The organism is Variovorax sp. 05N34 (assembly GCF_056397405.1).
Map to the genome: position 1 here is coordinate 113,739 of NZ_JBFTNI010000007.1, position 56,101 is coordinate 169,839.

At 61.8% G+C, this 56,101-nt stretch carries 53 protein-coding genes and 2 pseudogenes (2 of these 55 only partly in view); 27 read left to right on the forward strand and 28 right to left on the reverse strand.

Annotation, left to right across the window (positions count from 1 at the left end):
- The 3 genes in view from AC1DMA_RS19545 to AC1DMA_RS19555 are tightly spaced (at most 35 nt apart) and all read left to right on the forward strand, a layout consistent with a single transcriptional unit that may run on beyond the window.
- Window positions 1-2,127: the 3' portion of an ABC transporter permease gene (locus AC1DMA_RS19545; protein WP_478145267.1), read on the forward strand. It extends 99 nt beyond the left edge of the window; only the last 2,127 of its 2,226 coding nucleotides appear in the window; its start codon lies beyond the left edge, outside the window; its stop codon occupies window positions 2,125-2,127.
- A gap of 10 nt (window positions 2,128-2,137) precedes the next feature.
- Window positions 2,138-3,184, forward strand: coding sequence for an ABC transporter ATP-binding protein (locus AC1DMA_RS19550; protein WP_478145268.1), 1,047 nt, complete (start codon window positions 2,138-2,140; stop codon window positions 3,182-3,184).
- A 35-nt stretch (window positions 3,185-3,219) separates the two neighbouring features.
- Window positions 3,220-3,849, forward strand: coding sequence for an HAD-IA family hydrolase (locus AC1DMA_RS19555; RefSeq protein ID WP_478145269.1), 630 nt, complete (start codon window positions 3,220-3,222; stop codon window positions 3,847-3,849).
- Here AC1DMA_RS19555 and AC1DMA_RS19560 read toward each other — a convergent pair.
- Window positions 3,795-4,463 carry a lipocalin family protein gene (locus AC1DMA_RS19560; protein ID WP_478145270.1) on the reverse strand — a complete coding sequence of 223 codons (669 nt, stop codon included), beginning with the start codon at window positions 4,461-4,463 and terminating at the stop codon, window positions 3,795-3,797. The two genes, AC1DMA_RS19555 and AC1DMA_RS19560, sit on opposite strands and share 55 nt — an antisense overlap.
- A gap of 113 nt (window positions 4,464-4,576) precedes the next feature.
- Between AC1DMA_RS19560 and tal the strand changes: the two genes are divergently transcribed.
- From tal to AC1DMA_RS19575, 3 genes are all read left to right on the forward strand, one after another.
- Window positions 4,577-5,527 (forward strand): transaldolase, encoded by a 951-nt coding sequence (gene tal / locus AC1DMA_RS19565; RefSeq protein ID WP_478145271.1) that lies wholly within the window; start codon window positions 4,577-4,579, stop codon window positions 5,525-5,527.
- Window positions 5,524-7,080 carry a glucose-6-phosphate isomerase gene (pgi, locus tag AC1DMA_RS19570; RefSeq protein WP_478145272.1) on the forward strand — a complete coding sequence of 519 codons (1,557 nt, stop codon included), beginning with the start codon at window positions 5,524-5,526 and terminating at the stop codon, window positions 7,078-7,080. Before tal ends, pgi begins: the two co-directional genes overlap by 4 nt.
- 63 nt (window positions 7,081-7,143) lie before the next feature.
- Window positions 7,144-7,494: a DUF805 domain-containing protein gene (locus AC1DMA_RS19575; RefSeq protein ID WP_478125370.1), complete on the forward strand. Its 351-nt coding sequence runs from the start codon at window positions 7,144-7,146 to the stop codon at window positions 7,492-7,494.
- 10 nt (window positions 7,495-7,504) lie between these two features.
- Here the strand turns inward: AC1DMA_RS19575 and msrA are convergent, their stop codons facing one another.
- The 4 genes from msrA to AC1DMA_RS19595 all read right to left on the reverse strand — a co-directional run bounded on the left by msrA (window position 7,505) and on the right by AC1DMA_RS19595 (window position 10,108).
- Window positions 7,505-8,248, reverse strand: coding sequence for a peptide-methionine (S)-S-oxide reductase MsrA (gene msrA, locus AC1DMA_RS19580; protein WP_478125371.1), 744 nt, complete (start codon window positions 8,246-8,248; stop codon window positions 7,505-7,507).
- Between the two features lie 46 nt (window positions 8,249-8,294).
- The gene (locus tag AC1DMA_RS19585; RefSeq protein ID WP_478145273.1) at window positions 8,295-8,561 is read right to left on the reverse strand and encodes a pentapeptide MXKDX repeat protein; all 267 of its coding nucleotides are present in this window, start codon (window positions 8,559-8,561) and stop codon (window positions 8,295-8,297) included.
- A gap of 114 nt (window positions 8,562-8,675) precedes the next feature.
- Window positions 8,676-9,476 (reverse strand): molybdopterin-binding protein, encoded by an 801-nt coding sequence (locus tag AC1DMA_RS19590; protein WP_478145274.1) that lies wholly within the window; start codon window positions 9,474-9,476, stop codon window positions 8,676-8,678.
- Window positions 9,473-10,108 (reverse strand): cytochrome b/b6 domain-containing protein, encoded by a 636-nt coding sequence (locus AC1DMA_RS19595; protein ID WP_478145275.1) that lies wholly within the window; start codon window positions 10,106-10,108, stop codon window positions 9,473-9,475. Before AC1DMA_RS19595 ends, AC1DMA_RS19590 begins: the two co-directional genes overlap by 4 nt.
- A gap of 98 nt (window positions 10,109-10,206) precedes the next feature.
- On the opposite strand from AC1DMA_RS19595, the gene AC1DMA_RS19600 reads away from it, so the two are divergent.
- Window positions 10,207-10,923, forward strand: coding sequence for a response regulator transcription factor (locus AC1DMA_RS19600; RefSeq protein WP_478125375.1), 717 nt, complete (start codon window positions 10,207-10,209; stop codon window positions 10,921-10,923).
- Window positions 10,920-12,386: a sensor histidine kinase gene (locus AC1DMA_RS19605; RefSeq protein WP_478125376.1), complete on the forward strand. Its 1,467-nt coding sequence runs from the start codon at window positions 10,920-10,922 to the stop codon at window positions 12,384-12,386. The genes AC1DMA_RS19600 and AC1DMA_RS19605 overlap by 4 nt, the downstream gene beginning before the upstream one ends.
- A 78-nt stretch (window positions 12,387-12,464) precedes the next feature.
- Here the strand turns inward: AC1DMA_RS19605 and groL are convergent, their stop codons facing one another.
- The 10 genes from groL to AC1DMA_RS19655 all read right to left on the reverse strand — a co-directional run bounded on the left by groL (window position 12,465) and on the right by AC1DMA_RS19655 (window position 25,047).
- Window positions 12,465-14,117, reverse strand: a complete 1,653-nt coding sequence (gene groL, locus AC1DMA_RS19610) for a chaperonin GroEL (RefSeq protein WP_478125377.1) — start codon at window positions 14,115-14,117, stop codon at window positions 12,465-12,467.
- Window positions 14,118-14,165: 48 nt separating this feature from the next.
- Window positions 14,166-14,456 carry a co-chaperone GroES gene (gene groES, locus AC1DMA_RS19615; RefSeq protein WP_340341724.1) on the reverse strand — a complete coding sequence of 97 codons (291 nt, stop codon included), beginning with the start codon at window positions 14,454-14,456 and terminating at the stop codon, window positions 14,166-14,168.
- 797 nt (window positions 14,457-15,253) lie between these two features.
- Entirely contained in the window at window positions 15,254-15,484 is a 231-nt protein-coding gene (locus AC1DMA_RS19620) for a helix-turn-helix domain-containing protein (RefSeq protein ID WP_478125378.1), read from the reverse strand.
- A gap of 487 nt (window positions 15,485-15,971) precedes the next feature.
- Window positions 15,972-17,405 carry a UvrD-helicase domain-containing protein gene (locus tag AC1DMA_RS19625; RefSeq protein ID WP_478125379.1) on the reverse strand — a complete coding sequence of 478 codons (1,434 nt, stop codon included), beginning with the start codon at window positions 17,403-17,405 and terminating at the stop codon, window positions 15,972-15,974.
- Window positions 17,398-19,104, reverse strand: coding sequence for an ATP-dependent nuclease (locus tag AC1DMA_RS19630; protein ID WP_478125380.1), 1,707 nt, complete (start codon window positions 19,102-19,104; stop codon window positions 17,398-17,400). Before AC1DMA_RS19630 ends, AC1DMA_RS19625 begins: the two co-directional genes overlap by 8 nt.
- Window positions 19,105-19,157: 53 nt before the next feature.
- Complete coding sequence (locus AC1DMA_RS19635) at window positions 19,158-19,454, reverse strand: hypothetical protein (protein WP_478125381.1); 297 nt, start codon at window positions 19,452-19,454, stop codon at window positions 19,158-19,160.
- A 383-nt stretch (window positions 19,455-19,837) separates the two neighbouring features.
- Complete coding sequence (locus AC1DMA_RS19640; RefSeq protein WP_478125382.1) at window positions 19,838-20,500, reverse strand: PIN domain-containing protein; 663 nt, start codon at window positions 20,498-20,500, stop codon at window positions 19,838-19,840.
- 6 nt (window positions 20,501-20,506) lie between these two features.
- Window positions 20,507-21,253: a hypothetical protein gene (locus AC1DMA_RS19645; RefSeq protein WP_478125383.1), complete on the reverse strand. Its 747-nt coding sequence runs from the start codon at window positions 21,251-21,253 to the stop codon at window positions 20,507-20,509.
- Window positions 21,253-23,229: an ATP-binding protein gene (locus tag AC1DMA_RS19650; protein WP_478145276.1), complete on the reverse strand. Its 1,977-nt coding sequence runs from the start codon at window positions 23,227-23,229 to the stop codon at window positions 21,253-21,255. The genes AC1DMA_RS19645 and AC1DMA_RS19650 overlap by 1 nt, the downstream gene beginning before the upstream one ends.
- A 690-nt stretch (window positions 23,230-23,919) precedes the next feature.
- A complete protein-coding gene (locus AC1DMA_RS19655) occupies window positions 23,920-25,047 on the reverse strand; it encodes an IS110 family RNA-guided transposase (protein WP_478145277.1) in 1,128 nt (375 codons plus the stop codon).
- Window positions 25,048-25,241: 194 nt separating this feature from the next.
- Here AC1DMA_RS19655 and AC1DMA_RS19660 point away from each other — a divergent pair, with 194 nt between their 5' ends.
- A complete protein-coding gene (locus tag AC1DMA_RS19660) occupies window positions 25,242-26,114 on the forward strand; it encodes a tyrosine-type recombinase/integrase (RefSeq protein WP_478125385.1) in 873 nt (290 codons plus the stop codon).
- A 10-nt stretch (window positions 26,115-26,124) separates the two neighbouring features.
- Window positions 26,125-27,303 (forward strand): annotated as a pseudogene (locus AC1DMA_RS19665) (IS91 family transposase).
- Between the two features lie 434 nt (window positions 27,304-27,737).
- Here AC1DMA_RS19665 and AC1DMA_RS19670 read toward each other — a convergent pair.
- Window positions 27,738-28,253, reverse strand: coding sequence for a winged helix-turn-helix transcriptional regulator (locus AC1DMA_RS19670; RefSeq protein ID WP_478125386.1), 516 nt, complete (start codon window positions 28,251-28,253; stop codon window positions 27,738-27,740).
- Between the two features lie 191 nt (window positions 28,254-28,444).
- Between AC1DMA_RS19670 and AC1DMA_RS19675 the strand changes: the two genes are divergently transcribed.
- The 6 genes from AC1DMA_RS19675 (at window position 28,445) to AC1DMA_RS19700 (ending at window position 32,914) form a co-directional block, all read left to right on the forward strand.
- Window positions 28,445-29,632: an MFS transporter gene (locus tag AC1DMA_RS19675; protein WP_478125387.1), complete on the forward strand. Its 1,188-nt coding sequence runs from the start codon at window positions 28,445-28,447 to the stop codon at window positions 29,630-29,632.
- A 230-nt stretch (window positions 29,633-29,862) separates the two neighbouring features.
- Window positions 29,863-30,189, forward strand: coding sequence for a hypothetical protein (locus AC1DMA_RS19680; RefSeq protein ID WP_478125388.1), 327 nt, complete (start codon window positions 29,863-29,865; stop codon window positions 30,187-30,189).
- Between the two features lie 132 nt (window positions 30,190-30,321).
- Complete coding sequence (locus tag AC1DMA_RS19685) at window positions 30,322-30,819, forward strand: N-acetyltransferase family protein (protein ID WP_478125389.1); 498 nt, start codon at window positions 30,322-30,324, stop codon at window positions 30,817-30,819.
- Between the two features lie 316 nt (window positions 30,820-31,135).
- Window positions 31,136-31,678 (forward strand): dihydrofolate reductase family protein, encoded by a 543-nt coding sequence (locus tag AC1DMA_RS19690; protein ID WP_478125390.1) that lies wholly within the window; start codon window positions 31,136-31,138, stop codon window positions 31,676-31,678.
- Window positions 31,675-32,241 carry a TetR/AcrR family transcriptional regulator gene (locus tag AC1DMA_RS19695; protein ID WP_478145278.1) on the forward strand — a complete coding sequence of 189 codons (567 nt, stop codon included), beginning with the start codon at window positions 31,675-31,677 and terminating at the stop codon, window positions 32,239-32,241. The genes AC1DMA_RS19690 and AC1DMA_RS19695 overlap by 4 nt, the downstream gene beginning before the upstream one ends.
- Before the next feature lie 124 nt (window positions 32,242-32,365).
- A complete protein-coding gene (locus tag AC1DMA_RS19700) occupies window positions 32,366-32,914 on the forward strand; it encodes a P-loop nucleotide/nucleoside kinase family protein (RefSeq protein ID WP_478145279.1) in 549 nt (182 codons plus the stop codon).
- Between the two features lie 566 nt (window positions 32,915-33,480).
- On the opposite strand, the gene bla is transcribed toward AC1DMA_RS19700, so the two are convergent.
- Window positions 33,481-34,338, reverse strand: a complete 858-nt coding sequence (gene bla, locus AC1DMA_RS19705; RefSeq protein WP_478125830.1) for a class A beta-lactamase — start codon at window positions 34,336-34,338, stop codon at window positions 33,481-33,483.
- Window positions 34,339-34,435: 97 nt separating this feature from the next.
- On the opposite strand from bla, the gene AC1DMA_RS19710 reads away from it, so the two are divergent.
- On the forward strand, window positions 34,436-35,335 hold the full coding sequence (locus tag AC1DMA_RS19710; RefSeq protein WP_478125394.1) for a LysR family transcriptional regulator: 900 nt from the start codon (window positions 34,436-34,438) through the stop codon (window positions 35,333-35,335).
- Window positions 35,336-35,589: 254 nt separating this feature from the next.
- Here the strand turns inward: AC1DMA_RS19710 and AC1DMA_RS19715 are convergent.
- Window positions 35,590-37,036: pseudogene (locus tag AC1DMA_RS19715) on the reverse strand (IS1182 family transposase).
- 895 nt (window positions 37,037-37,931) lie between these two features.
- Between AC1DMA_RS19715 and AC1DMA_RS19720 the strand changes: the two are divergent.
- A complete protein-coding gene (locus AC1DMA_RS19720; protein WP_478125395.1) occupies window positions 37,932-38,861 on the forward strand; it encodes a class I SAM-dependent methyltransferase in 930 nt (309 codons plus the stop codon).
- Window positions 38,862-39,140: 279 nt separating this feature from the next.
- Window positions 39,141-40,094, forward strand: a complete 954-nt coding sequence (locus AC1DMA_RS19725; protein WP_478125396.1) for a LysR family transcriptional regulator — start codon at window positions 39,141-39,143, stop codon at window positions 40,092-40,094.
- Here AC1DMA_RS19725 and AC1DMA_RS19730 read toward each other — a convergent pair.
- The 3 genes from AC1DMA_RS19730 to AC1DMA_RS19740 all read right to left on the reverse strand — a co-directional run bounded on the left by AC1DMA_RS19730 (window position 40,060) and on the right by AC1DMA_RS19740 (window position 41,722).
- Window positions 40,060-40,254, reverse strand: coding sequence for a nuclear transport factor 2 family protein (locus tag AC1DMA_RS19730; RefSeq protein ID WP_478125397.1), 195 nt, complete (start codon window positions 40,252-40,254; stop codon window positions 40,060-40,062). The genes AC1DMA_RS19725 and AC1DMA_RS19730 overlap by 35 nt on opposite strands.
- 126 nt (window positions 40,255-40,380) lie before the next feature.
- Window positions 40,381-41,280, reverse strand: a complete 900-nt coding sequence (locus AC1DMA_RS19735) for an amino acid ABC transporter substrate-binding protein (RefSeq protein WP_478145280.1) — start codon at window positions 41,278-41,280, stop codon at window positions 40,381-40,383.
- Window positions 41,281-41,290: 10 nt separating this feature from the next.
- On the reverse strand, window positions 41,291-41,722 hold the full coding sequence (locus AC1DMA_RS19740; RefSeq protein ID WP_478145281.1) for a VOC family protein: 432 nt from the start codon (window positions 41,720-41,722) through the stop codon (window positions 41,291-41,293).
- 162 nt (window positions 41,723-41,884) lie between these two features.
- Here AC1DMA_RS19740 and AC1DMA_RS19745 point away from each other — a divergent pair, with 162 nt between their 5' ends.
- Window positions 41,885-42,469, forward strand: coding sequence for a flavin reductase family protein (locus AC1DMA_RS19745; protein ID WP_478125400.1), 585 nt, complete (start codon window positions 41,885-41,887; stop codon window positions 42,467-42,469).
- A gap of 265 nt (window positions 42,470-42,734) precedes the next feature.
- Here AC1DMA_RS19745 and AC1DMA_RS19750 read toward each other — a convergent pair whose 3' ends face one another.
- The 3 genes from AC1DMA_RS19750 to AC1DMA_RS19760 all read right to left on the reverse strand — a co-directional run bounded on the left by AC1DMA_RS19750 (window position 42,735) and on the right by AC1DMA_RS19760 (window position 45,802).
- Window positions 42,735-44,075, reverse strand: a complete 1,341-nt coding sequence (locus tag AC1DMA_RS19750) for a metal-dependent hydrolase family protein (RefSeq protein ID WP_478145282.1) — start codon at window positions 44,073-44,075, stop codon at window positions 42,735-42,737.
- Between the two features lie 63 nt (window positions 44,076-44,138).
- Window positions 44,139-44,921, reverse strand: a complete 783-nt coding sequence (locus AC1DMA_RS19755) for an alpha/beta fold hydrolase (protein WP_478125402.1) — start codon at window positions 44,919-44,921, stop codon at window positions 44,139-44,141.
- An 11-nt stretch (window positions 44,922-44,932) separates the two neighbouring features.
- Window positions 44,933-45,802, reverse strand: a complete 870-nt coding sequence (locus AC1DMA_RS19760) for a fumarylacetoacetate hydrolase family protein (RefSeq protein ID WP_478125403.1) — start codon at window positions 45,800-45,802, stop codon at window positions 44,933-44,935.
- 225 nt (window positions 45,803-46,027) lie between these two features.
- Here AC1DMA_RS19760 and AC1DMA_RS19765 point away from each other — a divergent pair, with 225 nt between their 5' ends.
- The 3 genes from AC1DMA_RS19765 to AC1DMA_RS19775 all read left to right on the forward strand — a co-directional run bounded on the left by AC1DMA_RS19765 (window position 46,028) and on the right by AC1DMA_RS19775 (window position 48,875).
- On the forward strand, window positions 46,028-46,885 hold the full coding sequence (locus AC1DMA_RS19765; protein ID WP_478125404.1) for a helix-turn-helix domain-containing protein: 858 nt from the start codon (window positions 46,028-46,030) through the stop codon (window positions 46,883-46,885).
- A 409-nt stretch (window positions 46,886-47,294) separates the two neighbouring features.
- A complete protein-coding gene (locus tag AC1DMA_RS19770) occupies window positions 47,295-47,552 on the forward strand; it encodes a helix-turn-helix domain-containing protein (protein ID WP_478125405.1) in 258 nt (85 codons plus the stop codon).
- 3 nt (window positions 47,553-47,555) lie between these two features.
- Entirely contained in the window at window positions 47,556-48,875 is a 1,320-nt protein-coding gene (locus AC1DMA_RS19775) for a M16 family metallopeptidase (protein WP_478145283.1), read from the forward strand.
- A 585-nt stretch (window positions 48,876-49,460) separates the two neighbouring features.
- Here AC1DMA_RS19775 and AC1DMA_RS19780 read toward each other — a convergent pair.
- On the reverse strand, window positions 49,461-50,177 hold the full coding sequence (locus AC1DMA_RS19780; RefSeq protein ID WP_478145284.1) for a hypothetical protein: 717 nt from the start codon (window positions 50,175-50,177) through the stop codon (window positions 49,461-49,463).
- 182 nt (window positions 50,178-50,359) lie between these two features.
- Between AC1DMA_RS19780 and AC1DMA_RS19785 the strand changes: the two genes are divergently transcribed.
- Both AC1DMA_RS19785 and AC1DMA_RS19790 read left to right on the forward strand, forming a co-directional pair.
- A complete protein-coding gene (locus AC1DMA_RS19785; protein WP_478125408.1) occupies window positions 50,360-51,595 on the forward strand; it encodes an alpha/beta fold hydrolase in 1,236 nt (411 codons plus the stop codon).
- A 160-nt stretch (window positions 51,596-51,755) separates the two neighbouring features.
- The gene (locus AC1DMA_RS19790) at window positions 51,756-52,067 is read left to right on the forward strand and encodes a polyhydroxyalkanoic acid system family protein (RefSeq protein ID WP_478125409.1); all 312 of its coding nucleotides are present in this window, start codon (window positions 51,756-51,758) and stop codon (window positions 52,065-52,067) included.
- A gap of 208 nt (window positions 52,068-52,275) precedes the next feature.
- Here the strand turns inward: AC1DMA_RS19790 and AC1DMA_RS19795 are convergent, their stop codons facing one another.
- Window positions 52,276-53,064 carry a class I SAM-dependent methyltransferase gene (locus AC1DMA_RS19795; protein ID WP_478125410.1) on the reverse strand — a complete coding sequence of 263 codons (789 nt, stop codon included), beginning with the start codon at window positions 53,062-53,064 and terminating at the stop codon, window positions 52,276-52,278.
- Between the two features lie 80 nt (window positions 53,065-53,144).
- On the opposite strand from AC1DMA_RS19795, the gene AC1DMA_RS19800 reads away from it, so the two are divergent.
- Window positions 53,145-54,587, forward strand: coding sequence for an alpha/beta fold hydrolase (locus AC1DMA_RS19800; RefSeq protein ID WP_478125411.1), 1,443 nt, complete (start codon window positions 53,145-53,147; stop codon window positions 54,585-54,587).
- A 25-nt stretch (window positions 54,588-54,612) separates the two neighbouring features.
- Here AC1DMA_RS19800 and AC1DMA_RS19805 read toward each other — a convergent pair whose 3' ends face one another.
- A complete protein-coding gene (locus tag AC1DMA_RS19805) occupies window positions 54,613-55,671 on the reverse strand; it encodes a Bug family tripartite tricarboxylate transporter substrate binding protein (RefSeq protein ID WP_478125412.1) in 1,059 nt (352 codons plus the stop codon).
- Here AC1DMA_RS19805 and AC1DMA_RS19810 point away from each other — a divergent pair.
- Entirely contained in the window at window positions 55,664-55,792 is a 129-nt protein-coding gene (locus AC1DMA_RS19810; RefSeq protein WP_478125413.1) for a hypothetical protein, read from the forward strand. The two genes, AC1DMA_RS19805 and AC1DMA_RS19810, sit on opposite strands and share 8 nt — an antisense overlap.
- A gap of 1 nt (window position 55,793) precedes the next feature.
- On the opposite strand, the gene AC1DMA_RS19815 is transcribed toward AC1DMA_RS19810, so the two are convergent.
- On the reverse strand, window positions 55,794-56,101 hold the 3' portion of the coding sequence (locus tag AC1DMA_RS19815) for a TRAP transporter large permease subunit (protein WP_478125831.1). It continues 106 nt past the right edge of the window; only the last 308 of its 414 coding nucleotides appear in the window; its start codon lies beyond the right edge, outside the window — the gene reads right to left on this strand; its stop codon occupies window positions 55,794-55,796.

Consider the following 56,101-nt stretch of genomic DNA (forward strand, 5'->3'; position numbering starts at 1 on the left):
ATTCAGGACACCGCCTGGTACGAGGTGTTCCCGCAGGTCCTGAATGAAGGCGAAGCCGCTGATGGCGTGATGCAGGCGGCCTTGCAGGGCCGCACCTGGCTCTACATCGGGCTCATTGGCCTGGCGTTGTGCGCCTTGGGCGGGCTGCTGCGCGCCGGCCGGGCGCAGGGCCGCATGCTGCTGGTGGGCGGCGCAGTCGGCGCCATCGGGCTTGCGCTCAGCGGCTTCCTCATCGGTGCCAAGGGCTGGACGCTTCCGATCCTGGAGGCGCAGTTCGGTGAACTGCCGGTCCATCAGTTCGGAATCGGCGCCGGCGGCTTCGTGGCCATATCCGCGCTCATCCTGCTGGCGGCGTTCGGACTGGCGCGGATGGGGTTCTTCAAGGGCGATCTTTTCGTTTCCGGCGCGGTGGTCGCCTGCGGCGTGCTGATGGCGCTGTTCATCGCCTATCCGGTGGCCAAGGCACTGGCCGGGGCCTTTCTCGATGAAGACGGCCGCTGGTCGATCGCGGCGTTCGCTGCGCGCATCGGCACCGAACGAGTCTGGGGACTGGGTTGCCTCGCCGGCGGCGTTCGCTGCGGAGTCGCCTGGAACACGCTCGCGCTGGCCCTGCTCACGGCCGCGGGCACGACATTCCTCGGCACGTTGATGGCGCTGATGTCCGAGCGCGGCAGCCGGCGCTGGCAGGCACCGTTGCGGCTGCTGGCGCTGCTGCCCATCGTCACGCCGCCCTTCGTCGTCGGGCTGGGGCTGATCTTGTTGTTCGGTCGCGCGGGCGTCGTGAACCAGTTGCTCGAAAGCACCTTTGGCGTCGAGCCGACGCGCTGGTTCTACGGCATGCCGGGCGTGCTCGTGGCGCAGCTCTTCGCTTTCACGCCGATCGCTTTCATGATCATGCGTGGCGTTGTCCAGGGTGTCTCGCCGAACCTCGAAGAGGCGGCGCTGATGCTTCGCGCGGACCGTCGCCGGGCCTTCTTCACCGTCACGCTGCCTTTGCTCAAGCCGGGACTCGCGAATGCGTTTCTCGTCGGCTTCATTGAAAGCATTGCGGACTTCGGCAACCCGATCGTGGTGGGCGGCCAGTTCTCGGTGCTCTCGACCGACATCTTCTTCGCCATCGTCGGCGCGCAATACGACCAGGGCCGCGCCGCATCGCTCGCCTGGGTGCTGACGCTGTTCGCGCTGGCGGTGTTTGCGATTCAACGCGGCGTGCTGGGCAAGCGCAACTACACGACAGTGAGCGGAAAGGGCGACTCCGGCATCGCCATGGCCTTGCCCGACGGTGTTCGGCGCACCATCTATTGCGTCGCACTGCCGTGGATCGCTTTCACGCTCGTGGTCTATCTCTTCGCCTTCGCGGGCGGCTTCGTGCAGACCTGGGGGCGCGACTACACGCTGACGCTGAATCATTTCAGGACTGCCTTCGCGCTCGAATGGGGACAGTTCGGCATCGTCTGGGCAGGTACCGCGTGGAATTCGTTGATCACCACCCTGAAGCTGGCCGGCATCTCCGCACCATTGACGGCAGGCTTGGGCCTGCTGATCGCGTGGCTGCTGGCGCGCAATGAGTTCAAGGGGCAAGGCGCTTTCGAATTCGCAGCGCTGCTTGCCTTTGCCATCCCGGGCACGGTGCTGGGCGTGAGCTACATCCTGGCCTTCAACGTGCCGCCGCTCGAGCTGACGGGCACCGGGCTCATCATCGTGCTGTGCTTCATGTTTCGGAACCTGCCGGTCGGCGTGCGCGCCGGAACGGCGGCGTTCAGGCAGATCGACCGTTCGCTCGACGAGGCTTCATTGATGCTGCGCGCCTCGACGTCGCAGACGCTTTTCAAGGTCGTGCTGCCTTTGCTGAAGCCGGCGCTGGTTGCCGCGCTGGTCTACAGTTTCGTGCGCGCGATGACCACCGTCAGCGCGGTGATCTTTCTCGTCACGGCCGAGAACGAACTGGCGACGACCTACATCATTGGCCGTGTCGGCAATGGCGACTACGGTGTCGCGCTTGCCTACTGCACGGTACTGATGATCCTGATGGCGATCGCCGTCGCGCTGGTGCAATGGATCGTCGGTGAGCGCAAGCTGGGGCGCAGGCGGGTAGGCGCTCCGGTCATTGTCCCGGCAGTACCCTGAGAAAGCATTCATGAGCAACGGCATCGAACTTCGCGACATCACCAAGCGCTACGGAGGCGACTCGCGCGCGCCGCTCGCTGCGAAAGGCATCAGTTTCGATGTGCCCGCGGGAACGCTGACGACGATTCTCGGCCCCTCCGGCTGCGGCAAGACGACCATCCTGCGGATGATTGCGGGGCTCGAATCGCCGACTTCCGGCTCGATCTTCATGGGCGGCCGCGACGTCACCGCGCTCGGCCCGGCCGATCGGAACGTGAGCATGATGTTCCAGAGCTACGCGCTCTTTCCTCACATGAACGTGATCGAGAACGTGAGCTACGGATTGAGGACGAGCGGCGTGCGCAAGGACGAGGCCGCCGGCCGCGCGCGCGAAATGCTCAAGGGCGTGGGGCTGGTGGGTTTCGACCAGCGCTTGCCCAGCGAGCTGTCCGGCGGTCAACAACAACGCGTGGCGCTCGCGCGAGCACTGGTGCTGGAGCCTGCCGTGCTGCTCTTCGACGAGCCCCTGAGCAATCTCGACGCCCGTCTGCGCCGCGAGATGCGCGAGGAGATCCGCAATCTGCAGCAGCGATTGAAGCTCACCGTCGCCTATGTCACGCACGACCAGAGCGAAGCGCTCGCCGTCAGCGACCAGGTGATCGTGATGGACCACGGCGTCATCGCACAGCGCGGTACGCCCGAGCAGCTCTATGGCCAGCCGGAGAGCGAGTTCGTCGCCGGCTTCATGGGTGAGGCCATGGTGTTCCCGGCGCTCGCGCAACCCGACGGGCGCGTGCAGATGGGTCCGCTGACCTTGACCCCGCGCCCCGCCATCGCGCCCGGGATCGTAAAAGTCGCGGTGCGGCCGGAGGCTTGGTATATCGGCGCGGCGGTCGGGCTTGCGGCGACCCTTCGCAAGGCTGCGTTCCTGGGCAATTTCTACGAATATGCTTTCGATACCGCGCTCGGCTCGGTGTTCGTCATTTCCACCGATCTGGCGCACCCTCTGGCCGCCGGCGCGGAGACGACCCTTTCCCTGACGAACCACGGAGTTTCCATCGTGCCTGCCGCCCTATGACCACCCATGTCGTTTTTGATCTTGGCGCGGTTCTCTTGACTTGGGAGCCCGTCGCCCTGGTGCAGACGCAACTCGCGCCTCATGCACCCACTGCCGATGCAGCGCACGCCCTGGCGGTCCAGATGTTTCATCACGAGGACTGGCTGGGTTTCGATCGCGGCACGCACACGCTCGACGATGCGATCGGCCGCATGGCGTTGCGGCTGTCGCTGCCTGCCGACCGGCTCAGCAACGTCCTTGCGCCCATCGGCGAAAGGCTGGAGCCGATCGCGGTCACGGTCAATCTTCTTGCGAGCCTGCGCGATCGTCGCGATGCCGGCGAGGACTTGCGCCTTTACTACCTGTCGAACATGCCCGAGCCTTATGCGCGCGTGCTCGAATACCGCCACGCGTTTTTCCACTGGTTCGACGGCGGCATCTTTTCGGGCGACGTCAAGCTCATCAAGCCGCAGCGCGAGATCTACGACTTGCTCACGGAGCGCTACGCGCTGGTGGCGGCAGACACCCTCTTCATCGACGATTCGCTTCCGAATGTCCTGGCCGCGCGCGAACTCGGCTGGAAGGCGATCCACTGCCAGCGGCCGACCGAACTGCCGGCGCAGGTCGAAGCCTATTTGCCGGTGAAGACGACCTTGTCCACGTCGAAACCGAGCGTGCGGGCATAGTCCAGTTCGGCCCGAAGCGACGCTTCATCCAGCGTGGGCGCGCGCGACAGCACCCAGAGGTACTTGCGGTCGGGCGTGCCGACCAGAGCCACCTGATAGTCGCGATCGAGCTTCAGGATCCAGTAGTCGCCCCAAACCATCGGCAGCCAGGCAAGCCAGTCGGGTGCGAAGCGCACTTCGAGCCGGCCCGCGCCCGGTTGGCCGGCGACCGGCACCACACGGGCCAAACCGACCGATTCTTCGAACTTGCCGTCCGCCAGCATGCAGCGGTTGCGCACCTCCATGGTGCCGTCTTCGCGCAGGTTGTATTCGGCGGTGACCGCCCCCGTGCATTGCTTTTCGAACCGGTTCGGAAGGCGGGCCTGTTCATGCCAGAGGCCCGCATAGCGCTTGAGGTCGACCGGTGCCACCACCTGGAGCGGCGCACGCATGAGCGGTGCGCCATCCGGCGGTCCGGCGACGGCTTCGCCGCGCGCGCTGCGAGGGTTCGTCATCGCCAGCAGCGTCAGCGCGCCGCCAACGCAGAAAGCGGCTGCCAGCGTGCCGATCGAGGCGCTGTGGGCGCGGTCGTCGAAGGCGGCTGGCGGTGGGGCGCGGCGGTTGCGAATAGCCATGGCTTTTCTCCCTTGGGCGAGTCGACAAAGGCCGAAGAATAGTTACGGATCGAACCACCCTACGTCAGTCATGGACGACACGGCCTGTAGTTTTGCAGCGGGATAATGATCCGATGAACCAACTCGATGCCCTCCGTCAATGGACCACCGTGGTCGCCGACACCGGTGATTTCCGTCAACTGGCCCAGTTCAAACCGCGAGACGCGACGACCAATCCGTCGCTGATCCTCAAGGCGGTGCAGAAGGCCGACTATCGTCCGCTGCTGGACGAGGTGGTGAAGAAGCGCGGGGGCAAGCCCATCGACGAAGTCATCGATCGGCTGCTGGTGCGCTTCGGAACCGAGATCCTCTCGATCATTCCTGGCCGCGTCTCGACCGAAGTCGATGCGCGGCTGAGCTTCGATACGAAAGCCACCATGGCGCGGGCCGAGCGCATCGTCGCGCTCTACCGCGCCGAAGGCGTCGACGTGGAGAAGCGCGTGCTCATCAAGGTTGCCTCGACATGGGAAGGCATCGAGGCCGCGCGCCAACTCGAACAGAAGGGCATCCGCTGCAACCTGACGCTTCTGTTTTCATTCCCGCAGGCGGTGGCTTGCGGGGCAGCCAAGGTTCAATTGATCTCGCCTTTCGTCGGCCGCATCTACGACTGGTACAAGAAATCGGCCGGCGCCAAATGGGATGAGGCGGCCAACGCGGGTGCCAATGACCCGGGGGTGAAGTCCGTGCGGCAGATCTTCGACTACTACAAGAAGCAGGGCATCGCGACGGAAGTGATGGGCGCCAGCTTCCGCAACGTGGGGCAGATCGCTGCGCTCGCGGGCTGCGATCTGCTCACCATCAGCCCCGAACTGCTGGGGGAACTGGCGGCCAGCGAGGCGCCGCTCAAACACGCTCTGGACGCCGAAGCCGCACAACAGAGTAATGCCCAGAAAGTCACCTTCGACGAGCCCTCGTTCCGCTTTGCACTGAACGAAGACGCGATGGCTACCGAAAAGCTCGCCGAAGGCATTCGCGCCTTTGCAGCGGACGCGGTCAAACTCGAAAAACTCATGGAGACCGCATGACGCGCACTCGCGGCGATCGGACGGCCGCCTGGACTGAGCTCCATGCGCACTACGAAGCGAGCGGCAAGGGCTTCGACCTGCGTCGGGCGTTTGCTGCTGATCCCAAGCGCTTCGAGACCTTGAGCCAGTCGGCGCCCTGCGTCTTTGCCGATCTGTCGAAGAACCTGATCGACGCGCGCGCCGAGCAACTGTTGATGGCCCTGGCGCGCCAAACCGGTCTGGAGGCGCATCGGGACGCGATGTTCGCGGGCGACCACATCAACGCGACCGAAGACCGCGCGGTGCTTCATACGCTGCTGCGCAGGCCCGCGTCATCGCCGCCTCCCGCCAAGCTGGCTGGCGCCTTCAAGGAGGTGCAGACCACGTTGACGGCGATGCTCGATTTCGCGGAATCGATCCGCGCCGACAACACCATCACTGACGTGGTGAACATCGGCATCGGCGGGTCGGACCTGGGCCCGCAGATGGCCGTTCTTGCGCTGGAGGCCGATGTTGCGCCGGGCAAGCGTTTTCATTTTGTCTCGAATGTCGACGGCCATGAACTCGCCGGCGTGCTTCGGGGGCTTGCGCCCGAGCACACGCTGTTCCTGATTGCCTCGAAAACGTTCACCACCGCCGAGACCATGACCAACGCCAAGTCGGCGAAGCGGTGGTTCGAGCAATCCGGCGGAGTTGACATCGCGCGCCATTTCGCCGCGCTGACCACCAATGTCGCCGCGGCGCGCGAATTCGGCATCGAGACGACCTTCGGATTTTGGGACTGGGTCGGCGGACGCTATTCGCTCTGGTCATCGATCGGGCTTCCGATCGCACTGGCCATCGGCGCCGAAGGCTTTCGCAGCCTGCTGGCTGGCGCACACGCGATGGACGAGCACTTCCGCACCGCGCCACTGGACCAGAACCTGCCGGCGCGGCTTGGCCTGCTCGACGTCTGGTATCGCGACTTTCATCGCTTCACCAGCCGTTGCATTGCGCCGTATCACAGTTCGCTCAAGCGCCTCCCGGCCTATCTGCAGCAACTCGAAATGGAGAGCAACGGCAAGCAGGTGGACATGGAAGGCAAACCGGTGACGTTCGGTACGTCGCCCGTGCTCTGGGGCGAGCCGGGCACCAACGGGCAGCATGCTTATTTCCAGATGCTGCACCAGGGCACGGACGTGATCCCGCTGGACTTTCTCGCAGTGCGCGACCCGGCGCATGACCTCGAAGGACATCACCCGAAGCTGCTCGCCAATGCGCTGGCCCAGGCGCAGGCACTCATGGTCGGCCAGAGCGATGCGGGCGGGCACAAGAACTTCCCGGGCAATCGGCCCAGCACCTTCTTCGTGCTGGACAAGCTGACGCCTGAGTCACTCGGTGCTTTCCTGGCGCTCTACGAGCATCGCGTGTTCACCAGCGGTTCGGTCTGGGGCATCAACAGCTTCGACCAGTGGGGCGTCGAGCTCGGCAAGGTCCTGGCCAAGGACATCGAGCCCCGCCTGGCATCGGGCAATGTCGATGGGCTGGATGCGTCCACAGCCGGCCTGCTCGGAAGGCTGCGGCAGAGCCATTGACGCGGACTGCTCGATATGATGACCGCGGGGTTTTCCCGTGGGAATCAACAAGAGGAGTCGTTCATGAACTTTCAACAGGCCGTACAGACCTGCTTTCGCAAGTACGTCGATTTTTCCGGCCGCGCATCGCGTCCCGAGTATTGGTGGTTCTTCCTGGCCTACTTCATCCTGGCCTTTGTCACCGGCTTCATCCACGAATACGTCAACTTGCTGGTGGTCCTTGCCTTCATCCTGCCGATGCTGGCGGCCGGTGCGCGTCGCCTGCATGACGTGGGCAGGTCCGCCTGGTTTTTGCTGCTCGGGCTGATTCCGGTGGTGGGCTCGCTCGTGCTGTTGTACTTCATGGTTCAGCCGAGCCAGCCCGAATCCAACCTCTACGGTCCACCGCCCGAGCCCCTGCCGGCCAGCATCTGACAAACGCTTTTCAGGCGCCCGAACCCACCAGCATGGGTTTGGCGCGATAGCTGTCCGGAAAGACCCGTTTCAGGTTCTCGACCTTCGGCAGATCGTTGAAGGCGATGTACGGATGGTCGGGGTTGCGCGTCATGAAGTCCTGGTGGTACGCCTCGGCCGGATAGAAGCCCTTGAGCGTTTCGACAGTCGTGGCGATTGGCTTGCCGTAGATCTTTGCCTTGTCGAGCTGCGCGATGTATGCCTTGGCGACGCGCGCCTGCTCGGCATTGGCGGCAAAGATGGTCGAGCGGTACTGGGTGCCGGTGTCGGGGCCTTGGCGGTTCAGCTCGGTCGGGTTGTGCGCCACGGAAAAGTAAATCTGCAGCAGCCGTCCGTAGCTGATCTGTCGAGGATCAAAGGTGATCCGGACCGATTCGGCATGGCCGGTGCGGCCTGAGCCGACCTCGTCGTATTTGGCCGTCGATGGCTGGCCGCCCGCGTAGCCGGAGACGGCGCTCGTCACCCCTTTGACGTGTTGGAACACGCCCTGCACACCCCAGAAGCAGCCGCCCGCGATCACGGCGGTTTCCGATGTCGTGCCTGGCGGGGTGGACGCGTCTTCGGCCGGCGCCGGGATCACGACCGCGGCCTCCGCAGCGAGCGAGGGTGCCACATGCCACAGCCCGGCCCCCGCGATGAGGGCCAGTGCAGCCAACAAGGGCCGCCGAGTCAGCGAGATGCGCGATCCCGCGCCCATGGAAAAAGGTGATTTCATGACAGTGCTGCTCCTTGGGTGAAACCTCGGTGGCGGAAGACCGAGGCTACTTCTTCATTTCGTCTTTGGCCATGCCGTCTTTCGCCATGCCGTCCTTCGACATCGAATCCTTCTTCATGCCGTCCTTTGACATGCTGTCCTTTGACATGCTGTCCTTCGCCATGGATTCTTTCTTCATACCGTCCTTGGCCATTGAATCTTTCTTCATTCCATCCTTGGACATGGCGTCCTTGTTCATGTCGTCGGCCGCGAATGCGGAAGCCGAGCCGATGGCCAGGAAGCCGGCGAGGAGCGTTGCGGTGAGCTTGTTCATTTCAGTGTCCTTGTATGAGTGAATTTCGAGCTTGTTAAGTTTTTCAAAGTCTCAGTGCGCGCGGTTCCGGAGAACAGCGCTGCACGCTTTCAGCAGCGCCGAGTCGAAGCCGACTCAGCTGCCGCCGAACCAGTTGTAGCCCTGGTCTTCCCAGTAGCCTCCGGGATAGGTGTTGGTCACAAAAATCGCCCGGATGTGCTTCGGGTTCTTGTAGCCAAGCTTGGTGGGCATGCGCAGCTTCATCGGAAAACCGTACTTCGGTGGAAGCGGCTGGCCGTCGTAGGTGAGCGTCAGCAGGGTCTGCGGATGCAATGCGGTCGGCATGTCGATGCTGGTGTAGTAGTCGTCGGCGCACTTGAAGCCGACATATCGGGCGCTGGTGTCCGCACCGATGCGATGCAGGAAATCCGCGAAACGGACGCCGCCCCATTTGCCGATCGCGCTCCAGCCTTCAACGCAGATGTGGCGCGTGACTTGGTCCTGCTGGGGCATTTCGCGCAGGTCGGGCAAGGTCCAGCTTCGCTTGTCAGCCACAAGGCCGGTGACTTCGAGCCTATAGCCGTCCTCCGCCACTTCGCGCACCTCGTCTTCGCCGTAGTAGGCGTTGAAGGGAAACGGCCGCGTGATCATCGATTCGGGATACGTCGGCGCCAGCCGGTTCGGATCGAACAGCCAACCTTGCGCCGCGTCGTTGAAACGTGAAATGCGGGTGAGCGCAGCCTCGACCGTCGAGTTGTCGCTGATGCTGCAGCCGCTCAGCAGCGAGAGTCCGCCGAGTGTCAACGAACGCTGCAGGAATGCGCGACGCGCAGGCTGCTCGATCCGCCGGCCGATGAGCTTGCGCGCCTCGGCCAGAGCCGCATCGGTGTCGATGTCGGCCAGAGTGGCCTGGGGGGTGCGCTTGAAGAAGTTCATGCGGCCTCCTTGCTGTGGCTGCCCAGCATCGTGAGCAGCGTTCGCGGGACCAGCGCGACCATCACGAGATGGACGGCGACGAAGGCAACCAGCGCGGCCATCGCGCAGAAGTGAATGCGGCGGGCGAACTCGTAGCCGCCGAGCAGTTCACGCAGACCCGCAAACTGCACTGACTTCCATAGCACCAAGCCGGAAACCACCAGCACGGCAATGTCGACCATCACGAACAGATACGCCAGGCGCTGCACGTTGTTGTAGCGCCGCGGGTCCGCGTGCGACAGCTTGCCGCGCAAGGCCGCAAGCGCATCTCGCCAGACGCCGGCCGGCGACAGCGGGAAGAACTTGCGCCAGAGCCGGCCGCTCGCCACGTTGAGCACCAGATAGGTCAGGCCGTTGATCGCCAGCAGCCACATCGCGGCAAAGTGCCACTGCAGCGCGCCGCCGAGCCAACCGCCCAGGGTGATCGAAGGAGGAAACTCGAATCCGAAAAGTGGTGATGCGTCGTAGATGCGCCAGCCGCTCGTGACCAGCACCAGCACGRCCAGGGCATTGAGCCAGTGCGTGATGCGCATCCACAGCGGGTGGATGGGTGCCTTGCCAGATGAAGCGGATGGAGTGGACTCGCTTTGCATGGGGCAGATTCTTGGGCGGACCCCATGGCCGATTCATCACGGAGAGTTCAATTAATCGTGATAAATGCGCCGCCGATATCGCCGCACAATCCGTTTTCATGGACTCAGCCAAACGCGTTCTGATCGTCGAGGACGATGCGCACATCGCCGAACTGATGGGCATGCATCTTCAGGACGAGGGCTACGCCATCACGCATGCCGCCGATGGCGATGCCGGCTTGCGCGAACTGGAGCGCGGAAGCTGGGACGCGTTGATCCTCGATCTGATGCTGCCGGGCGTGGACGGGCTGGAAATCTGCCGCAGGGCGCGGGCCATGACGCGCTATACCCCGATCATCATCACGAGTGCGCGGTCCAGCGAGGTGCATCGCATCCTGGGCCTCGAACTCGGCGCTGACGACTACCTGGCCAAGCCGTTCTCGGTGCTGGAACTGGTGGCGCGGGTCAGGGCCTTGCTGCGGCGCACCGACGCCCTGGCGCGCAATGCGCGAATGGAGGCAGGACGGCTGGACATCGGCAACCTCGGCATCGATCCGGTCGCCCGGGAAGTGCAGGTCGATGGCAAGCCTGTCGAACTCACGCCGCGGGAGTTCGATCTGCTGCACTTCTTTGCGCGCCATCCGGGCAAGGTGTTCTCGCGGCTCGACCTGCTCAACCATGTCTGGGGTTACCAGCACGACGGGTATGAGCACACAGTCAACACGCACATCAATCGCCTGCGCATGAAGATCGAGGCTGACCCGTCGCAGCCGCGCTGCATCCTCACCGTCTGGGGGCGCGGCTACAAGCTGGCGCCGCAGGAGGCCGGACCATGAGCCTGCATGCAAGCTTGTCGCGCCGCATCTCGGTGGTCTTTGCCGTGCTGCTGCTGGCGTGCTGCAGTGCCTCGATCTGGCTGCAGATGCATGCGAGCAGCCGCTACGAGCAGGAGGTGACGCAGCGGCTTTCGCTCGGCCTGGCTGCGCACATTGCCGAGAACTCGACGTTGATGGAGCGCGACGGGCCCAACCCTGCGGCGGTGAGCGACCTTTTCGACAAGCTGATGGCCGTGAATCCCAGCGTCGAGCTTTACCTGCTGGGGCTCGATGGCCGCATCCAAGGGCAGGCGGCCCCGCCCGGACATCTGAAGCGCGACCGCGTCGATATGGCGCCGATACGGCGGTTGCTCGACGGCGCGCCATTGCCGGTCCTGGGTGACGATCCGCGCGGCAATGGCACGCGCAAGGTATTCAGCGCCGCGCCGTTGCGGGTGGGCGGGCAGGAGGTCGGCTATGTCTACGTGGTCCTGTCGGGCGAAGAGCGTGACGCGCTGCTGGCGGACGCTGTGGCGAGCAATGTATTGCGCACGACACTGTGGTCCGTGGCGCTGGTCGCCCTGCTGGGCCTGATTGCAGGATTGGTGGCTTTTCGGCTCATCACCCGGCCCTTGCGCGAGTTGACCGGTGCGGTGCGCAAGTTCGAGAACGATGGCGTGGCGGCGCTCCAGGATGTGGAACCGGCGTTCGAGCGCGTCGGCCGCGGAGGAGACGAGATCGCCACGCTTGCCCAGGCCTTCGCGCAGATGACGCGGCGAATCGCCGAGCAATGGCGCGAACTCACGCAGCAGGACCAGCAGCGGCGCGAGCTGTTCGCCAACATCTCGCACGACCTGCGCACGCCGCTGACGTCACTGCACGGCTACCTCGAGACGCTGTTGATCAAGGCCGACACGCTCGACACGGCGGAAAGGCGCCGTTACCTCGAAATCGCGCTGGCACAGAGTCGCAAGGTCACCCGGCTTTCGCAGGAGCTCTTCGAACTGGCGCGACTGGAATATGGCGTGGTCAAACTCGAGAAGGAGCAATTCGCGCTCGCTGACCTTGTGCAGGACGTGTTCCAGAAGTTCGAGCTGGCCGCCGAGGCGCGGCATCAACGGCTGGTGGCCGACATTGCACCGGACCTGCCCGGCGTGTCGGCAGACCTCGGCATGATCGAACGCGTGCTGACCAACCTGCTGGACAACGCCATCCGCCACACACCCGCTGGCGGCGAGATCATGGTGCAGTTGCGCCAGGACAAGGCCGGCGTGCAGGTCGAGATCAGCGACACCGGGCCGGGTATTCCGAGCGAGCTTCGCACCGCCATCTTCACGCGGCCGATGTTCTCGTCGGCGGGAGGCCGAAGCGGTGGGCTGGGGCTGGTGATCGTGAAGCGCATCCTCCAGCTGCATGGCAGTGACATCCGCTTGCTGCCGCGTGTCGACAAAGGGGCCGTGTTTTCTTTTCTGCTGAGCACCTGAGAGCCGCATTTCAGACGAAAAAAAGCCCCGGGGCTCACGCCTCGGGGCTTTTTGGACTGGCTGGAAGCCGGGCCGGGATTACATCCCCATGCCGCCCATGCCACCCATGCCGCCCATGTCTGGCATGCCGCCGCCAGCGCCGGCTTCTTCCTTCGGTGCGTCGGCGACCATGGCTTCGGTCGTCAGCAGCAGCGAGGAAACCGAAGCGGCGTTTTGCAGTGCGGTGCGGGTCACCTTGGTCGGGTCCAGGATGCCCAGTTCGAGCATGTCGCCGTAGGTGTCGTTGGCGGCGTTGAAGCCGTAGTTGCCCTTGCCGGCCAACACAGCGTTCACGACCACGCTGGCTTCGCCGCCGGCGTTGTTGACGATCTCGCGCAGAGGCGCTTCGATGGCCTTGAGCACCAGCTTGATACCGGCGTCCTGATCAGCGTTGTCGCCCTTGAGCTTGTCGCCCACGGCTTGCTTGGCGCGCAGCAGGGCCACGCCACCACCGGCAACCACGCCTTCTTCCACTGCAGCGCGGGTGGCGTGCAGGGCGTCTTCGACGCGAGCCTTCTTTTCCTTCATTTCGACTTCGGTGGCAGCGCCAACCTTGATCACTGCCACGCCGCCGGCCAGCTTGGCCACGCGCTCTTGCAGCTTTTCGCGGTCGTAGTCGCTGGTCGCTTCTTCGATCTGCACGCGGACTTGCTTCACGCGGGCTTCGATGTCGGCAGCGGCGCCCGAACCGTCGATGATGATGGTGTTTTCCTTGCCCACTTCGATGCGCTTGGCTTGGCCGAGGTCAGCCAGCGTCACCTTCTCGAGGGTCAGGCCGACTTCTTCAGCGATGACCTTGCCGCCCGTCAGGATGGCGATGTCTTCGAGCATGGCCTTGCGGCGGTCGCCGAAGCCAGGTGCCTTGACGGCCACGACCTTCAGGATGCCGCGGATCGTGTTCACGACCAGCGTCGCCAGGGCTTCGCCTTCGACTTCTTCGGCAATGATCAGCAGCGGACGGCCGGCCTTTGCCACTTGCTCCAACGTGGGCAGCAGGTCGCGGATGTTGCTGATCTTCTTGTCGAACAGCAGCACGAACGGGTTTTCCAGAATCGCGCTTTGCTTTTCGGGGTTGTTGATGAAGTAGGGCGACAGGTAACCGCGGTCGAACTGCATGCCTTCGACGACGTCGAGTTCGCTGTCGAGCGACTTGCCGTCTTCAACGGTGATCACGCCTTCCTTGCCAACCTTGTCCATTGCGTCAGCGATGAGCTTGCCGATGGTTTCGTCGCTGTTGGCCGAGATCGAGCCGACTTGCGCGATTTCCTTCGAGGTCGTGGTGGCCTTGGAAGCCTTCTTCAGCTCGGCGACCAGGGCGGTCACTGCCTTGTCGATGCCGCGCTTCAGGTCCATCGGGTTCATGCCGGCAGCCACCAGCTTGAAACCTTCGCGAACGATGGCTTGTGCCAGCACGGTCGCGGTGGTGGTGCCGTCACCGGCGTTGTCCGAAGTCTTGGAGGCCACTTCCTTCACGAGCTGGGCGCCCATGTTCTGGAGCTTGTCCTTGAGTTCGATTTCCTTGGCGACGGACACGCCGTCCTTGGTCACGGTGGGGGCGCCGAAGGAGCGCTCGAGGACCACGTTGCGGCCCTTGGGACCCAGGGTGACCTTGACTGCGTTGGCGAGGATGTTCACACCTTCGACCATGCGCGCGCGGGCTTCGCCGCCGAAGACTACGTCTTTTGCTGCCATGAGTTTTCTCCGAGATTCAGTTGGATGAGAGGGATGAAGGGTGAGAAATTACTTCTCGACGACTGCGAACAGGTCGTCTTCCTTCATGACCAGCAGTTCGTCGCCATCGACCTTGACGGTCTGGCCGCTGTACTTGCCGAAGAGGACGCGGTCGCCAACCTTGACGCTCATCGCCCCGAGGTCGCCCTTGTCGTTCTTCTTGCCAGGACCGACCGCCAGGACTTCACCCTGATCGGGCTTTTCCGCGGCGTTGTCGGGGATCACGATGCCCGAGGCGGTCTTGGTTTCGCTTTCAATGCGCTTGACGATCACGCGATCGTGCAAAGGACGAAGTTTCATTGCATCTCCTGATAAGAAACGGGGGTTTGGTCCGAAGCCGGCATGGTGCCGGCTCCGCATCGCGAAGTGCGGTGCTGTTAGCACTCAACTTCGACGAGTGCTAATCATAAGGGTGTTTTGCCCGGTTTCAAGAGCGCGCGCGTTGAAGAGCAGATCGTGATGTCGATTCTCAATCAGTCCTGAACTTTTCTCTCTCAGTTCTGAACACGTGCGCACATGGCCTCCCGCGGTAGGGGACTCTTGCGGTGCCTGCTAGGGGAAATACCTAGCTAGCCACTCAGCCCTGGAGGCCCTGGGCTTCGACGAACAGGCGCCTTTCGGGCCAGAGGAGGTCCGGTGTATGGAACGTGGACATGCCGCGCGATTTGGCGAAGAGCGTGGCCGCGGCGGAGAGGCTAGCGCGGCATGTCCCCTTTGTTGGGGAGTATTGAGGTCTGTCGCGGTTAATCAACATCCGTCGGAAAATTCCATCCAATCGCTGGTCGGTTACAACTGCCGAAACCTCAAATCCCCGGGGTGCGGACAGCAGCATGGTCGGTCAGTGCGGTCAAGAAGGGGCGACGATCACCATCATGTCGCTGGTGCGATTGGGAGAGCGGTCAAGCAAGCGCTCTCCCTGCCGAATTGGTTGAGAGTCGGAGCAGAACTTGCGGAAGCTTGTGAAGTTTGGACGTGGCGGCGCGTTCAACAGAGCGGTCAAGCGCAGGCCGCTCCAATTGTGAAAATCAGCCGCTGTCGTAGGAAGCATGTAGCTGCTCACGCCGCACGCCAACTCCATGTCGTCCAGCGTCGACTGACTACTTATTCACTTTCTCGAGAGCTGTGCGCTTGCCGAGCGCGAACTGCGACCAAGCGCTGAAGCTGCTGTTCGTTGGCGCGCGGCTTTCCCAAAGATAAATGGTAGCGCCGCTCATGCCCACAAGCGTTCCGTAGAAAGCCCCAGACAAGCCAAGCTCGGCCCTTTGGGCAGCAAAACGAGTGGCGCTGAAGCGACGAGGCGTCTCGGCATCGTCGACGGCGGTGATCATCGAAGCGGTCTTCGCCTGAGGGCTAACTGGTTGAGCTGCTTGTGCCGCCCGGCTACTTGGCGCGTCAAGTCGGCGATCTCGCTGGGATACTGCGAGCTTGTTTGTTGAGGCTGTCCATTTCTGCTTGCGCGCAACGCGAGAGATCTCAGACTTCAAGACGGAACCGATGTTGCTCATGCCGCGCATTTGGCCCTGAGGAACTGCGAGTCGCCCCTGAATGGATGTCCGAGTAAGACTGATTGCAGCCGATCGATCTGTGTCAACTCAAAGACCGCTTCACACCCGACTACAGACACAGACGAAGTCCCGCTAGTTCGGCTCCAGACTGAGAACAGTCTTTGACGTCCGATGTTCGAACGACCGGTAGTCCTGAGACCGGGCATCTGCGACGCTAGCATTGCCGTCGTCAACCGCTTGCGGCGAAGTGGAGCCGGTGCACCCGGATAGTTTCGTGCCGCGCAACCGCGGCATCCTGGCAACGGCAACCCTAGACGCTCGGCAAAGTTCCGCCGCTGCAAATGATCGTTAACGACTTTGCACCCCTCGTTATTGCAACATAGAGGTCTTTGGTACCGAGCGAGTCGGCGTCCAAAATCACCGCATGGTCGTACTCAAGCCCCTTGACCAGCAATGTCGTCCCAATGAGCTTCTGATGTCTGATCGGCCTGCCCGTGTGCCGCATTTCTTCTTGGTACAGGTTCGCCGCTTCAAGGAACGTCGCCCCTGCCCCGTCAATGTGCAACTTCAGGACGCTCATGAAGCGGTAGAGCAAATCACGCCGGTAGGCCGCAGTCTCAGGGTTATCCTTCAGCAGCAAGATAAAGGCTTTGAGGTTCTTGCTTGTCGGCGTTGTGAGGTACAGGTTCGCGGCCGCCAGCAAGTTGGGATATTTTGTGGCCTTCGTCTCCTTGGCAATGTTTCCAAGCTTGGTGCCAGCGGTCAGCGTCTTGTCGACGGCAGTGAAGCAGTCCTTGGCGAAATCCAAGACGTGCAGGAACCTAGCCTTCGTGTTCTTGGCGGAATCGAGCTTCTTGACGAACGAGAAGAGCGCCTTGCCTTCCACTTCCTCAATGGAAGAGAAACGGCCTCCCATGGTCCGAGCCAGGCGGTGGGTCTTGTTCTTGGACTCCTGATCCCCGCCATGCAAGGCAATGACGGAGGCGGTGTTGCCTAAGTGCTCACAGAGAAGAGCGTACTGCTTGTTGGGCAGGTACTGGGGATCGGTGTAGGCCCGTTTTACGCATGCAGGCAGGCCGTTGATAAGGTCGATCTTCTGACCCTGCTCCAAGCTCTTTCTCGCGGCCTTGAGCCATGCACCCAACAACGGCTGTCCCGCATTGTCCCAACGCCATGGCTTCTCCAACTGACCCAAGCAGGCGAAATGCGGATAGATGCTAGCGTCCCAATCCACGGGCTTGCCGTCGTCAAAGTCAAAAATGGCCTGCATGGGATCGCCCAGAATGCGGCTAGGCAGCACTTCGGCCAAGGCACACACAAGACCATGCTGCAGATCCGAGCAGTCTTGGTACTCGTCCACGTAAACGCCGGCGTAAGTGGCCTTGACGATACGGCGAACGAAGTCCTTTTTCAGCAGGGTTGAACATGCCTCATAGAGCGTCGCCCACTGCTTGCTCGTTGGGTTTTCAATCTTCCACCCAGAGTTCTTCGGGTATGCAAGGCAAAGACGAAGGGACCAACTGGCAATGGTGTCAATCTGGTACCGGGACGCAGGAACACCGAGGGTGCTCATCTTCGTCTTGATGGAATTGACCCCGGCGAACGTGTGCGTCAAGATCAACTGCCGGTGGGTTCCCGCCTTCACCGCCATGGCAATCAAGTGCGTCTTGCCGTAGCCAGCAGGAGCGATGACATACCCCTTGCCTGTGCATTCACCGAGCTTGATTGCCAGTTCCTCAGACATGCTCAGCCCATTCCCAGAGCTTGGAGAGCTTCACAGGAATGTCCTTCTTTGAAAAATCGGGATCGCCGAAAGAAGGACTGATAGCCTGAACCCACAAGTCGCCTCGGGTGATGTCCTTGAACCAGTCGCAACCCTTCGCCGCCTTCCCGATGGCAAGTCTCAGATCGGCACTTTCCGCCCACGTGCCAACGTCTTCACTGAGTTCCTTTTGATACTTGGAACGCACGTTGGCATAGACGGTCAAGCTGGGAACGGTTTGGGCAAGCTTCACACTGGCGATCACGCTTGCCCACGGCAAGTCCTGAAAGGCCCGTTCCTCCAATGAGAGCCTGTCGGTCCACACATGAACCGGAATGCCCTTGTCTCTCAACTCCGCTTCATGGGCAGGCGAGAACTGCTTCTCGGCGTCTCCGTCAGCAAGGACGCAGACCTCATAGCCAAGCAGCTTGAATGCCTCGGCCAATGCTTTAATCTTGCTCGCACCACCAGCGTTCAACAAGGACACCCCGTGGTATGAGAACGGATCATTGCCTTTTCCGACCTGGTAGTCGTCAAAGCCTCTCAAGAAGCCCACCTCAGTGGCCCCTTCGCAGACTACGACCTTCTTCGACAGAAAGGCTTCAGCGCTGGATCGAATCTTCCCCTGTGCCTCATGGGCCACCAAGCCTTCGCAGAAGGCGGGGATGACCCGCACAGTGCCTGCCTTGCTGTGGACAATGTAGAGCTCATTGACGGTGAGCTCACGAAGCACGGCAGGTGAATGGGTGGTCAAGAAATACTGACCCCGCTTGTCCTCCCGCACATGCTTCAAGAGCCGAGAAATGCGGTGAGGCTCGAGCCCGAACTCAACCTCGTCAAAGAGGGTCACATGGCCTTCTTCAAGACCCATTTTTTGAATGCCGCACAACAGCATTCGCCGTGACCCCAATCCCAACTGGCGAAGCGGAATGTCGCCGTCATGCAGAGCGAGTCCGCCGACCTTCAGGTTCACCGAACTCAAGTCCAAGTGGGCCTTGTAGGCTTCCACGACAGGCACACCTAAAATCTTGGCCACCTCCTGAGACTTCACGGCGGCAGCGTCAAAGTTCTTCAGGCTGTTGGGCCTGTCGGCGTCAAGCGAGGTGCGGGCCGTTCTTGAAGCATTGGCAAGCAACTCGTTCAGGCTCTGCGCTTCAGTGAGCTTTGCTAAGGCCGTGCCTGTCGCCCATGAAAGTTGTCTCTCGCTGTAGGCTCCGATCAGGCCCACGCTGACCTTGTTGCGATCAGCTTGCTTGAAGGGCACACCGTCAGGATTGCGATCACAGACCACCAGCCACTTGGGCTCCAAGTCCTTGCCGACAGTGAGGCGGATTGTCAGGACGGATTCAAGAGCGTCGTCGGCCTCGTCAACGAGCTTGCCGGTCTTGGCGTCCCAACCTCGCAGGTACTGGCCGTACATGTTGAGGGAGAGGAAGTCTTCAACGAGATCGCCTATGGACACCTCAATGACAATGGCGTTTTCTACCTTGCCCGTGTAGAAATCCGAGTCGCTGAGGGTCAGGTTCCACTGAGGATGGAACGCATACCTGATTGCCTCAAGGATCGTGGATTTGGACGAGTCGCCCTTCCCAATGAGACAAAAGATGTCCGCTGTCGGAAGGCTCCAGTCAAGGTCGTTGACTCCGCGAAAGTTCCTGATCGATATTTTTCTGATTCTCACGAAGCCCGCTCCCTAGTGTTGATTCGAACCGAAGAGGCCATGTGCCGACAAACTCAGCCGGCATGCACATAGCGCTCTTCCAGTTCCTCCAGATAAAACTCCACGTTGCTGCTGATCTTTTCCATGACGTTGGGCAGGTAAGAAACCATGTCGTCCATGGTCAGATCTTTGCCGTCGTAACCGTGGTAGCTGCTCAGATACTGAGAAATCTCCTGCCTCTCATGCTCGCTCAGGTTTTTCATGGGGTCGCCCGCCTGGTAGGCATGAAGATCGGACAAGTGAATGGCCTTGCAACCGAATTCGTAGGCAACCCGCTCCCAGCCACCCAAGAAGTGGGCGAAGGCCACCATGCTCCTATCGCTCAGCATGACCTTCTTGCCGTTTTACTGATATGACCACCTTGCCCCCTTCGTGACGGTCTTCTCCATGAGGGACACCGCAACGTCCGCTGCTGTCTCAGGACGCCAGAGGAAGGACAGGCGAAGCAAGATATCAAGCTCTTGACGCATGAGGCCAATGCACACGCCGTGGCAACCCTGTTCGTACAGCAGACCGAACGACTTTCTGTTCTCAAGACTTCTTGCCTTCGCACCAGCCAGGAACGCTTCAGCAATCTGCCGACTAGCCGACTAGCCGTCTTGCTTGTCATGGTGCGGAGCTGAACGGCCACGACCGCTCTCAATACATGAAGCCCCTTGGGGCTGGCGGCAGCCGGTGGTTTGGGCAAGGTGAATCATGTTGCGTAGCGAGCTATGCAGTTCCCACACATCCACTCGCCGTCGTCATAGATTCCACCCGTCATGTCCGTCTTCTGGTGGCACCAACCACACTCGGCAACGATCCCGCCATCGTCTTCCCAAGCAGGTTCGGCCTCCACGAAGCCCGGCTGATTTGAAGGCAGGAGCTTCAGATCTGGTGGGCTGGCGAACCGGCCGCAGTTGGAACACCACAGGCCGCCATGGTGTTCAATCGTGCTGGCCTTCTTGCAGTGCCGACATGCAACAAGATCAACCTGCAAAGCAGGCACCACAGCGACGGGCACGAGCTGAGCAATGCTCTCTATTCTGCGGCAGTGCATGCCGTTGTTCTGGAGGTGGGTCAGCAAGGGATCAAAGCCCTTGTCGCCGCTCAAAACGAAGCACTGGGTGTCGGGGGTCGTCTCAAACGTCCTGCCAAGCTCAAAGGCAATGTGGAAGTCCAAGGCGTTCTTGCCAGTGCCTGAAATCTTCAGGAAGTCCACCCGACTGAACCTATGGGCCGTGGCTGGCTTCTTGGAAGCCTTGGGCGGGTTCTGGTTGGCACCGACGAAGATGATGGCCCGGTAGCTCTCGTCCAGCACAGAGAGATCTACCTTGTGCTTGTTCTCAAGGTCAACGAGAAGCAGTTTCTTGCTCATGTCGCCTCACATGAAGTTGAGCATGAGCCGACCCACCGAGTTGGTCAGGTCACGAGCAAAGAGGGCGAGCCAACGCTGCGAATCGTCTCCGAAGTGCGACTCCGAGAACCCGTTCCTTGAGTTCGCAATCGCGTTGGTCAAGGTGGGCATGGCATTGACGATCTCCACCGGGAACGGCCCTTGGGCCTGGAGCTTGCGACTAATATCGTCCTTGACCACCTTGCACAGCGGCATGAGGTCAGTCAGGCCCACCTGGTCAGGCACATGCTTGCGCACGTAGGTCTTGTAGAGCCCTTCAAGACACGTGTAGCTCAGGGTCGTCGCCCGGTTGTAGTGGTGGGCGTCAGTCGCATTGTCGATGTCGGTCAAGCTGTGGTTGAGCTTTTCCGAGTTCCACAGGTCGACCGGCACAACCGTGGTGGGCACGGCACGGCCACCGCCGAAAACGATGTCCCTGATCGTGTCCGCTTGGGCCCTGTCATGGGGCTCAATGTGATCCACGAACACCCGGTACAAGGCAAAGCGCTGCGGCTCTGGCTGAGCTTGTATGAGATCCCAGTAGAAGTCCTTCCGGGAGTTGGACTTGCCTTGGCTCGTGCGCAAAGGCAGAAGTTGCTGGTAGCTGGGCGAGCCCGGATCTACCTGCTGAACCATGCGGCAGAACGTCGACCCACTTACATAGAGCGCCTTGTTCTCACTGTTCAGGGCCGCGAACAGATAGTTGTAGGCGGCGATCCAGTTGACCGGCGACACTACGCAACGCTCTCAAGCGAGCCTTGAGCAACAGGGATCGGCTCAATGAACTTCGCCAACTCTTCTTGCTGGGTGAGCAGGAACGGGGCGTCTTTGACCTTGTCGTAGAGCTTCAGAAGCCGCTGTTCCGCCCTGTTCAAAATCGTGCCGTAGAGCAGCGGCTGAATCTTGACCTTGTCGTTGTCTTCGGTCCGAGTGCCACCTTCACCGCTTTCAATCTGGTCGCCAAGGACGAAGCCGTCAATGCGGGTGTCAGGCTGAATGTGGCCCCGCTTCTTCAACTCCTTCACGTATTTCCAAATCTGTTCCTTCTCCTTGGAGCCGAGGGAAAGCTTGGTGGTCTTCAGATCAACTATGACGAGGTGCTGCACGCCAGCTTCTTGGTGATCCTCGTTGTACGAAGGCAAGGAGTAGAAGCCGGTGCTGCCGTCGCCGCGAATGACGAAGTCAGGGCGGTTGAGCGAAGCCTTCTCGGCCTTCCCGTCAAAGAGTTCGCGGATGACCGTCGTCATGCCCTTGTTGGACGTGAAGTGAATGGACTCAAACTTATCGCCGAACATCCAGAGGCCCTTGGCAAAAAGCGGCTGGAGTTCCTTCACCTCGTCAATGCACGCGATTTGAACCTTGATTCGCAGTTCGTTGATGACCTTCAAGCGGCCCTGAATCTCGTCCAGTACGACCTTCGCCATGCCAATGGTCCACTGGCTCAGCACTTCATGCAGGGCGTCCAAGTCATGCGATTCTTGGTTGTGTAGGATTTCGAGCAAGCCGTACTGGGACTTGCTCCTCTCAAGCTTTGCCAAGATGGAGGTCAGTTGCACGATCTCCTGCTCACCGAAGTTCGGGCAGGTATCCACGACCTCATTGACGAAGCCCGTGACTCGATCCTTGCTCAGCAGAGGCAACGAGTTGACCGACTGCCCCACCTTCTGAAGGACCGCACTTCGCTTGTCCTCACGCTCTGCGGCACTGGTGTTGTCAATGATCTCTCGAATCTTGTCCTGAACGATTGGCCTGGTGGTGTCCCATGCGACGTTCTTCTCGATGAAGCCCGACCAGTCTTCCTTGACGGCGTTTTCCTTGTTTAGAAAGTCAGCCTGGACGATGAAGGTGAAGCGCTTGGCCTTCTCGGTTCTGCCGTCAAGAATGCGCTCAACGTCGGCACCTCGCCACTTGCACTCACCCACCGCACGGTTCGTGACCCACCAAGCTATGCCGTGCTGCTTGGTAGGTTTGTCGGCCTTGCCGGTGTCAATGTGATAGATCTTGGCCGTTCCGTAGCCGGGCACTTCAACGTCCACGATTGAGAGGGACGACTTGCTGATGTCGGCAAACGAAATGGGAGTGCCGTTCAGGCTGACCTTGAAGGAGGGGTTGGCAAGGAACCGACCACCAAGGAGCTCTCTAGCCTGTTCAACCGTGAGGTTGGTCTGACGGATTTCGCCTTCGCCTGTGATCGTCGTGCCATGCCCTTCAACACCTTTCTCAACGATCTCCACGAGTTCAGTTATGAGGGGCTTGTTGGCCGTGCGGCTGACCTTGTAGACGATCTTCTGGCCGTCTTTGACCGAGGTGACGACGTAGTTCTTGGTGAGGCAGAAGCTGGCAAAACGGCCCTTGCCGTTCTTCCCGAAGACGAAGCGTGGAAGACCCTCCACTCCTGGTGGCGGTGCAGCCGTGGGTCCGGTCTTGGCGATTCGGTCATAGGACATGGCACGCCAGATGTAGTCGAACTCGGCCTTGGTCATGCCCTTGCCGTTGTCCGAAATGGAAAACTGCTTGTTCCGCTTCGGATCGGGCCAGCTTATGTCGACCTTCGTCGCATAAGCGTCCCAGCAGTTGGCAACGAGCTCAACAATGGCCGTGCTGGGGTTGGTGATGATGGAACCAGCCCAGCTTTCAAGAAACCGATCTTCATAAAAAATGTTTTCCTGTTGCACAGACCGCCCCTCCATTTTTGATGCAATGAAATCCATCTGACGCCCACGCCATCGCAAAGCTGAAGGCGGCTATGGCCAAAGGCTGGGGTTCAATCACGAGCTGATCTACTTGTTGCGAGAGGCATTCTCTCCGAACTTGAGCGCATCTTGCCCCCCAACATGTTTAGGAGCGTATGCACGCCAAAAGCAGCAAAGCTGCTTCCCGGTCATTCGCGCGAGTGGGCCGGTCCCTAGAAGAAAGCTGCCGCTGGCAACTCGGGGTCGAAAGACGGCTTACGCTGCGGACCGGCCGGACGGCAAACGATGTTGACAGGCCGTACCGGGCCCAAGGACTAAACCGCTGCCTACAAGGACTTCCCGCGGGGTCAAGCGGAGTTGTTGGGATGTTGGCTGTTCTTCCTTGGTCAGCGGCTGTTCGGTGTTTCTTCGATTTAATCACTCGTTCGGCGCCGTGCGGCAGGTGAAGGTGCGGTGCGACAGAGGACAGACTGCACATCTACAAACGGCCTTGTTGCGCATCTTCGCGCGGGCCCAGATACGAACCGCTCAGCCGGGCTCCATTCGCGGTACGTGGTTGGGCACGATTGCCGCCACGCACGGTTTACCGAGTTCGCCAGCTGCCGGTCTGACCTGTCAAACGCATCTTCGAGAGCACGTCTTGGCTGGAAGGAGCAAGGAGTTGACCTTGTTGTGGAGTTGATCGGGTGTCGGGACTTACAGCGGGCTTCAGGCCACGCATGCAACGGAGATCGATCCCGGGCCTACGACGGGTTGCCGGTCCGGCTGCTTGGCCTTTGGCTTGATGCTGACGTGTTTGGAGTCGAAACCATCTTCGCGGGTCATTACCGCCCACAGGATGCGAGCGTTCTTGTTGGCCATGGCCACGCATGCCTTCTGCCAGCCTACGCGCGCCGTCAGCTGCGCCAACCACCGCGAGATCGGGTCGTCACGTTTGTCGGCGCTCATCACCGCGGCCTTGGCACCCTGGATCAGCAGCGTGCGCAGGTAGTCGTCGCCGCGCTTGGTGATGCGCCCCAGGCGGATCGTGCCGCCACTGGAAGCCTGGCGTGGCACCACGCCCAGCCAGGCGCCGAACTGGTGGCCGCTCTTGAACTGCGTGAAGTCACCCACGCCAGCCGTCAGCGCTGACGCACCGAGTTCGCCTATTCCGATGACCTTGGCCGCGCGCTTGGCCGCTGGGCTGGATCGCACGTGTTGCCCGATCTGCCGGTCGCACCAGCGCATGTGCTCGTCGAGTTCGCGCCAGTGCTCGAACGCGCGCTGCAGCACCAGGCGCGCGGTTGTACTGAGTTCGTTGCTAGCATCTTCGATGATGTCGGCCAGCACGGCACGCAATACCTTGGGGCTCTTGCCGAACACCAGGCCGAATTCCGTCAGCACACCCCGGATCTGGTTTATGCAGGCGGTGCGCTCTTCCTTCAACCCTTCGCGCACCCGGTGCAGGCTCATCACGCCCTGCTGCTCGCAGGTCTTGACCGGCACGAAGCGCATGCTCGGTCGCGACGCCGCCTCGCAGATCGCCGCGGCGTCCGTGGCGTCGTTCTTGCCGCCTTTGCCTTCCATGCGATACGGGGTGACGAAGTGGGCCGCGATCAGCCGTGGTTCCAACCCCTGCTCGCGTAGCTTGCGGGCCCAGTGGTGCGCGCTCGAGCATGCTTCCATCGCCACCACGCAACCCGCGGGCAGTTTCGTGCACCAGGCGAAGAACTGCTCGCGCTTGAACGCCCGCGCGACCAAGCGCCCACCCGATACATCCACCGCGTGGACTTGAATCACTTGCTTGGCAAGGTCAACACCTACCCGCGCTATCCGTACTCCTGTAATCTCGTTCATGGGCTTCCCCTTTTCGGTTTCAGATTGAGAGTCGCAACCCAATCTTGGTGCTTCGACACCGTTGCTGGAAGGTGGGAAGTCCCTTCGTATTCGCGGTAGCCCGCCCGCAAGACCGCGGAGTCAATCAGTCGTCGCGTCCCTGTCAATGTGCAGAGCGAGGCAATTCCGCCTCGTCCTCTGACAGGAGCACGATCATGACCGCATCCACCCAAGCCATCTCGCCCTTGCGCCAACGCATGCTCGATGACATGCGTCTGCGCAAGCTCCGACCCAAGACCCAGACTGGGTACATTCGTGCCGTGCGGTACCTGGCCGCCTTTCTTCAGCGTTCACCGGACACCGCAACTGCCGAGGACCTGCGGCGATTCCAGCTGCACATGGTTGATCGCGGCGTCTCGGCCATCACGATCAACGCGACCATCACGGCCCTGCGGTTCTTCTTCGACGTCACGCTCGGGCGCGATGACGCAATGGCCAAGATGAGCTATGTGCGCGTTCCGCAGAAGCTGCCGGTGGTACTCAGCCACGACGAAGCGGTGCGCCTCATCGCGGCCGCATCCAACCTCAAGTACCAGACTGCGCTTTCCATCGCCTATGGCACCGGACTGCGCGTCGGCGAGATCGTCGCATTGAAGGTCGATGACATCGACAGCCAGCGCATGACGCTGCGCGTCGAGCAGGGCAAGGGCCAGAAGGACCGCTATGCGATGCTCTCGCCCGTCCTGCTGGAGCTGCTGCGCGCCTGGTGGCGCCTGGCCCACTCACAGGGGAAGATGTTGCCTCACGGCTGGTTGTTCCCAGGCATGAATCCGCTGAATCCGCTGACTGCGCGTCAGCTCAACCGTGCCATTGCCGCCGCCACAGTCGCCGCCGGCATCAACAAGCGTGTGTCGATGCACACGTTGCGCCACAGCTTCGCCACCCACCTGCTGGAGCAGAAGGTGGACATCCGTGTGATCCAGGTCATGCTGGGTCACAAGAAGTTGGACACCACATCCGTCTATACCCACGTAGGCACCCGGATGCTGCGCGAGGTGGTCAGCCCGCTGGAGGCGCATTGCGCCTGAGCGTGCGTCCATGGCGCACAGCGCCCTGGAAGTCGCCGACATCTTCCGCACCCACGGTCCCGACTGGCGCAAGGCGCAGCGCGGCCACCTGAGCCTCGGCCAGCTCAAGGTCATGTCGGCCATTGAACAGTGCCGCAGCGCGGCGCTGGGAGGCCACGTGTTGCGTTGCGAAGGTTGCGGGCAAGATCAGATTGCCTATAACTCTTGTCGCAGTCGGCACTGTCCGAAGTGCCAGGCCAGCGCTGCACAACGCTGGCTCGAGGCGCGTAGGGCCGATCTGCTTCCGGTGGACTACTACCACGTCGTCTTCACCTTACCGGCGCCAATCAGCGCCATCGCGTACTGCAACAAGGCCGCGATCTACGCGCTGCTATTCGACATCGCCGCAGAGACCCTGATGACCATCGCAGCCGATCCGAAGCATCTTGGCGCCCACATCGGGGCCACGCTGGTGCTGCACACGTGGGGATCCGCCTTGACGCATCACCCGCACGTCCACGGCATCGTTGCGGGCGGCGGCATATCGCCCGATGGCGGGCGCTGGATTGCCTGCAGGCCAGGCTTCTTCCTGCCCGTGCGCGTGCTGTCGCGCCTATTCCGGCGGCGCTTCCTTGAAGAGCTCTAGGCTGTGCATCGGGCCGGTCGCTTGGAGTTCTTCGGCGACTATGCCGCGCTCGCCGATACGCGGGCGTTCGCCGACTGGCTTGCACCGCTGCGTCAATGCGAATGGGTGGTCTACGCCAAGCGCCCGTTCGCGGGCCCCGAGGCCGTGCTGGCCTATCTGTCGCGCTACACCCATAGGGTGGCTATCTCCAACAGCCGGTTGATCTGCCTGGATGAGCGCGGTGTCACGTTCCGCTGGAAGGACTACCGGGCCAAGGGCCTTACACGCTTGAAGACGGTGACGCTTGGGGCCGACGAGTTCATGCGCCGCTTCCTGCTGCACGTGTTGCCCAGCGGATTCCATCGCCTCCGCCACTATGGGCTGCTGGCCAATGGAGCACGTACCGCCAGTCTGGCGCTGGCTCGCGCCTTGCTGCATCAAGAGGCTGAGGTGGTTCCCGATGTCGAAGGCGACTCAAGCGCTGCCTCGGCGGCCTTCTCCTGCCCGCACTGCGGCCATCCCATGGTGGTCCTGGCGATCTTCGTGCGGGGCCATCCCATCCCGCTACAGGCTCGACCGCCATGACGACAGGACTGAGTCGAGCTGTCCACGCTGCTCTCGGGTTTCATCTGCCAGTGCCGATGGGGCGCAGTCTTGCCTGTGACCTGAAAAGTTCTTTGGGGCAGCCACTGCGCCCTGTGCACAACGGGGCCGTTGGGTGCAATCAGTTCGCGCTTGCAAGCACGACCGGCCCGTCCTTGAGCTCACTCTCCAGGTTCATCGCGTGGACCGAAGCCCAAATCGCCATAGCTCCACGCCTTCGCGAGCGCCTTCGTTGAGTTCCGCGGTTTCCTCCCTGGAGGCCAGTCCAACACCTGCCCGCAGGCTGTAGGGTCGCACCATGTGCGCGCCGCAAGGCAGGTGTCGGACAACCCTTAACCGAAGCGGAAGTAGCCAAGTTCTGAAAGCAGTCGTTCAGACCGTCAGGTTCAGCCGCTAAGCCGCTCGCATCGTCCATGTCAGTTCTCGGTAACCAGTGGTTCAAGGAGCACATGGCGCTTTCGCAATGCAATGGCAACTGCGTCGGTCCGTCCTCCAGGCTTGCTTTGGCGAGGTTCGGTTGCGACAGCGGCCGGTGGTGGCTTGACATGACACGCTTGGCAGTCGCCGTGGTCGTCGATCTCATTGCCACAGACGACATGAACGAAACGCAGCTGATTCGGCCCGGCAAGGCGAGCGCCCCAGGACAGCAAGGCATAAAGAGCAGGCCAAAGATCGCGGCCTAATGAAGTTAACTCGTATAGATGTCGCGCGGCGTGTTCGGGATCCGGGTTGCGCGAGAGGATGCGATTGTCGACTAAGGTTTCTAAGCGCTCGACAAGCACTGCACGGGGGATGTCAAGGTGGTCGCGGAAATGGTTGAACCGCCGGACTCCGTAAAACGCATCGCGGAGGATCAGAAGCGTCCAGCGCTCGCCGATTAGTTCCAGCGCACGCGCCAGAGTGCAGTTCTGTGCGTCATAAGTAGTTGCCATACCCCAAGTCTACTGAAGTTCAAAAAGCAGACCTGTTCGTGATAAGCTTCATGAGGTTCACTAACCGAACCTCAAAAAACAACCATGAACATCATTTCCAAGGCCCTAGACAGACATGAGGGCGTAGAAAAAATTCGCTCAGCGGTGCGTGTGCAGACTTTTGTTAACTCCGAGAATCGGAGTGTTCTCCGATGAGTAAGCAAGAACGTGCGGGCAATCTCGGAGGGCTCGAGGTGATGTTCATGGCGTTAGCTGCTGCGCTTGGAACATCAAGCATTTACGTGCTGCAGCCGTCAATCGCAGATGTAGCAGGCTCGATGCACACAGAAGTTGCAGTTATAGGAGTTGCACTCGCCGGTGGGCCGATCGGCTATTTGGTGGGATTGTTGGCGCTTGTCCCTCTAGTCGACCGCTTTTCACCTCGCAAGGTTCTTGGAATCCAGTTTGCGTTGCTTGGGCTCGCCCTCGCGCTGAGCGCAACCGTCACGAGTGCGGCCATCCTGACCTTGTTAATGGGGGTCACCGGTGCGTGTTCAGTTGTAGGCGCGGGAATGAGTTCCCTGACAAGCAGATTGACTCTCCCGCACCGTCGCGCAACCAATCTTGGTATCGTCACCGCAGGAATCTCAGCCGGAATTTTGTCGGGTCGAATCGCTGGTGGCTGGCTTGCCGATCAGATGGGCTGGCGAGAAATGCTTTTCGTCTTCGCCGCAGCCTGCGGGGTCTTTGCAGTCTGTTGCCGCTTAGTACTTCCAGCCGTACGAGGACGCGTTACGCACGGGTATTTAGCTGGGTTGTTATCCATCCCGAGTCTGTTCGCGAAACATGCCATTCTCCGGTTGGCAGCATTGCGTGGCGCCTTATGGTTCTTCGGCTTCTGCGCAGTCTGGGCTGGCCTGGCAGTTGCACTTTCCCAACCGCCGTTTTCCTACTCCGCGGAGCGGATCGGAATGTATGCCTTGGCTGGCCTGTCTGGCATCGCCGCGACGCGCGTTGCTGGAGTGTGGACCGACCGGGTCGGCGCTCGAAAAGTCATTCTTTTCGGTCTGGCACTTGCAGGCTGCTCTGTGCTGATTGGCGGGCTTGTACTGCATAACACGGTCGCCACTTTGGTGTGCCTTGCAATCTTCGACGCAGGGCTATTCGCTGCTCAGGTCGCGAATCAGAGCACTGTGCTTGCACTCAACCCTTCAGCACCCGCTCGATTCAACAGCGCTTACATGATGGCTTATTTTATAGGCGGAACTCTTGGGACAATGTTCGGTGCCGCGGCGGTCGGATGGGTCGGCTGGGGAGCGAGCTGCGCGATCATCGCAGCGCTGATCGCAGTCGCCGCTGCGATCACCTTGGGTGCCAGGGAAACAGTCCAAGAGTCTTGATAGCTTCCATGCCTGCATTGTGCTCAACGGCTGCCGGGCGGTTGGGGGATGTCGCGGAGGTCGGCTTTTGGCCGGGACTGCCTGTTCGCCAAACTCGCCTGAAGCGGTCGTTGGCCAAGGGCGATCGCGCCGAAGCTCAGCTTTTAGGCACGGCCGCGAATTGGTGCTCGCGGGCCAAGACCGGACGTACAAGGCCGGGTCAGAATTCAAACCAGAACGACCGTACGAACATGGACGCAGCAAACTTCGTCAAGAACTGGAGTGACCTCAGAGCAGAGCTGCTTGGGGCGTTCATGGGTGACCACGGACATGCAGAAGTGGCCAAGAGGGTCGAGGCCATGGGCCTGACCGCTGCACAGATGACCCAGCTTCGCGTCGTCCTCGACGGAGCTCTGCGGGACACGATGTACACCCTACTACTCGGGTTGGACGGCGCTGCAAGCATCGGTCGAGACCAGCAGACCTTCAGAATTCACGACGAGGACGGCACGTCCTCTCCACCGGCGGCCAGCTTGAAGAAGAGGCTTGGAAGGTCTTCCACGGCGCCGCATGAGTGATGGATTCCCGGCAGACTTCAGCACACGCCAGAAGCGGACCATCGAGCACGCCGCCCAGTTGTGCGCGGCGAACTTGATGGTGTACCTAAGGCGCCATCGCCTTGGCTTCCCGCAACCAGTGTTCGCTAGACCATGAATCTTTCCATTGAACCCTTGCACGCGTGCCATTTTTCAGCTCTTCGCGAAGCGCTGGATTCGGTTGCACGCGAGAAAAGGTTTCTTGCGTTCACAGAGGCGCCACGTCTTGAAGAGGCGTACGCGTTCTACGCATCCGTCCTCTCGAATCAAGAATGCATGCGAATCGCGATGTTGGACGGCGTCGTCGTGGGTTGGTGCGACATCTTGCGCGGTCGTGGTCAGGCTCGCGCACACGTTGGAAGCTTGGGGATAGGCGTCGTCGCAGGGGCACGGGGCCAAGGTGTTGGCTCAGCTCTTTTATGCGCGGCGATAGACGTGGCCTGGGCGTTCGGTCTGACACGCATCGAGCTAGCTGTACGTGAGGACAACCCACGCGCTAAGGCTCTTTACGGGCGGCATGGCTTCCTAGCCGAGGGATTGCTTCGCCGGGCCTTTATGGTGGACGGGGTGTATTACGACGCAACAGCCATGGCTCTTCTGCGAGACCACTAGTATCGGAAGGCTGAAGTCGGCCAACCCCGATGACCAAGCCAAACTCGCCGCGCGCTGTGCGATGAAGGGGATGCCTATGGCGTGCGCTTGGGCCAAGCCGGCGTGAAAGTGCCGGGGGAGACGTTCCGACGGCATGATCCACGAATTCATGCGCTGGCCCCTTGGTGCGGCCGTTCGTACGGCCCTCGAAGCCACACCCGCGACCTGAAGCGGCTGCCAGGCCAGTTGAGGTGCGCCTCAGGCGCATGGCAGGCTGGCAGTGAGATGGCTTCCGAACGCCTTGAGCGTCATATATATACGATGTATATTTGAATCCATGACGCTCATCACCGCACACGTTTTCATCGCCACCAGTCTCGACGGCTTCATCGCGAGAGCAGATGGTGACATTGCATGGCTGTTGCAGCGCGACGACCCGCGGGAGGACCACGGCTATCCAGCGTTCATCGCCGACAAGGACGTCATCGTTATGGGTCGAGGAAGCTATGAAAAAGCAATCGCGTCCGACCCGTGGCCCTACGTGCTACCCGTGGTCGTTCTTTCCAAGCAGCTGGCGGGCAAGCCCGTTCCGCACTCATTGACAGGCAAAGTTCGGTTCTCCGACCGTGCGCCCAGGGACGAAATGGAGGCCCTTTCCGAACAAAACGTGCGCCGGGTGTACGTTGATGGAGGCCAAGTGGTGCAGTCCTTCCTTCGCGATGGGCTGATTGCCGACATGGTGATCACAACTGTTCCCGTCTTGATCGGTTCCGGCAGGCCTCTGTTTGGCGCACTCTCGCAAGACATCAATCTGAAATTGGTGTCCTGTCGCAATTTCCCTTCTGGTTTGGTCCAATCCACCTATCGGCTGGCGGCATGACTCGCCCGCGCGGGCGGCCCTCCTCGGGACAAGGAGTCACTCAAGAGGCCATCCTGGCTGCCGCTTTGGCGTTGCTCGAGGAAGGCGCTGGCCAGGCCCTGACCCTGCGCGCGTTGGCTACTCGACTGGGAGTGACCCCGATGAGTCTCTACCACCACGTTGGGGACTACGCAGGCTTGCTTCGGGCAGTGTCGGATCGAGTCTATGCGGAAGCTCTGGCAGGAGTGAGCAAGTCGGAAGATCCCACTTCGGAGATCCGGGACCTACTTAGTCGCTACTACGGAGTCGTAGGCCGCCACCCCCAGTTGACGCTCGCGCTCTTTGCCACGCCCGAAGCCCTTACAGGAACGACCCGCCGAATCACCAACCGCTTAACGAGCCTGCTCACCGCAGTCACGCCCGACCCAGTCATGTGGCGCGATATTCTGATCGACCATGCACATGGCAGCGGCCTCGCCCTTTGTTCAGCCAGAGGTGAGCTGACCCATACTGAAGCGCTTCAAGACCGTTATCACTTGGCTCTCGATTGCCTGCTGCGTCAACTTCCCGCGCGATCGCGCTGATGCACGGACACTTGCCAGTGTTGTGCTACACACACTGCCGGCTCCATCCACCAGCACGGCCGTCGGTCGGGCGAGAACCGAGCTTCAACTGAGCGCTTTCGGTAACATAACCATAATCCGCAGCATGAAACTTGTTTTTGTTCATGGCCCGGTGGCCTCTGGAAAGCTGACCATCGCGAAGGAACTCGGGCGCATGACTGGCTACGCCGTCTTCCACAACCACTTAGTGGTCGATGCTGTGGCAGCGGTATTCCCTTTCGGCACTGAGCAGTTCGTGAGGCTGCGCGAGAGTATGTGGCTCGACGTGATACGCGAGGCAGCAATGGCTAAGCGTTCTCTCATCTTCACCTTTGCACCAGAGCCGACAGTCATCCAAGGCTTCGACAGGCGAGTCGTTGAAAGCGTGAGGGCCGCTGGCGGCAGCACCCATTTTGTTCAGCTGACCGTTCCTGTGGCGGTACAAGAAGAACGTCTGACAGCGCCGAGCCGGGCGCTTTTTGGAAAGCTTCAGTCGGTGGACCTTCTGCGTGAATTGCGCACGCAATTTGAGGCGTCCGAGCGGGCGATGCCGAGAGGGGAGCTAGTCATTGATACATCCGCTCTCGCGCCTGCAGAGGCCGCGCGCGCGATTGCCGAAACCTTGTGTCTGACACTCCTGATGGCGCCTCACTAGCCGCGGCTGCTCTGAGACAACGAAGCGTCGGCTCGCTCGCGGGCCAGAACCTGCAATCCCGACCGAGCTGCGATAAGAGGGGACAGGCGATGTGACAAGCTGGCCCCCGTGTTGCATCACGGCGCTCGCAAGTCCTTTCGACTTTTACTCCAGCCGAGTCCGTTCATGCCGCGCCTCTGAGCGCATGTCTGCACGACTTGCGGCTCCTTCGGGAGTCGCAAGAACGCCCGATGAGGCTGCTTCCGAGTAGGGATCGCCTGATGCGGTTGCGATGGCATCGCGTTGCACATCCCGGCGGCTTCGCAGAGAGGGCCGTACCGATTGGTTGCCTGAGTAAGCGGCCTCCCCAAAAATCGGTGCGCGCGCGGCGCCAAGCGCCTCTTGCGTGACCACATCACGGCTGCGCACGGAGGCGACAGTTTGTACGCCCTGATACGTTTCTGCGTTTGCAGCGAGCGAGCCCATGAAGGCGGAGGCGGTGAGCATGATGGCAGCAGGTTGCAAGGAGGTTTTCATTTGTGGTTCTCACTATGGTTCGTCGGATGCGTGGCGTAACGTGGTGGTGCCTATGCTGTGACCCGGCGCGCTACGGCAGCGATTGCGGCGTTTCGATCAGCTTCGGTGGCCTGTGTATTCGTGACAAAGGCGCACACCAGGATTGGTGGCCGCTTTGGCGGCCAGAAGATGCCGACGTCGTTGGCCGAGCCGCGGCCCCCTGTCCCCGTCTTACTCCCCATACGCCAATCCGCAGGCAAGTTGGCGCGCAGGCGCTTCCCGTTCGTTTCACATCCCTCGAGCCACCGCGCGAGCTGTTCACGGCTGCTGGGTGACAAAGCGTTGCCAAGCAAGGTGGCGTGCAGCAGATGTGCCATTGCGCGAGGTGAGGTCGTGTCGCGGGGGTCACCGGGCGTAGCTTCGTTGAGTTCAGGCTCCCATCGATCTTGCCGGGTGACATCGTCACCGAGGCGTCGGGCGAAAGAAGTCAAGCCTGGCGGGCCCCCAAAAGAGGCTAGAAGAAGGTTGCCGGCGGCGTTGTCGCTGGTGGTGATCGTGGCATGGCACAGCTCGGCCAAAGTCATTCCCCCGTCCACATGTTTCTCGGTGATAGGCGAGTGGGGGAGCAACACATCACGCCCATAGCTGATGCGTCGACCAAGTTTTTCCATTCCGCGATCCACCCTCTGCAAAACGTGCGCGGCAGCCAGCCATTTGAAAGTGCTGCACATTGGGAAGCGCTCGTCCAGGCGGTGACCTTCGATCCGGCCATCGGCTTGAAGTACGGCCACCCCCAGCCTCCCGCCGCTGAGCGATTCGCTATAGCCCCAGGGGCTTTCCTGCACCGGGGAGTGGGTGGGCTGCGCACATGCCGGAAGGGCAATGGTCGCAATGGCGGCGAAGTGAGCGTTGAAGTCGCGTCGGTTCATGATTTGTTGGGCTCCTTTAAAGAGCCGCAACGATATCCACGCGCACATACGGCGACAAACGATGATTTCAGGGGGAATACCCAAGATAATCTTGGCCATGTCCCTCCCCCTCAACGCATTGCGTGCGTTCGAAGCATCTGCACGGCACTTGAGCTTCACGCGCGCCGGCTTGGAGCTGAACGTCACCCAGGCAGCAGTGAGCGCTCAAGTCAAGAACCTGGAGACGCGCCTTGGAGTGCGCCTATTTCGTCGGCTGCCGCGCGGACTCACACTTACCGACGAGGGCCAGGCCCTGTTGCCCATGCTGTCTGATTCATTTGGACGCCTTGGCACCATCGTCGAGCAATTCCGTGGCGGTGCTCACCACGCTCCCCTTACTGTTGCAGCAGTCTCCACCTTTGCAGTGGGCTGGTTGATGCCCCGACTCGAGTCGTTCCAGAAGAACCATCCCTTTGTCGACCTGCGCCTCATGACTCACAACAACAAGGTCGACTTGGCCGGAGAGGGCCTCGATTTCGCCATCCGATTTGGCGAGGGCGCTTGGCACGGAACGCATGCCGAACTGCTGCTCGACGCTCCCCTGACTCCCCTTTGTACCCTCTCGATCGCACAGCGGCTCGCCAGCCCGGCGGACCTTTTGGGAGAAACACTGTTGCGCTCCTATCGCAGCGATGAGTGGAGCCGATGGTTTGCCGCTGCAGGAGCAGGCGCATCGCCTAAGCCTATGCGAGGGCCTGTGCTCGATTCCTCCCTGGCATTAGCGGCAGCGGCCGCACAGGGGGCCGGCGTTGCCTTGCTTCCGGCGAGCATGTTGCAGCACGACCTGGAGATGCGTCGTCTTGTTCAGCCCTTCGCCGTAGAGGTCCGGGTGGGCAGCTACTGGCTCACTCGATTGCAGTCGAAGGCTCTATCACCGGCCATGACGCAGTTTCGCGAATGGCTGCTAGCAGGGGACGCCGCAGTGTGCAAGACCGCTGAGACGGCTAACAGTGCATGAACTGCCCGCTGAACTCGGCAAACTGCGCCAAGCGTCTGTGGCGACTTAAGCTTCTGTTTTCATGGTCGCTTCCGGGAAGGCCCGATGTCCGCTTAAGGCCGAGGGCGTGTGGAAACGGCTTCGGCGCGAGCAAGAATTCGCGATCGCGAAGCCGTCATCGACGTCACGGAGTCATCCAGTGGCCTCGTCGCAGAAACGGGTGACTTGGCACGCGCCTGAATGGCCGAGAGCGTTGCACCGGCCATTAAAGAGGTTCAGGCCCCCAGCAGCCTCATCGCCTTCATCGTTTGGCTCATACCCATGATCGCGATGACCCTCTTCAGGTTGTAAGCCAGCACGTGCAGACTCATCTCGGTGTTCACGTGCTCCAACTTCTTCGTCAGGAAGTGCGTCGAGCCCATCCAGTGTTTGAGTGTTCCGAACACGTGCTCCACCGTACATCTTCGCAGCGTCATGGCAATGGGCTTGCGGTCCAGGCGTTGCTGAACACGTTCGAGCACCTCCTCGTGCACCCATCGACGGATGCGCCGATACGTGCTCGTCGTGCATTGATCTTTGATCGGGCACTGGGGGCAAGCACTGGTCCAGTAGACACGCATCTCGTTGCCGTTCGTCTCCAATGTATTGAGCCTGTAGATGGCCCGCTGCCCCGCGGGGCATTGGTACTCATCGTCCTTGGCGATATAGATGAAGTCGCTCTTGTCGAAGCGCCCCTCGGCCTTCGCGTTGGAGGTCATCGGCTTGGGAACGTAGGTCGTGATGCCCGCGTCTTCGCAGTCCTTGAGCTCCTTGCCACTGAAGTACCCGCGATCGGCGAGGGCCTGCAGCTTGGTCTTGCCCATCGCCTCGCGCGCGGCCAGTGACATCTTGTTGAGGTGCGCCCGGTCGTGGTTCGTTGGTCACCTCGTGTGCCACGATCAGGTGATGCCTTGCATCGACGGCGGTCTGGACGTTGTAGCCAACGATGCCCGTGCTCTTGCCTGACTGAAGCATCGAGCGCGCATCAGGGTCGGTGAGCGAACGCTGCCCGTCGGGTTCCTTCTTCAGCTGTTCCCTCGTCTCATCAAGCTGCTTCATCTGCTCGCGCAGCTTTTTGATCTTGTCGCGCAGCCGTTCGGTCTTTGCCTCGAACTCGACCGGCTGGGTGCGATCCGCCGTCTCCATGGCATCGAGGTATCGCTGGATGCTTTGCTCGATCTGCTTCTGACGACCGTCGATCTTGCCGGCAGTGAAGTTGCGGTCGCGGCTGTTGACCGCCTTGAACTTGCTGCCATCGATGGCCACGATCGCGTGAGTGAACAGCTTGAGCTCTCGACAGAGGCCAACGAAGCGCTTGCAGACGTTTCGGATGCCCGGGCCGTTGTCGTAGCGGAAATCGGCGATGGTCTTGAAGTCAGGCGCCAGACGGCCGGTGAGCCACATCAGCTCCACGTTGCGCTGCGCCTCGCGCTCCAGGCGACGACTCGACTGGATGCGAATGAGATAGCCGTAGATATAGAGCTTGAGCAGGACAGAGGGGTGGTAGGAAGGGCGACCCGTCGTTGCGGGCTCAACGCCTTTGAAGCCCATCGCCTGCAGGTCCAATTCCTCGACGAAGACGTCGACGACTCGCACCGGATTGTCCTCACCGATGTAGTCGTCAAGGCATTCGGGCAGCAGTGTCACCTGCTGTCGATCTTCGCCTTCGATGAATCGCTTCATGGGCCACCTCGCTGCAACGGGTTGGCGAATTTTATTTTGAGTGAGACGATCAATGAAGCGTTTTCACACGCCCTCGGCCCAAAAGCGACCTCCGCCACAGGCCCAATCCGGTCCTTCAGCAACTCCAGCGGCCGCCCTCGAAAGCAGGCGTTCGCAGGCGGTGAGTCCACCGCCCTGCGGAGTCGATATCGGGAAAGTAGAGAGGACAGGCCGATCTCTTCGGCTCGGCTACGTCCTAGCTGTGTGGGGGCCGCACTTCAGAGAAGGACTTTTACGCGCTCGCCAGCGTGAGTCTGGAGCGACATCAGCGGTGCTGAAGTTCCGAAAATATCCGCAACTCGGGATGCCTTAGTCGAAAATGTCCCTGACCTTAGCAAACTTACGTCCAACGTCGATTTGCTAAGGTTGTGGATATTTTCTGCGAGGGCAGGGGGGCGAATTTGCTAACAAATTGGATTGTGGATATTTTCGGCTAAAAGTTTCCAGCTGCTCGACTAGCGACTAGCGACTAGCGACTAGCGACTAGCGACTAGCGTACGAGTGGCATTGGGAGTGCCAGGAGGGAGTGCAAAGCTTGGCAGGTAGTTCAGCCACAGACTTGGTTGCAGCCGGTCGAATCTGTCCGTCGAACGAGGGAGATCGCCGATACCTGATGACATCGGCGCATTCCTTTGCGACCGGCTGATCTACTTCGGAACTTGACCTTCACCGGCATCATCGGCGGACGGAGCGGGCGACAGTGATCGGATGGTTGAAGCAGCATGGCCGCGCTGACTGCGTGCCACCGAATGACTGTTTGCATCAGCGCCGGAATGGTGGTCCGGGCCCATTGCAGCCTCACGGTTCGGTTGTAAGCTGCCGTTCGCTCGTCTAGGCAGCAATCTTGGAGAATCTGTTGAACCCGTCGACACCCAGCCGCACCGCACTTGCAACTTCGCTCATGCGAGCAGTTCATTCGCGCAACGACCCCCTGCCACTCCTGAGCGATACGTGGGGAGATCGCCTTGTCTCGGAATCGGCGCAGTCCACCTTGCTTCAGCGTGCGATGGCACGCATAGAGGCCACCAAGCCGGGTTTGACACTGGATGGCGTTCAGGGTCTCGACCTCGCTCTTCGGTCCAATCCCGCCTACGGGGGCGTGATCCTTCGGTCCCGATACACGGAGGACGCGCTCAAGCAGGCCGTAGCGAGCGGCATCGTTCAATACGTCATCATCGGCGCCGGGTTCGATAGCTTCATCTGCCGGCGCCCAGCATGGGCAGAGGGCGTGACGATCATCGAGGTGGATCATCCGGCGACGCAGCGGCTGAAGCGTGAACGCCTGGCTGCCTGTGACGTGAGCGTCCCCGGCTCCGTGGAATTCGTCGAAGCCGACCTGTCGATGGAGGCATTGGGAACGGCGCTGACGAGATCTTCGTTTCAGGGCGACCGTCTCACCTTTTTTTCCTGGTTGGGCGTCACGACTTACCTGACCCGGGAGGCAAACCTCAAAGCCCTTCGATCAATTGCCACCTGCGCGCGTGCGGGAAGCGAGATGGTCTTCACGTATGTTGACGAGGCCATCCTTGGCCCGCACCATGCAGTCGATGAAGAGTTTCTCAGACTCAAGAGCAACGTCGCTGCTGCCGGAGAAGCGTTTCTATCTGGGTTCGACCCCCGAACCATCAACGATTTGCTGCTCGAAACCGGGCTACGACTCCTCGAGGATCTGGATGGAAACCAAGCCGCTGCTCGCTACGACGCTGGCGGCCTCAACGCCTTCAGGACCTCTAAAGCTGCGCATATGGCCCATGTGCGGCTGGTCGGCGCCGAGTCGCTTGCATAGAACGGGGCAGTGGCTCGCGTAGCGCGATTGGTCGAAATCAGAGTTGTCTGAGACCTCGGTGGATGTGGACCACGAGCAGCAGAGGTCGGCTTTGGAGCGTTAGCAGGCATCCGCACGCGCTGTGGGCACGGCCAGAGCGCCGCGTTCAGATAGGCGCAGACTCAGCGTTTCGGGTGACGCGCCAGGATGGCCGTACGGATGTAGTGAGCGATCGAATAATCGCATTCCGCCGCCTGCTCAGTTGTTGATTTTTCGATCGATCCTGGACATGCTCGGCCCATGATCGCAGAGCTCAAGACCCTCATAGCCGTTTGCAAGTATGGAACCTTCGCTTCCGCTGGCGAGCACATCGGCCTGACGCAATCGGCGGTGAGCAGCCAGATCCGGCGAATCGAGGAGAGCCTGGGCTTCTCCCTGTTTGACAGGACGGGGCGCTCCGCGACGCTGAACAGTGCCGGGCAAATCGTCCTTGCGCGTGCAGAGGTGCTCTGCGCGCTCTACGCGAAGCTGGGCGATCCGCCCGATGAACAATCGACCCAAGGTGTCTTGCGCATTGGCGCCATCGCCTCCGCGCAGTCCACGCTTGTCGCGCGTGCGCTCGAGAACCTCCGTCAAGCGCTTCCCTTGGTCCGCGTCCATGTTGCGCCTGGCGTGTCTCTGCGGCTGATGGACGATCTCGACGCCGGAAAGATTGATGCGGCTGTGATGATTCGACCGCCCTTCGGCATGCCACACGACATGACGTGGCAGGCGCTCGTCCATGAACCGTTCGTTCTCGTTGTTCCTAGGGATGGGTCGAGGGGCAGGGACTGGCGTGCGCTGCTGGAAGAGCGGCCGTTTCTGCGTTACGACCGCGTGTCTTTTGGCGGCCGGATGGTCGAAGGCTTCCTGCGGCGACAAGGCGTCACCGTGAAGGAGGCCATCGAGTTGGACGAGATCGCCGGACTCATCCAGCTTGCGGCGAACAGCGTTGGTGTGGCGCTCGTTCCGATGGTCGAAGCCCACCTGCCGCTGCCGGACAGCGTCCGGGTGGTGTCATTGGGCGAACACACCTTTTATCGGGAGATCGGGCTGCTCCAGCGCCGGACCAGGACAAGCTCGCCGATCGTTGCCCAATTTTCGCGCTGCCTTGTGGAGGCCTCTGAGGCCATCGTGGAGACGACAGGCACTCGACGCAGTGCATCGAGCAAGCGCCGCCTCAATCCTCGAATTGGTGGTAAACCTTCGCGATGACTTTCCAGTCGCCATTGGTCTTGATCAGCGTCAGGAAGTCGTTGTAGTCAGCACCGATGGCGTCCTTTTCCATGTCAACCCGAACCAGTGCGGTGGTCGGCGTGACGGCTAGCACATCCAGATGCGTCACGATCTCCCGCACCTTGCCGTTCTTCTGCACGAATCGAAAGGATTCTGGATTGGGCCGCCCAGCAACTGCCCATTCGTGAAGCCGTACATCAAGGCCCCGGATGAAAGGCACTGGCCACGCCATCGACACTTCCGCCGTTGTGTTTCCTTCGAGGCCTTAGCGCGCCTCGTACTCTTCCATGGGTTTGTCGGTGGGATTTGCCCAGGCGGCCTTGGTCATCTCGGTCGCGGGCAGGCCCACGATCACGTTTCGCGGCGGGATCGGCTTCAGAAACCATTTGTCGTAGATGCGCGCTGCATCCCCGCCCTTGGCCAGCGACACGACGCTCTGGTCGACAAGCTTCTTGAACGCCGCATCGCCTTTCGGCAACATGATGGCAATGGGCTCTGTACTCAGCACTTGGTCCAGCAGCTTGTATTGCGCGGGTTCCCTGCTCTTTGAAATGAGCGTCGCCAAGATCTGCCCATCTGCCACGAAAGCGTCGGCGCGGCCGGTCTCCAGAAGCAGAAAGCCTTCGCTGTTGTCTTTGGCCGTCAGCTCCGTCGCATCGCTCTTTAGCTTTCTCAGCAGTTGCACGGAAGTGCTTCCGGTGGTCGCTACCACCGTCTTGCCCGCTAAATCCGCGGTCGACTTGATGCTGGACGCTGACTTGACAGCGATGCGCACGCCTTCCACGTAAAGGGTAGGGGCGAAGGCGACGTCTTTCTGACGTGCCGCATTGTTGGTCGTCGTGCCGCATTCGATGTCCACCGTGCCGTTCTGCACGAGCGGGATGCGGTTCTGGGGCGTGACCAGTTGGTATCTCACTTCCAGCTTCTCGAGCTGCGTCGCCTTCTTGATGTCTGCAATGATCTGCTCGCAAATCTCGACATGGAAGCCGGTGTATTTCCCGGGTCCGGTGGTGAACGACATGGCGCCCGAGGCATCGCGCACGCCCACGGTGACAACGCCCGACTCCTTGATCTTTTTCAGCGTGTCTGTCTGCGCAGCCGCCGAACCCAAGAACGTCAGGAAGGCAGCGGCAACGCTGGTGGCGACCAATGATTGAAGCCTCATTGGGGTCTCCTTACTTCGCGAACAGAGAGTCGAGATTGGCGAACGATTTCATTTCGATGGCGTTGCCCGATGGATCCAGGAAAAACATCGTGGCTTGCTCGCCAGGTTCGCCTTTGAAACGGATGTACGGCTCAATGACGAACGCGGTCTTGTTCGCGACCAACTTGTCCGCCATGGCTTGCCACTTGTCCGTCGGCAGGATGGCGCCGAAATGCTTGACCGGCACATCGTGGCCGTCGACGGCACTGCTCTGCTTGTGGCCGCACTCGTCGGGTGCCAGATGCGCAACAATCTGATGACCGTAAAAGTCGAAGTCAACCCACTCGGGCGCGCTCCGTCCTTCGGGGCAACCCAGCAGCTCCCCGTAGAAGGCGCGTGCTTCTGCGATGTCGCGCACAGGAAAAGCAAGATGGAACGGAATACGTTGATGGGTTTCGCTCATGGTGTCCTCGTGGTGATGTAGTTCAGGGAAAGGAGACTGTAAGGAGCGATTCGCATAACCGAAAACGATATAAAACGGTTCTGAGCATCAATTTTCCCAATGCTTTTTTTGTCGATTCGCCTCGACTGGCGAGCTTTTCTGTCTTGCTGTCCAATCGCCGGCATGTCGAACACAAACAACTTTCAGCCAGTGGCTCTTGAGCACGCCAGTCGCCTGATCAACCACGGACCGACGGTGTTGGTCACCAGTTCTGACGGCACCCGCCGCAACGTCATGGCCGCGGCGTGGTCGATGCCGGTGGAGTTCACGCCCCCGCGCATCGCCGTGGTCATCGACAAGCACACATTCACCCGCGAGTTGATTGCAGCCAGCCGAACATTTGCCATCTGCTTACCCGGCAATGCGCTCGTTGACCTCACTCACGCGGTGGGCAGCACGAGCGGTCGAACCATGGACAAGTTTGAACACTTCGCCATCGGAACGGAGACCAGCCCAGTACTGAAACTGCCGGTCTTATCTTCCGGTTGCTCAGCCTGGCTCGAGTGCCGCTTGATTCCTGAGCCGCACAGCGAAGATGCCTACGACACCTGCTTCGCCGAAGTCGTCGGCGCAGCAGCCGATGCACGGATCTTCAGGAACGGTCATTGGTTGTTCGACGATAGCAACGCTGCGCTGCAGACGATCCATCATCTAGGAGGCGGCAACTTCATTTGTGGCGGCAGTGTCGTCCGTGCAACTGCGCCATAACTGTTGTTCAAAGATTCGCGGCACGTACGCGCTCAACACCTCGGGTTCATGCGAAGAGGCCGATGCCCGCTTTCGCACTCAAAGCCGACTTCTGGCGCGCCGAATTGACCGGCAGCCACGGGCCCGAAGCGCCGGATAGCCGAGAGGCTTCAGTCGGCCACAAGCCGTCGTGCGTGGCGTGATTTTCAGCGTCAGCTTGCGCTTGCATTGCGGTCGAAAGAAAAGAGCGGGGGCGTTGCCACCGCCCCCGTTGGGTTAGTTTGGCTCAATGCATTTCAGCAAGCGCTTCCTTGACGCCTTCCTCACGCAGCGGAAAGTCAGCCCCTTCCAGATGCAGCGCAGCCTCCGCAGGCACGGGGGTCGCGCAATCCTTGTAGATCACGCCATCCTTCATCACGAGCTGGATCTTCGCCGGATCGGTAAGGATCGACAGGTCCTTCAGCGGATCACCATCCACCAGCACGATGTCCGCCAGGTAGCCCGCCTTCAACTGCCCCAGTTCGTCCGGACGCAGCATGATCTGGCCGCCCAGCTTGGTCGCTGCGAGCAGCGCTTCCTTGGGCGTCATGCCGATGTAGTCGACGAAATACTGCAGGTCGTTGGCGTTGGTGCCGTGAGGCATCCAAGCAAAGCCGTAGTCGCCACCCGGCAGGATGCGGATGCCGCGCTGATGCATCTTGCGCAGCGATGCAGAGGCGATCTCCAACTCGCGCTTGTAGCCCATTTGCGTCGCGACGGCCTCGGTGATGCCGTACTCGGCGGCGTTGAAGGTCGTGCGAATGAGCCAGCCGATGCCGGGGGCGACGAAGTGCTTGTCCTTGGCGGCCTCGAGCATGTCGAGCGCCTCTTCGTCCGCAAAACTGGCGTGGTAGACCATCTCGATGCCATGTCGCACACACTGCTTGACCGACTCGCTTGATCGGGCGTGCGCGGCCATGCGCTTGCCATAGCGCTTGGCTTCCTGCGCGAGCATCGCGACCTCATCCTCCGCAAACGGTGACATCTCGGCCGGCAGGCCGGCAATGTATTCGCCGGACAAGTTGATCTTGAGATGATCTACGCCGTACTTGATGAAGGTGCGCGCCGACTTGCGGATTTCTTCCGGGCCGCTGCACACGCTGCCGAAGCTCAGTTCCTCGAACTTCATGTGCGGCAGCGTGTTGTCGCCGAGCGCGCCGATGGTGGTGATTTCCTGGCTGCCCGCGAGGTAGCGCGGTCCGGGGAACTCGCCCGCATCGATGGCGTTGCGCAGCACCACGTCGAGTCGAGGCTTCGCGGCAGCGGCACCGATAGCCGAGGTCCAACCCATGTCGAGATAGCGCTTGGCCACGCGCACGCACCACAGCATGTGCTCCTCGGGCGGCATGAACTGGATGGCGGCGAGGCTCGGCTGGTCGTTCCACGAGAAATGCGTGTGCGCCTCGGTCATGCCGGGCATCAGGAAGCGGCCCTTGCCGTCGATGACGCGGGCGTCGTCGACGCTCACGCGCTTCGGTGCGCGGGTGACTTCGACGATGCGCTTGCCTTCGACGAGCACGTCGCCGGTGTAGGTGTCTTCGCCCGTGCCGTCGAAGATGCGGACGTTGGTGAATGCGATGCGGGTCATGCTTGTCTCCTCCGGCCCGAGGTGCCGGAAATGGGTTGATGAACGTGTGGCGGTGGAAAAAATTCAGCGCAACGATGCGTGGAACTGTTCGAGTTCCTGCATGCAGCGTTGCGGCTTCTCAAAGGTCGTCCAGTGGCCGCAGCCTTCAAGGACCACCTGTCGCGAACCGTTGATGCGCGCCGCCATCGCGGCGACGTTGGCCGGTGGCGCAACGCCATCCTGGTCGCCGGTCACGAGCAGCGTTGGCACTTCAATGCGGTCGATCTCGGCCGACTGCGCGGCGGCGAGCGCTTCGCAGCTTTGGGCGTAGCCCTCGGGTGATTGGCGCATCACGCTTTCGCGCACCAGTGCCAGCACTGCGGGCTGCTCAGCCTTCGTCTCTTGGCTGGTGGCGCCCTTGACGATGGCGTCGGCAATCTCTTGTATGGCCGCCGCGCCGCCGCGCGCTGCCGCCGCACGCGCCACCATGTTCGGCCGAGCCGCTTCGGGTGGCGCAACCAGCGGCCCGAACAAGGCCAGCGACTTGATCTTGCCAGGGTTGCGCACGGCGAGATGCTGCGCAACGACGGTGCCAAGCGAGTGCGCCATCACGTGCACCGATTCGGCGCCCAGCTCAGCGAGCAAAGCTTCGAGCGCTGCGGCATAGCCTTCAATCGAGAGCGGCTCCGCCAACAGCGCCGAGCGTGCGCTTCCGGGCAAATCCGGCCGGATCACCTTGAAGCCCGACAGGGCGGCCAGCAAAGGCGTCCATGTGTTCGACGAGCCGCCGAGTCCGTGGATGCACAGCAGCGCTTCGCCGTTGCCGTCGATCTCGACGGCCAGTTCGTTGATGAATCGAGTCGTCATTGCGCTGCGCTTCAGACGAACTTGTTCTCGATCGAGCCAAGGCGGTCGATCTCGACGCGCACCACGTCGCCCGCCTTCAGGTAGCGCGGCGGCGACATGCCCATGCCGACGCCGGCCGGCGTGCCCGTGGCGATGACATCACCCGGATACAGCGTGATACCGCGCGAGATGGTTTCGATCAGCGTCGGGATGTCGAAGATCATGTTCTCGGTCGGGCCGTCCTGGCGCAACTCGCCGTTGACCCAGCAGCGCACGCGAGTCTTGGTGCCGTCGAACTCGTCGGCCGTCACGATCCACGGGCCCATCGGGCAGAAGGTGTCGAAGGACTTGCCCATGTCCCACTGGCCGTGGCGAATCTGCACGTCGCGCGCCGTCACGTCGTTCACGACCGTGTAGCCGAAGACATGCTCCATGGCGGCAGCGCGCGTGATGTTCTTGCCACCCTTGCCGATGACCACGGCGAGTTCTGCCTCGTAGTCGATCTGCGTCGAGATCGCGCTGGGCACCAGCACGTCGTCGTGCGGGCCGACCACGCATTCGGGCACCTTGGTGAACACGATGGGCCACTCGTCGGTCTTCGCGCCGCTGTCTTTGAATACCGATGCCGAGAGTTCCTTGGCGTGCGCGTGGTAGTTGCGGCCCACGCACCAGAGGTTGCGACGGGGCTTGGGCAGCGGCGCGTCGAGCGCGACATCCGCGACCTTGATGGCAGCGCCGGTCGCGACCGGTGCAGCGCCACCCTCGGCCATGGATTCGATGATGCTCAAGGCACCCGCGGCTGCTTGCTGCGGCGTGAGTTCGAGGGGTTGGAGGGTGAGGCCGTCGTCGGATACAAGTCCCACGCGGCGGATGCCGTCGGCGATGTAGGTGGCGATGCGCATTTCTGTTGGCTCCTGTGATTTCTCTCTGCGGATTTGCGGTTCCGGTGAAGGTGCCGCGGGCATGGAGCAACTTTAAGAACGCAGCGCTTTGGGCGCTTATCGACGAATCCGGCGACGTATCAGGGAGTCTGGTGGAGTGCTAGGGACTTACCCGGGGTTCAGGCCGCTTCAGGCCTCGCGAAGGCGAACAATTGCACCCGTCGACCACCTTGAAGGACTGGATTCATGGCCGAGGCCTACGCGCTGCACGAGGGAGCTTTTGGGACGGCGATCGTTCTCGAATCGCGCGCCAACCTGGTGTCGCACGCCCATTCTGAATCGCAGCTGGCCCTGTGGCTCGGTGGCACGCGCGCCGTCGCGAAAGTGGGCGCCGAGGTCGTGCCCTACGGCGAAAACCTCGCGCTGGGCGTAAACGCGTTCGAGGCGCACGACATGGTGATGGAAGGCAACGGCTCCTGCCTCTTTCTCGTCTTCATGATCTCAAAGCAATGGCTGGACGCGCTGGGAAATTCAACCGGGCGCAACTTCCGCTTCCCTTCACCGCGCGTTCCCATCAGCTCGGCGATGCGCCGCTCGTGCTGGCGCGTGCTCGACCTGATCATCTCCGCGGACAAGTCGCGCCCGGCCATCGATGACGAGGTAGAGCGACTGCTGGAGGCCGCCATTGCGGCATCGACCACGGACGGCGCGGAGGCGCCTGTGGCAGGTGTGGGCGTGATGCTCGACCACCGGCTTCGCAGCGCCATCGCACACATGCGCGAGCACGTGTCGGAGCTCACGACCATTGATGAGATCGCGGCAAAAGTCGGCCTGTCGCGCGCGCACTTCTTTGCCCTGTTTCGCGATCAGCTCAACACGACACCACAGGTGTTCTGGAGCGGCGTGCGGGTCGAGGAAGCCATGCGCCGAGTCGCCGAAGGTGGTGTACTGACGGATGTCGCGATGGATCTGGGCTTTTCCGCGCCGGGCAACTTTTCGCGCTTCTTCAAGGAGCACACCGGCGTCTCGCCGTCGATCTTCAAGCGGGCGACGCGCGATCCCTCGCCTGTGACCGTGACCGGCATCCCCAGGGAGCGGATCTAGGGGTAGCGACATCGATGTCTGTTTTCGCCCGCAAACTGGACGTAGGACGGTCGATCGCGACCGGCAGCACAGGGCCCGAACTCCCATTTCGACGCCGGACACAGCGGACGTTGACTCTTCGAAGGCAAGGTTTCTAGAGGGCAAGCAGGGGCGATGACTGCAATGCCTTGGGACCGGCCGTCCATACGGAGGTGTCCTCGGACTTGGACGACTGGAAACGGGGCGACGGCGTACTTTCGCCATCCAACCTGGAAGGACCGGAGCCGCTGCTCAACGAGCGTCCGCGCAAACCGTCCATTGGAAGCCCCGTCGGGCGCGGGGTCGCCTGCTGAGAATCTCTCATGGGGTCGAAGGCACCCCGCCGCTGGGTCACAGTTGGGGGCAAGGTGCGGGCAGCGACAATGCCCTCATGACCAAAGGCAAGCGCATCTCGGCAGACATCGGTGGTGACGCCCTGCACTCGATTCGGGAATTGGGTGCAGCGGCCAGGCTGGCCCGGACGACGGCCGGGGAGGGACAGGCCGCAGCGGCCGTGCGCCTGGGCGTGCATATCCAAACCATAGGGCGCATCGAAGCGGGGGAGCCCGGCGTTGCTGTCGGGCACGTGCTGGGTTTGCTCGCGCTCTACGGCATCGGCGTGAGACTGCAGCAGCCAGAGGACCGTTGAGCTATGGGTTTGCTCTCGACAGAGCCCACCCCCGTAGTCCTTCGCACGCTTGCGAACGGGGTGCGGCTGCTCGCGCTTCCCATGCCCCACGTGCAGAGCGTCAGTGTGGGTGTGTTCCTGCGCGTTGGCTCCCGTGACGAAACCCCGCTCACGAACGGCATCGGCCATGTCCTTGAGCACATGGCGTTCAAGGGGACCGTCACCCGTTCCGTGCAGGCCATCAACCTGGACGCGGAGCGGCTGGGCGCGGAGGTCAATGCGTTCACAGGCAAGGACACCACCGGCTACTTCATGACCGGCTTGGGCCGGCATGCGGAGCATCTGCTGCGTATAACGGCCGACATCGTCCTGAACAGCACGTTTCCCGAAGACGAACTTCAGCGGGAGCTGGAGGTGATCCGCCAGGAAGCCATCGAATACGAGGAGGACCCGGAGGACGCTTCCAGCGAACTGCTTGACCGCGCCGTCTGGGGCGACGACCCTATGGGCATGCCGGTGATCGGCACTGTCGGGAACATTGAAGGCTTTACCCGGCAGGAACTGGTGCGGCATGTCCAGTCCCACCACGTCGCGGAAAACACCGTCGTCGCGGCGGCCGGGAACTTCGATGTGGAAGCCTGGCTGGCGCTCGCCGGGGAACTCTTCTACGCGATGCCCTCGGCCCCGCTGCCCGGGCCGCTGCCGCCAAAGCCCGCGAAGTACGTGGGGCTGGCCGTGGCCCGGCGATTTCCGCAGGTGTCTCAAGTCTTCCTCAACATCGCCTACCCACTATCGCCTGTGCGGGACGATGAAATCTCGCAGCAGCGCTGGCGCCTTGCGGCGTCGGTGGCCGCCAACCTGTTTGGAGGCGGGATGTCGGCGCCCCTGGTCGACAGAATCCGGGAGCAGCTCGGCTTGGCCTACACAGCGCACACGATGGACACCGGGGACGTCTGGGCCAACTTCGTCATTCATGCGGTCACGACCCCGGACAAGGTCGACGCGCTGGTGTCGTCGACGGCCGGCTTGTTGCGTGAGCAGGCCACGAATATCGATCCGGTGCACCTGGAGCGGGCGAAGAACCAACTGATCGTGTCGCGTGTGCGTGCCGGAGAACGGACCTACCCGGCGATGGAGCAGGCCGTCGAGGAGCTCTTTGCCAGCGCAACCGTGACGCCAATAGCCGGAGCGATTGCGGTGATCGACGACATCTGTGCAGCAGAGGTGCAGGCTGTCTTCGAGCGAATGCTGGCCAACCCTCCGGCGGTGGCGATTGCCGGCAAGGGTGCTAGCGCACGAACGGCGAGGCAGTTGGCAGCGCGACTCGCTGCGGGTGGCTGCTGATCGGCCGTGGTCAAGGACACCTCTGCGAACTGATTGCGGCCACGAGCTCTTTGTGAACTGCGTCCGCAGGATCGGCGTCAAGGCGCGCGCAGTCGCGGCCGGGGACTGGGAAGGGATTTATCAGACATTCGACTGTGTCGTTGACACTTCGCATTTGTTCGCGAAGCCGAGGAAGGCCATCTTGATTCCGACACTCTCAAGACTATCCCGACCGTCGGGTAGACGGCAGACTGCCGTCGTTCCGGTTTGGCCTATCGCTGCGTCGCGACATCCAGAACGGCTGGACGTATGACCTCCGGTGTTGCCGCGGCCGTAGCGGCTCGTCGCGAGGAGCTTTGGCTGGCCGAAAACGCGACGTCGCTTCAGAGCTAGAACACTTACGTCGAGCAGAACGGCTTGCCTCTTTGTAAGCATGCACTGCTGCCGTGGGAGGCCCCACGGAACGACGGACCGTGCGGATTGCGGCGACCAATAGTTCAGCATCGATAGTCAACGATGCTTTCCGCCCAGAAACATCCAGCTGACCGAGCCAAAGTCGAGATTGCAGTCTTGTCCAAGGATCTGCCTGATGGTCCGGCGATCTGCCTACGAACGCTTGGCATGGCCAAGCAAGCCCTTTGCGGCTTCTATCCGCAAAGCCATAGGCACCGATTCGTCGTTCATGACGCGTCTCAGGAAGCGCTCCGCGTCTTCGCGCCCTTGATCGTGGGTGGGCACTTCGGGCAAGCCGGACAGCTTCAACTCAGCTGGCACTTCCTCCAAGACGCCAAGCTGTCTTAGCGCGGCTTCGAAGGCAACTTGCCGGATGGGCTCGAGCGCGCGCAGAAGCGCTGCCTGCCCTTCGCCATTTGGGGCCAGGTCCAGCCACGGCATATCGGCAAAGACCGAAGCCAAGTCGGGGGCGACGAACGCAGACCAGCGATCTGGGCTGGTCTCCAAGGGCGGCGCGGACGGGAGTTGCGCCGCGTCGGCGATCAGACGTAAGTGGGTCGATCCTAAGTCCGGCAGATACCGTGCACGCAGGCCCTGCAGGAAAAGCTCGCCGGCACTCGGCAACGTCGGCGATGCAAGGGAGAACCAGAGCTGCACTGCGTCGACGCCTGAGACCGCGATGGCAGGGGGAGGAAGGCCGAGGTCCGATTGGACGCCGATCCACACCGAAGAAAGCTGGGCCCACCCCGCGGGTGGCCTCAACTCGAACACCAACGCTCGAACGCCCTGGGCCGCCGCTGGGGCAGCGCCGTGCGAGGCGCTCGCACCCAGTCCGTATAGGCGATCGAGTTCGAACGGCATTGGGTTCATACCGAGATGCTAGCCGACCATGGGTGCGCGCCTCGTGGTGCGCAGACGCGGTTGGGCCCCCCGCCGATCCTGTCCGGCTGGAGCGCGTCCATCACGGCGGGGCTCACCCAGAGGAACGGCGGCTTTCGCCGCCGGGCCGCAGAGACGCTCGCTCCGGGGGCGTTCGGGTTCTAATGCGAGCCATGGATACGACCTACCGCATGCCCGGGGCAGTTTTGACCGAGCGCGAGCACTCGGTTCCCTTGGTTCACGGCGACCCGCTGCGTGGCACGATCAGTGTGTTCACGCGCGAGCTTGCTGCGCCAGACGGCGGTCTTGATCGCCCCTACCTCGTGTTCCTGCAGGGCGGCCCAGGCTTCGAGGCCGCCCGCCCGACGAGCCCGCCCTCAGGGTGGATGGCRCGTGCCCTTGCGGACTTCCGGGTCCTGCTGCTTGACCAGCGGGGCACAGGGCGCTCTACGCCCGTCGGGCCAGTCATTCCTGGAGCAGCGCCTGCCGATCAGGCCGAGTACCTCACGCATTTTCGCGCCGACTCGATCGTGCGCGACCTCGAACTGATCCGCGCTGAACTCGGCGTCGACTGCTGGAGTCTGCTCGGTCAGAGTTTCGGGGGATTCACCTCGCTCACCTATCTGTCGCTGGCGCCCGCGGGCCTGCGGGAGGTATTGATTACCGGCGGCCTCGCGCCGATCACGAATCGGCCGGTCGACGAGGTCTACGCGGCGACATGGGCGCGTGTGCGCGAAGCGAACCAGCGCTATCACGCCCGATACCCAGGAGACCTCGATCGTTTGCGGAAGATCCTGCGCCGGCTCGACGAGGAAGATGTCCGCTTGCCCAACGGCGACCGGCTCACATCGCGTCGGTTTCGGCAGACCGGAATGTGGCTCGGCGACAGCGCTGGGTTTGAACGGCTTCACCACCTGCTCGAGCTGCCCTTCGGCTCGGCCGCATTCATGGTCGACGCGCAGATGGCGTCACCCTGGGAGCGCAATCCGATCTACGCGACGCTCCATGAGTCCTCGTACGCCGACGGGGGTGCCACTCGCTGGTCGGCACACCGGCTCGCGCCCGAGGAGGCGATGACCGGCGACCTCCTTGGCGCAGAGCACGTCTTCCCTTGGATGTGGGACGACTACGCTGGCTTACGCGCGCACCGCGAGGTGGCGCAGCTTCTGGCCCAGCATCCATGGCCGCGCCTGTACGACGCTGACCGCCTCGCCCGCAATGAGGTCCCAATGGCAGCGACCGTGTACGTCGACGATGTCTACGTGGAGCGATCATTTGCCGAGGAGACGGCCCGTGGCGTTCGTGGGCTGCGGGCCTGGGTTACCAACGAGTACGTACACAACGGGCTGCGGGCCGATGGCGAGCGCATCGTGGGTCGCCTGCTCGACATGGTCCGCGGCCGAGCCTGAACCGATGGACGTGGCCTTCGCGTACCCAGCAAAGGAAATCTGCAGAGCGCTGGCTAGCGGTCTTCCGTACTTGCCTTCCTGAAGGGCCGCTTTCGCTGCGGAGTTGCCCCGTCCCCTGCAGGCCCTTGCCCAGCGCGTCGATTCGCTGCACCCTATGCCTGTGGCATCGCCCATCATCATCACCATTCCACATCAGCTCGGCCGCGCCGGAGCGCGACGTCGCATCGAGGGCGATTTTGCGAAGATCATCAACTTGTTGCCCGGCAGCAGCGGGGCCCCCAGCGAGCGCTGGGGCGGCGACCGGCTCATCTTCAGCGTTGCGGCTTTGGGTCAGACCGTCTCCGGCGTGATCCAAGTCCTCGATGCCACAGCAATCATGGAGCTTGAACTGCCCGGTGCCCTCCGCGTCATCGCCAGCAGCCTCAAGGAAAGACTTGAGAAAATGGGACAAGTGCTATTGACGAGGAAGTAGCGCACTTGTGCAGGGGCACAGGACAAGTTCCGACGCAATCGTCCGGTAAGCCATCTGCAACACTCCTTCTGCCTACGGCAGTTTTCAGTGTGTTGCATCGACCGGTTGCATCCGCACTTCGGAACCTGACCTTGCCGACGTCGGCCATGAATTCGGCAGGTGGCAACGGCGATGGGGGCGACATCGCGAAGGGAAAGCCGACGCGGCGCTATGCCGCAACCAGCCCCCTGATCGCGTTGGCGCGCGCGCCGTACGTGATCCGGCCGGCGGCGTCGGCGCTCAGCCGGGCGCGCAGGCGTTCCTTCAGGAGCTGACGATCGTCTTCCGGCATCGCTGCCAGGCTGGTCGCTAGGCGCGGCCCGGTCTGCGCGATCAGCCAGAACGAATCGAAATCGGCGTACGTTCGCTCGACTTCGATCTGTCGCGTCTCGATCTGCGTCAGGCCCGCGCTCGTCCAGAGCGACCTCTTCGTCTCCATGCGGGCCGCCTCCACGCTCGGCGGCCACGGTGGAGCCGTCGTGAGCTTGGCCATTTCCTCCTGCAACGCCGCATACGGAAAGGCCCCGCCGAGGATGTCCCAGGAGTACGCCGAGACGCTGCCGCCGGGTCGCACGACGCGCACCATCTCCGCGACCGACTTCGCCGGATCGGGAACGAAGAAGATAACCAGCGCCATGACGGCGGCGTCGAAGCTCGCGTCGGCGTAGGGCAGAGCCATCGCGTCGCCGATATCAAACCGCGCTGAGCCGCGGCCCGCTCGCTCGCGGGCGTAGGCAATCTGCTCCCTCGACGGGTCGATGCCCTGAACCGCAGCCGGCGCACAGCGCTCGACCAGCATTTGCGTGAAAGCGCCGTTGCCGCAGCCGACGTCCAGCCAGCGCCAGCCGGGCGAAGGTTCGAGCCAGCGCAGGAACGAGTCGCCGACCAGCTGGCTCCACCGGCCCATGAATTCTTCGTAGGCGACGCCGTCGCTGAAGTGGACCGGTTCGGATTGCATCTTCTTCCTCCTTCAGCGCTGATATTGCCTGCAGCGCCGGATCGGGCATACCATGGGCTCTCATTATCAAGGCAAGTGCCATGACCAGGGACCCTGCCGTGCCCGGGGATGCGAATGCGGGCGGGCCTACGATCAATCGTCGGCTCGCCGCAATTCTTGCGGCGGACATCGCCGGCTATAGCCGATTGATGGGGGAAGACGAAGGCGCGACCGTTGCCGCGCTCAAGAGCCATCAGGCCGTCGTGCTGCCCCTGGTGAGTCGCTATGGTGGCCACGTCATAGATACGGCCGGTGACGGCATCCTGGCTGATTTTCCAAGCGTGATCAATGCAACCGAGTGCGCGCTCGAAATCCAGAGCGTGATGGCGACGCGCAACGAGAGTGTCTCGACGCGTCGTCGCATGCTTTTTCGAATCGGCATCAATCTCGGCGACGTGATTCACGACGAGTCGCGCATATACGGAGACGGAGTCAACGTGGCGGCACGGCTCGAGGGCATCGCAGAGCCTGGCGGCATCTGCATCTCGCGCCAGGTATACGAGCAGGTGAACCACACCCTGAAGGCGAACTTCGAGTCATGGGGGCCGCGTGCCTTGAAGAACATTGTGCAGCGGGTGGATGTCTTTGCCATCTCACCCGCTCAGCACGGCGACGCATCCTCTCTGAGGTCTCCCGATGCCGCCGTCCTCGACCAGGAGATCCACTTCTGCAGCGCTTTCGACGGAATTCAGCTTGCCTATTCGAAGATCGGGCAAGGCCCGGCGCTGTTGAAGACAGGCAACTGGATGACTCACCTGGAGTACGACCTCCAAAGCCCGATTTGGGGCCATCTCTTCCGCGATCTGGCGAAAGGACACTTGCTTGCCCGATACGATGCGCGCGGCAACGGGCTGTCGGACCGTGAAGCGGACATCTCGTTCGACGCTTACGTCAGTGACTTGGAGGCGGTGGTCGAGGCGCTCGGAATCGATCGCTTCGCTCTGTTGGGTATCTCCCAAGGGTGTGCGGTCGCGATCGCCTACGCGGTCCGACATCCTGAACGGGTCTCGCATCTGATTCTCTACGGAGGCTTCGCGAAGGGCGCGAAGAAGCGCGTTCGCACAGCGGGGCAAATCGAAGAGGATGCCGCGCTGCTGACGCTGATGCGGGTGGGGTGGGGAAAGGACAACCCGGCCTTTCGTCAGCTTTTCACCTCCCAGTTCGTCCCCGACGCGACCAAGGAACAGGCCGACTGGTTCAATGAGTTGCAACGGATCACCGTGTCGGCGGACATGGCTGCACGAATGTTCGAAACCGCGGGCGAAATCGACGTCAGTGCTCTGCTGGCACGTGTCTGCGTGCCGACACTGGTCATGCACGCACGAGGTGACGCTCGCGTTCCATTCGAAGCCGGCCGGCGCATGGCAGCAGGCATCTGCGGAGCGCGCTTCGTCGCCCTGGATGGGCGCAATCACCTGTTCTTCGAGACCGAGCCAGCGTCCCGGCAGTTTCTCGAGCAGGTGAGGTCATTCCTGGAGAGCTAGCTTCCCGGTGTCGATTACATCGGCATCAATTGACGGTGATGTTGTTTGCTTTCACCACCTGAGCCCAGGCGCGTGCGTCTTCCACAAGGAACTGTTGGAACTCGGCCGATGTGCCGCCGATTGGCACAAGGCCATAGTCGGTCAGCGTCGCGCGAAACTCGCGATCCTCGACGATGCGCTGTGACTGCTCGACTATTGTGGCCACGACATTGCCAGATGTGCCCTTGGGGGCGAAGATCCCCTGCCATGATTCGCCGACGAAGCCGGGAAAGGTCTCGGCGATTGCGGACACGTCCTTCAAGACCTCGAGCCGCGACCTGCTCGACACACCGAGTGCCCGAACCTTGCCACCCCTCAGGTCTCCCATCGCCGTGGTGCTGGGCTCGAATGCAACTGCGATGCGCTGTTCGATCACGTCGGGGAGGTAGGACTCCTTGTAAGGCACGTGCGTCATCGTGATGCCGGCCGTATTCAGCAACCGCGCCATGATCACATGCGTCGAGGTGCCGATGCCGGAACTGGCGTAGTTCAGCGCCCCCGGGTGGTCCCTGCCTGCCTGGACCAGATCGCCGAGGCGATGTATCGACGACTCGGCGGAGACGATGAGCACGAATGGCACCGACAGAATGCGCGTGATGGGGACAAAATCCTCGGCGCGGTACGGCAGGCTGCGGTAGATGAAGGGGTTGATGGAGAACGTGTTGTTGACCGTCCAAAGCAGCGCGTATCCATCAGCTGGGGCAGCGGCCACGGCCTGCGCCCCGATGATCGTGCCCGCGCCCGGGCGGTTTTCAACGACGACGGTTTGGCCCGTCGACTTGGCGAAACGTTCGCCCCATAGTCGCGCGACCACGTCCGGCGAGAAGCCGGCGGGAAAGGGTACGACCAAGCGCACTGGCCGAGAAGGATATGGCGTCTGTCCCTGCGCACCCGACGCGACGAATGAGGCGGCGAAGGCGCATCCGGCTGCGAAGACCGCGCGCCGCGACACCACCCCAGTGGGGCGGGACACAGACTTGTCAACACTATTTGACGTCGCTTTGGTCACCAGAGTAGTGTGATGGGGCGTCTGGCGCGTGTCCAATCAATCCGGCACGCTGGTGCTGGCCACCGGTTTTGACGCCGTCACTGGCACACTGATGCGGCTGGACCTGCGCGCCAGGGCGGCCTCGGCATCCAGGACAAGTGGCGCGACGGGCGATTGAATTACCCGGCTTGGAGGTGGCCGGCTTCCCGAACCTGTTCAACATCGCAGGCGCGGGCAGTGCCGTGGCCTTCACGAGCAGCAAAATAGACGAGCGGCGTCAGGTGTAAGCCGCTGATGAACTGCTGCACCGACAGCGGGACTTGCTCGATCGTGACCACGTAGTTGAAGACCAGGGCCCCGGCGATCAGCATGCCCACCGAGGTGGTGGACCGCGCGCTTCCCAGCAACACGTTGTAGAGCTGCCGCCAAGTCATCGAGCGATAGATGACTGCGGACGCCAGCAGCGCATAGGCGGCTGCGGCGGCAG

Bases quoted from the DNA above. Each gene is read 5' to 3' on its own strand.
- AC1DMA_RS19660 (WP_478125385.1), top strand. From the start codon at position 25,242: ATGACCGCATCCACCCAAGCCATCTCGCCCTTGCGCCAACGCATGCTC.
- AC1DMA_RS19800 (WP_478125411.1), top strand. From the start codon at position 53,145: ATGACCAGGGACCCTGCCGTGCCCGGGGATGCGAATGCGGGCGGGCCT.
- AC1DMA_RS19620 (WP_478125378.1), bottom strand. From the start codon at position 15,484: ATGATCACCGCCGTCGACGATGCCGAGACGCCTCGTCGCTTCAGCGCC.
- AC1DMA_RS19750 (WP_478145282.1), bottom strand. From the start codon at position 44,075: ATGACCCGCATCGCATTCACCAACGTCCGCATCTTCGACGGCACGGGC.
- AC1DMA_RS19560 (WP_478145270.1), bottom strand. From the start codon at position 4,463: ATGGCTATTCGCAACCGCCGCGCCCCACCGCCAGCCGCCTTCGACGAC.
- AC1DMA_RS19605 (WP_478125376.1), top strand. From the start codon at position 10,920: ATGAGCCTGCATGCAAGCTTGTCGCGCCGCATCTCGGTGGTCTTTGCC.
- AC1DMA_RS19690 (WP_478125390.1), top strand. From the start codon at position 31,136: ATGACGCTCATCACCGCACACGTTTTCATCGCCACCAGTCTCGACGGC.
- groES (WP_340341724.1), bottom strand. From the start codon at position 14,456: ATGAAACTTCGTCCTTTGCACGATCGCGTGATCGTCAAGCGCATTGAA.
- AC1DMA_RS19735 (WP_478145280.1), bottom strand. From the start codon at position 41,280: ATGAGGCTTCAATCATTGGTCGCCACCAGCGTTGCCGCTGCCTTCCTG.
- AC1DMA_RS19765 (WP_478125404.1), top strand. From the start codon at position 46,028: ATGGCCGAGGCCTACGCGCTGCACGAGGGAGCTTTTGGGACGGCGATC.
- AC1DMA_RS19740 (WP_478145281.1), bottom strand. From the start codon at position 41,722: ATGAGCGAAACCCATCAACGTATTCCGTTCCATCTTGCTTTTCCTGTG.
- AC1DMA_RS19755 (WP_478125402.1), bottom strand. From the start codon at position 44,921: ATGACGACTCGATTCATCAACGAACTGGCCGTCGAGATCGACGGCAAC.
- AC1DMA_RS19655 (WP_478145277.1), bottom strand. From the start codon at position 25,047: ATGAACGAGATTACAGGAGTACGGATAGCGCGGGTAGGTGTTGACCTT.
- bla (WP_478125830.1), bottom strand. From the start codon at position 34,338: ATGAACCGACGCGACTTCAACGCTCACTTCGCCGCCATTGCGACCATT.
- AC1DMA_RS19695 (WP_478145278.1), top strand. From the start codon at position 31,675: ATGACTCGCCCGCGCGGGCGGCCCTCCTCGGGACAAGGAGTCACTCAA.
- groL (WP_478125377.1), bottom strand. From the start codon at position 14,117: ATGGCAGCAAAAGACGTAGTCTTCGGCGGCGAAGCCCGCGCGCGCATG.
- AC1DMA_RS19760 (WP_478125403.1), bottom strand. From the start codon at position 45,802: ATGCGCATCGCCACCTACATCGCCGACGGCATCCGCCGCGTGGGACTT.
- AC1DMA_RS19585 (WP_478145273.1), bottom strand. From the start codon at position 8,561: ATGAACAAGCTCACCGCAACGCTCCTCGCCGGCTTCCTGGCCATCGGC.
- msrA (WP_478125371.1), bottom strand. From the start codon at position 8,248: ATGAAATCACCTTTTTCCATGGGCGCGGGATCGCGCATCTCGCTGACT.
- AC1DMA_RS19575 (WP_478125370.1), top strand. From the start codon at position 7,144: ATGAACTTTCAACAGGCCGTACAGACCTGCTTTCGCAAGTACGTCGAT.
- AC1DMA_RS19600 (WP_478125375.1), top strand. From the start codon at position 10,207: ATGGACTCAGCCAAACGCGTTCTGATCGTCGAGGACGATGCGCACATC.
- AC1DMA_RS19710 (WP_478125394.1), top strand. From the start codon at position 34,436: ATGTCCCTCCCCCTCAACGCATTGCGTGCGTTCGAAGCATCTGCACGG.
- AC1DMA_RS19745 (WP_478125400.1), top strand. From the start codon at position 41,885: ATGTCGAACACAAACAACTTTCAGCCAGTGGCTCTTGAGCACGCCAGT.
- AC1DMA_RS19685 (WP_478125389.1), top strand. From the start codon at position 30,322: ATGAATCTTTCCATTGAACCCTTGCACGCGTGCCATTTTTCAGCTCTT.
- AC1DMA_RS19650 (WP_478145276.1), bottom strand. From the start codon at position 23,229: ATGGATTTCATTGCATCAAAAATGGAGGGGCGGTCTGTGCAACAGGAA.
- tal (WP_478145271.1), top strand. From the start codon at position 4,577: ATGAACCAACTCGATGCCCTCCGTCAATGGACCACCGTGGTCGCCGAC.
- AC1DMA_RS19700 (WP_478145279.1), top strand. From the start codon at position 32,366: ATGAAACTTGTTTTTGTTCATGGCCCGGTGGCCTCTGGAAAGCTGACC.
- AC1DMA_RS19550 (WP_478145268.1), top strand. From the start codon at position 2,138: ATGAGCAACGGCATCGAACTTCGCGACATCACCAAGCGCTACGGAGGC.
- AC1DMA_RS19795 (WP_478125410.1), bottom strand. From the start codon at position 53,064: ATGCAATCCGAACCGGTCCACTTCAGCGACGGCGTCGCCTACGAAGAA.
- AC1DMA_RS19640 (WP_478125382.1), bottom strand. From the start codon at position 20,500: ATGAGCAAGAAACTGCTTCTCGTTGACCTTGAGAACAAGCACAAGGTA.
- AC1DMA_RS19725 (WP_478125396.1), top strand. From the start codon at position 39,141: ATGATCGCAGAGCTCAAGACCCTCATAGCCGTTTGCAAGTATGGAACC.
- AC1DMA_RS19775 (WP_478145283.1), top strand. From the start codon at position 47,556: ATGGGTTTGCTCTCGACAGAGCCCACCCCCGTAGTCCTTCGCACGCTT.
- AC1DMA_RS19680 (WP_478125388.1), top strand. From the start codon at position 29,863: ATGGACGCAGCAAACTTCGTCAAGAACTGGAGTGACCTCAGAGCAGAG.
- AC1DMA_RS19670 (WP_478125386.1), bottom strand. From the start codon at position 28,253: ATGGCAACTACTTATGACGCACAGAACTGCACTCTGGCGCGTGCGCTG.
- AC1DMA_RS19675 (WP_478125387.1), top strand. From the start codon at position 28,445: ATGAGTAAGCAAGAACGTGCGGGCAATCTCGGAGGGCTCGAGGTGATG.
- AC1DMA_RS19635 (WP_478125381.1), bottom strand. From the start codon at position 19,454: ATGGTGGCCTTCGCCCACTTCTTGGGTGGCTGGGAGCGGGTTGCCTAC.
- pgi (WP_478145272.1), top strand. From the start codon at position 5,524: ATGACGCGCACTCGCGGCGATCGGACGGCCGCCTGGACTGAGCTCCAT.
- AC1DMA_RS19590 (WP_478145274.1), bottom strand. From the start codon at position 9,476: ATGAACTTCTTCAAGCGCACCCCCCAGGCCACTCTGGCCGACATCGAC.
- AC1DMA_RS19770 (WP_478125405.1), top strand. From the start codon at position 47,295: ATGACCAAAGGCAAGCGCATCTCGGCAGACATCGGTGGTGACGCCCTG.
- AC1DMA_RS19780 (WP_478145284.1), bottom strand. From the start codon at position 50,177: ATGAACCCAATGCCGTTCGAACTCGATCGCCTATACGGACTGGGTGCG.
- AC1DMA_RS19625 (WP_478125379.1), bottom strand. From the start codon at position 17,405: ATGTCTGAGGAACTGGCAATCAAGCTCGGTGAATGCACAGGCAAGGGG.